The sequence below is a fragment of the Amycolatopsis sp. NPDC003731 genome, assembly GCF_053586895.1.
The window spans coordinates 57,672-113,119 of record NZ_JBSFNC010000008.1; the positions used below are offsets into that span (position 1 = coordinate 57,672).

The window sequence follows — 55,448 nt, forward strand, 5'->3', positions numbered from 1 at the left end:
TCCCGCGCGAGCTGCAGTCCTTCGGGCGAACACGGGCGGCCGCAGGCCATCCGGGCCGGGTCGGCGGGCAGGACGTAGAACACGACGAACGTCACGAACGCGACGACGAACAGGACCAGCAGCATCCCGGCGAACCGGGTGGCGACGAACCGCGCGGTACGCATCAGGCAGCACTCCCGGAGCGTGGATCGAGGCCGTCGCGGATCGCGTCGCCGACGACGTTGAACGCCAGCGTGATCACGAACAGCAGGAGCCCCGGGAAGACCAGGTACATCGGGTCGGTCTCGAAGAAGTCGATCGCCGCGCTGATCGTGCGTCCCCAGCTGGGCGTCGGCGGGAGGACACCGACGCCGAGGAAGGACAGCGCGGCTTCGCTGCCGATCATCGACGGGATGGCCAGGCTGGCGACGACGATGATCGGCGCCCACAGGTTGGGCAGCAGTTCCTTCGTGAACACGTGCCACGGCCCACCGCCGACGACTTTCGCCGCGGCGATGAAGTCGCGCTTGGCCAGGGTCAGCGTCTGCGCCCGCACGATCCGGGCCACGCGCGGCCACCCGAACAGCCCGAGGACGACGATCAGCGTGACCTGGCGCGGGAAGTCGACCGGCAGGACCGCGCCGAGCGCGATCATGAAGATCAGGTACGGGAAGCCGAGGATGACGTCGGCGGTCCAGGTCACCAGGCGGTCCCACCAGCCGCCGAGGTAGCCGGCGCTGACCCCGATCACGACCCCGAGCGCCGTGCCCAGGGCGGTGGCCCCCAGGCCGACCAGCAGCGAGGTGCGCGCCCCGTGGGCGACGAGCGCGAACAGGTCGACGCCGGTCAGCGGCTCGACGCCGAACCAGTGCGCACCGCTCACGCCGCCGAGCACCCCGGCGGGCAGCCCGGTCGGGCCGAGCGTGGCGATGTCCGGAGTCAGGCTCTGGCCCTCGAGGAGGACGAAGAGGTCGGCCCCGGCGGCGAGCAGCACGATGACGACGATCAGGAGCGCGCAGACGGAGGTCCACCGGCCGGAGCGGACGGCGCGCCACACCGCGGCGGGCAGGGAACGTGCCGCGAGGGCCGGGACATCGGTGGATGTCGGCGGAGGGTTGACCACAGCACCTTCAAGGTTCAGCCGATCGAGTGACGATCAGGACCTTAAGGAGATTGACCGGTGATCGATTCACCGTCTCACGATGTGGACGGCAAGTCCCCGGCAGGCCGCGTACCTCCTCGCCGGCAGGAGATCCCGGTCACAGCGTGGCTTGCTCGATGTCCGCGGCTGCATCGACGGCCGTGCGCCCGTGCACCGCCGGGCGGCCACCGTACGGGTCGGCGTCCGTCCACAGTGCCGTCGGCGCCGCCGCGCGGACGACCGGCACGACCTCCGAGGCGAACCGTTCGAGCATGTCCAGCTGCTGCTCGTGCGGGATCATGGTGGGCAGGCTGAACGACTGCAGGTCGTGTCCGTAGGCTTCGTGCCACCACAGGATCTTCTCGGCGATCTGCTGCGGACTGCCGACCAGGACCGGCCCGCGCTCGATGGCGTCTTCGACGGTCGGGAACTCCATCGGGTTCCCCGGTGTGTGGTTTCCCGGCTGGTTGAAGTACTCGACGATCTTCTCGTAGGTCGGGCCGAAGGCTCCCCGGGCTTCTTGCGTGGTGTCCGCCAGGTAGAGGAAACCGGCACCCGCACCGACGAACGCGAACCGCGGGTCGTGGCCGTGCTCGGCGTAGTGCTTGCGGTAGTGCTCGATCAGCACCGTGTACCTCTCCCGCGGCTGGAGGGCGTTGGCCGAGAACAGCGGGTCGCCCCACTTCGCCGCCAGTTCCGCCGACGTCACCGTGGTCGCCGACCCGTGCCACACCCGCGGCGCGCCGGCGAACGGCCGCGGCAGGCTGGTCACGGCGTCCAGCGGGCCGCGGAACCGCCCCGACCAGGTGACGTCCTCCTCGCGCCAGAGCCGGCGCAGCAGCTCGTACTTCTCGGCGAGCGCGTCCCACTGGTCACCGTTCCCGATGCCGAACATCGGCAGCTGACGCAGCTCGTTGCCCTTGCCGATCACCAGCTCCAGCCGCCCGCGGGACAATTGGTCGACCGTCGCGTAGTCCTCGGCCACCCGCAACGGGTCGTGGATCGACAGCACCGAAACCCCGGTCTGGATCCGCACCCGGCTCGTCGTCGCGGCGATGGCGCCCAGCAGCACGGTGACGCCGCTGCTCAGGAAGTGCCCCGCGTGCCGTTCGCCGAGCGCGACCGCGTCGAACCCGAACTCCTCCGCGTAACGCGCCGACGTCACCGCCTGGGCGAAGCGCTCGTCGACGCGGACCCGGCGACCGGTCACCGGATTCGTCAGGTGGGGCAGGATGTCCAGGACCTGGAATCTCATCACGCGGCTCCGTCCGCTCCGGGCAAACACCGTCATCGTGCCGCCGGCGATCCGTGGGCCGTCAAGTCGTTCCACCCGCCGGGCGTCCTTCCCGCCGCGGCAGCCGCGGCCCACAATCGCCCCCATGACGACCCAGCCCGCACCCCGCGCGAACTCCGAGGTGGTCCACCTGGACATCCGGATCGACCTCACCGGGCGAGCCGCAGACGCCGCTCTCATCGCCACCCGGCTGACCACCGCGTTCGACGGACTGGCGAGCGTCGACGTCACCACCGCCCGTCCTCGGCGCGCCGCCCACCTCACCCTGGTCTCGGACCCGCTGCTGCGCATCGAGACCGAGTCCCGCCGCGCGGTCCTGCTGGGGAGCCCGCTCACCCTGACCCGGCTGGAATTCGATCTCCTGCGGTTCCTCCGCGCACACCCCGACCGGGTCTTCACCCGCGCCGCGTTGAAATCCGCGCTCTGGCCCCAGCCGCACGGCGGCGACCGGACGGTCGACGTCCACGTCCGCAAGCTCCGGGCCAAACTGGAACCCCACCTGGATCCGATCACCACGATCCGCGGCGTCGGCTACCGCTTCGAAGGGTCAGCCCCGGTAGCCCTGCTCTGAGCCGCTGTCGAACAGGAGAACGCTCGTGGCTGACGTCCCTCGTCAGTGGCCAGCGCAGGCACTCCACGGGAGCGATCGGACAGGGCCCGGCGTCAGTCACCGAAAGCCGCCCGGTGGGCCGACGCGCAGCCGGACGGCAGCTCGGCCGGGACGACGACGCTGCCGGTGATCGTCGTGCGGGGCTCGAGCGGGATCGCGCGCACGCGGGTCGAGCGGAGCTCCGCCACCTGGTCGGCCGTCAGCACCGTCCAGCTGCGCGGGTCGGAGCCGACCTCGACGATCGTGCCGGCGACCGTGGCCGCCCGGACCGGGGTGCCGGTCTCCTGAAGCGCGGCGATCACGGAGGGGTCGTGTTCCCGGGACGTCCGAAAGGGACCGTCGGCCAGTTCCGCCACGCCGACGGCCGCGCGACCTGCGGCGGCGTGCCGCGCGGACACGATCGCGAACAGCGACTCGGTCCACGTCGGCAGCACCTGCAGGCCGGGTGCCGCCCGCACCCCCCGCGCGAGCGCCAGGTCGAGCTCTCCCTGCCGGAGGGCGTTCAAGCGCGTGGGCAGCGGCAGGTCGACGAGCACGACGTCGAACGCCGGGGCCTGCTCGCGCAACGCGTCGATCCCGCGTTCCAGGCGGGCGGTGAACTGGCCGGTGCCGGTGCCGATACGCATCACCCCCGCCTGCGGGCTCGCCGCGCCCCGGACCCGGTCGGCGGCGGCCAGCGCCTCGCGCGCCGCACCGAGCACCCGCAAGCCGGCCGCCGTGAGCCGGACCCGGCGCGGTGAGCGGTCGAAGAGCCGAACCCCCAGCTCGCGTTCGAGCTGGGCGATCTGCCTGCTGACCGCGGGCTGGGCGATGTGCAGCCGGTCGGCGGCCCGGCCGAAGTGCAGCTCGTCGGCGACCGTGACGAAGTAGCGCAATGCCCGAAGTTCCACCGGCCCTCCCTGCGACGATGCCGCCAGGTTATCGCTGCACGGCCGCTTCGGTGCTGGTTCGCCGCGGGCCGTCGTGCTGGAGTCAGGACATGAACCTTGATCTCGGCCTGCTCGGCGCCCACCTGCGCGAGCACGAAGTCACTCCGGGAAGCGCGGCGGAAATCGAACGGGCCGGCTACGGCACGCTCTGGCTGGACGCCTCACCGCCGGCCGACCTCGCCCTCGCCGAGCAGCTGCTCGATGCGACCACCCGGCTGGCCGTCGGAACGAGCGTGGTGAACGTCTGGACGGCGGACGCGGACACCGTCGCCGCCTCCTACCACCGGATCGAAGCCAGGCACCCCGGCCGGTTCCTGCTCGGCGTCGGGATCGGGCACCGCGAAGTCCACACCGAATGGGCCTCACCGTACGACACGCTGGTGTCCTATCTCGACCGGCTCGACCAGGCGGGCATCCCGGCCGACCGGGTGGTGGTGGCCGCGCTCGGGCCGAGGATGCTGCGTCTGGCCCGCGACCGCACCGCCGGCACCATCCCCTGCATGACGACGCCCGAGCACACCCGGCGGGCGCGTTCCCTCATCGGCGCGGGCAAACTGCTGCTGCCCGGGCAGTTCGCGCTGATCGAGCCGGACGCCGAGCGGGCGCGCGCGATCGCCCGCTCCGCGCCACCCGGGACCGCGCTGGGGGTCGCCAACTACGCGAACAACCTCCGGCGGCTCGGGTACGGCGACGACGATCTCGCCGACGCGGGCAGCGATCGCCTCATCGACGCCCTCGTCGCCCACGGCGACCCCGCCGCCGTCGCGACCAGCCTCCTGGCCCACCGCGAAGCCGGCGCCGACCAGGTCGGCGTCTACCCGCTCGGCAACGACCCGGTCGCCACCCTGCTCGCGGTCGCCGAGGCGGTGCGGGCCGCCGAATCCCGCTGACGTGCCGGAGGATCCGTTCGACGCATCCGGTCGCGGTCACGGCGGATCGGGCCGCCGCACGGCCCTGCACGGGAGCCCGAGGTCACGCGAGGATGGACCGGCCCAATCCGGTCGGCACGGCGTCGTCTTGGAGGTGTGGACGCGGCTGCACGGCACGTCGCGGTAGTGCCGCTGCAGCGGGTCGGCCCGCGTCAACCCGGGATTGTTGGCGAGCGCGACGGCCTGTTCCACGGCCTCGACGAGCAAGTGCGTCGCGAGCACCTTCCCCACCCCGGCGTGCGCCGCCGCGGCCGGGTCGCCCTCGCCGGCCCGGCGGGCGAGCCCGAACCGGATCTCCTCCACTCCAGTGATCCGCGCGGCAATCGCCCCGCCCCGGTCTGGAACCTCGGCCGGGTGGCCTGCGGCTTCTGGCGCGCTGCTCATCCGCGTCGAGGAGGTGGCCGCTGCCGGCCCGCGGCCAGGTCGGCGGAGGACCGCGACTGCTTGGTGGAAGATGCATCGCCGCTGGAGAAACCGGACGTGATCAATCACCACGTGCTCCGCGGCCGGACCGGCCATCGTCCCGCCCGAATCGGTCGGCTCGTCAGGCTTCGGTGACGTTGAGCGGCCGGTTGTTCCGTCGCAGCAGGAACGCGGTCAGGACGCCGGCGATGGCAGACGCGATACCGAGGACGGCGAGGGCGCCTTGGAGCCCGCCGGTGGCGGTACCGATCGCGGCGAGCGCGATCGGGGCGGCGAACTCGCCGAGGAACAACGTGCTGGTCCACAGGCCGGTGCCGCGGCCTCGCCGGTCGAAGGTGAGCCGGTTGACCGCCCAGCTCAGCAGGGTGGGCAGGAGCATGCCGGTGCCGAAGCCGGTGAAGACCGAGCCGACGGTGATGACGACCGGCGAGGCGGTGGCGAACACGATGAGGAGGCCCACCGCCGAAAGGCCGAACTCGACGGGCAGCAGGGCCCGGGGCGTCTTGCCGGACAGGCGGCCGAACGTGATCGCGCCGGCGGCGGTCGCCAGGGACATGATCGCGGAGATCGCGCCGATGGTTCCGGTGGCGGCCACGCCCACGCCGGTGAGCACAAAGGACAGTTCGACGATCAGCGCGTAGAACACGACGCCGCCGAACAGGGTGACGAGGCAGGGCGCGGCCAGCTGCCGCCAGGGCAGCTTCGCCAGGTGCCTGCTCGGCTCGCCGTGCGGCGCCGGCTGCCACAGTTTGAGCGCCATGGGGATCGCCAGCGGGGCGGCGACGGCGTACAGCCAGAACGGCGTGCGCCAGCCCGACGCGCCGAGCACCCCGCCGAGAGCCAGGAACACGGTGGCCGACAAGGTGGCGACCAGGGTCTGCAGGCTCAGGTACCGCGCCCGGCGCGCGCCGGACCAGTAGTCGCCGATGAGGGTGGTGCAGCAGGTCATGATCGCGCCCTCGCACAGCCCGACGAGCACCCGGCTGGCGAGGATCGCGCCGAGCGAGTCCAGGTAGAGCGGAGCTGTCCCGAACCCGGCGTAGGCGAGCATGGCCAGCAGCAGCAACCGTTTCCGGTCGATCCGGTCGGCGACGATGCCGGCGAACGGCGCGGTCAGCCCGATCAGCAACGCCGGTGCGGTCAGCACGATCGGGACGAGGACGTCCGCGCCGGGTGTGCTTGCGAACGCCCGGGACAGCTGCGGCAGGACGGGTGCGATGAGGACGGCGCCGAGAACCGACAGGCAGCTGCCCGCGAGCAGCAGGAGAAGCTGGACTCCCCCGGCGGTCGGTCCTTGGCCGGTGGCAGAGGCGGCTGGTGACCGGTTCACGGCTGGGCTTTCGGGCATTTCGGCACCTGAGTTCCGTCGTTGGTTCAGGGAAGGTGCCGAAAGCATGAATTCCGCGGCGGGGAAGCGGAAATCACTTCTGGCGAACCGCGGTATCAGCCCGGTGGATGCTCGGTGACGCTGGCGGCGATCCGCGTCAGCAGTTCGCGGAGGTACTGGTGTTCGGGGTCGTGTTCGTACATCGGGTGCCACCAGGCCGCCTCGACCAGCGGGCCGGCTTCGAACGGACAGGCCACGGCTCGCACGTTCGCGTCGGCCGGGATGCGCTCGGCGAGCCGCCGCTGCAGCAGCGCCACGCGGCCGGTCCCGGCGACGAGGCCCGGGACGGTCAGGAAGTTCTCCGTGACCACCCGGACGTGCGGTTCGATGCCGAGCATCCGCATCTGCCGCACGACCGGGGTCGACGCGGTCGGGCTGTGGTAGGTGACCACCCACGGCATGGTCCGCAGCTGTTCCACCGTCAGCCCGCCCGCCACCGCGGGGTGCCCGGCGTCGACCAGGCAGACCCAGTCGTCGCGGTGGAGGTCCTGGTGCGGCAGGCCCTCGAGGAAGCCGTGTGGCAGGACCAGCAGGTCGATGCCGGTGAGGACTTGGCGGGCGTTGTCGACGACGGCCGGGGTGTTGGCGACGAACCGCACGCGGGCGCCGGGTGCCTCCTGGGCCAGGGCGGCGGCCAGCGGGGAGCCGAGGACCGCGACGCCGTAGTCGGTCATGGCGAGGGAGAACTCCCGGGCGGTCGTCGCCGGGTCGAAGTCCGGCTCGGCGGCGAAGACGCGCTCGACACCGTTCACCGCCGTTTGCACGCGGCCGCGCAGCTGGACGGCCAGCGGGGTGAGGCGGTACTGGTTGCCGTGGCGGGCCAGCAGGTCGTCGCCGAAGTGCCGGCGCAGCCTCGCCAGCTGCGCGGAGACCGCGGGCTGGCTGAGCCCGACCTGCTGGGCGGCCCGGCTCACGCTGCGGTGTTCGAGCAACGCGTCGAGCGTCACCAGCAGATTCAGGTCCAGGCTCGCGAGGTTCACGACCTGAGGTTATCCATCGGGTCGATACTCCGCATTAGCTATTTCGTCTTCCCTGATGCGGTGGCGTGCCACACCGTGAACGGCATGGACCGCACCGATCCCGAAGCCGCGATCGCCGCCGCCGCGAAGCGCTGTTCGAACTGGGGCCGTTGGGGCGCCGACGATGTCCTCGGCACCCTGAACTTCCTCGACGACGCCAAGCGCCGCGAAGGTGCGGCCCTGGTCCGGCGGGGCGTGAGCTTCTCCCTGTCGCAGCGGTTCGAGGCGGATGGCCCGCAGAAGGGCTGGCGGCGCCGGACCAACCCGGTGCACACCATGCTGGACACCGGCCTGGAGGCCGAGCGCGGCACCCAGGGCTTTCCGCACGGCATCGGCGGCGCCGACGACGTGGTGTTCATGCCGCTGCAGGCGTCGACGCAGTGGGACGGGCTCGGGCACATCTTCGACCACGGCGTGGCGTGGAACGGCCGCCGGGCCGGGGACGTCGTGACCAGCGAAGGGGACCGCGTCACCGGGATCGAGACCGTGTCGGGCCGGATCGCCGGGCGCGGCGTCCTGCTCGACGTCGGCCGCGCGCTGGGCACGGACGGCGAGCTGCCGGACGGGTTCGCGATCACCGTCGAGCACCTCGAAGAAACGATGGCCGCGCACGGGGAAACCGCGCGCGTCGGCCGGGGCGACCTGCTCCTGGTGCGGACCGGGCGGCTCGCCCGGGCGCGGCGTGCAGGCTGGGGCGACTACGCGGGCGGGCCCGCGCCCGGGCTGTCGTTCACCACCGCGGCGTGGCTCCACGACACCGAAATCGCCGCGATCGCGACCGACACGTGGGGGTTCGAGGTCCGGCCCAACGAGTTCGACGACGCGTTCCAGCCGCTGCACCAGGTCGCCATTCCGCACATCGGGCTGTTCCTCGGCGAGATGTGGGACCTCGACGCCCTGGCCGCGGACTGCGCCGCCGACGGCCGGTACGAGTTCTGGCTGACCGCCGACCCGCTGCCGGTGACCGGGGCGGTCGGCGCGCCGGTCGCGCCCGTCGCCGTCAAGTAACCGCCGGACCGGACGAAGGAGTCCCATGCCCGCCGCGCACACCGTCCTCGTCGTCGGCAGTGGCCTCGCCGGCACCGCCGCCGCGATCCACCTCGCCGATCACGGCGTCGCCGTCGACCTCGTCGAGATCATGCCGGACGCAACGTCCGTAGGCTCCGGCATCACCTTGCAGGGCAACGCCTTGCGCGAGCTGCGCAAGCTCGGCGTCTGGGAGGCCGTGCGGGAGCGGGGGTACGGCTTCGACAGCCTCGGGCTGCGCGCTCCGGACGGTACCCTGCTCGCGGAATTCCCCGACGCCTGCACCGGCGGTCCGGACCTCCCGGCCACGGTCGGGATGTCGCGGCCGGACTTGGCCCGGATCCTGCACGAGCGCGCCGTCGCCGCGGGGGTGAAGGTGCGCTTCGGCCGCACGGTCACCGCACTCGACCGGGACGGCGGCGTCACGTTCTCCGACGGCACCACCGCGAACTACGACCTCGTGGTGGGCGCGGACGGGATCCGCTCGACGGTCCGCCGGCTGCTGGGCATCGCGCTGGAGACCCGGCCGACCGGCATGGGCATCTGGCGCGCGTTCGGCCCCCGGCCGGCGTCGGTCACCCGGACGGACCTCTACTACAGCGGGGAGTCCTACATCGCCGGGTACTGCCCGACCGGCGAGGACACCTTGTACGCCTACGTCGTCGAAGACGCCCAGGACCGCAGCGGCCTGTCGCCGTCGGAGCGGCTCGCGACCATGCGGGAGCTCGCGGCCGCCTACCACGGCCCGTGGGATGACATCCGGGCCACGCTGACCGACCCGGCCCGGGTGAACTACACGTGGTTCGAGACCCACGTTCTGCCGGCGCCGTGGCACCGCGGTCGTGTGGTGCTCATCGGCGACGCCGCGCACTCCTGCCCGCCGACCCTCGCCCAGGGCGGCGCCCAGGCCCTCGAAGACGCGGCCGTGCTGACCGAGCTGCTGCTCGCCGCGGACACCCTCGACGACACCGTCTGGACCGCGTTCACCGCCCGCCGCCACGCCCGCGCGGCAGCGGTCGTCGAGGCGTCCGTCCAGCTCGGACAGTGGCTGCTGGATCGCGAGCAAGGGGACGTCCCGGGCTTGATGGCTCGAATCGCCACCCTCGTCACCCAGCCCGCCTGAACCCCCGGAGGATAAAGATGATCACCCATCTGCGGCACGTCGACCTCGCCGTGCCGGACCTGGCCCGCCAGCAGGACTTCTACACCGGCGCCTGGGGCCTGAAGACCGAGCACACCGACACCGGCGTCGCGTTCCTCGCCGCGGAAGGCTCGCCCGAGCAGTACGTGGTGCGGCTGCGCCAGGCCGGCGACAAGCGGATCGACCTGATCGCCTTCGGCGTCGCCACACCGTCCGATGTGGACACCCTCGCCACCCGCCTGGCCACCACGGGCGTGACCCTGGTCCACGAGCCCCGGACACTGCACACCCCGGGCGGCGGCTACGGGTTCCGGTTCTTCGACAACGAGGGCCGCACCATCGAGATCAGCGCCGACGTCGCCGTCCGGGACCACCGCAAGATCGAGGCCGGCGAGTCGGTCCCGGTCCGCCTGTCCCACGTCGTGATCAACTCGACGAACCCGGAGGCCACCCGGGCGTTCTACGAGAAGCACCTCGGGTTCCGGCTCTCGGACATCCTCATGCACCCGCGCATGGGCGAGATGATGTGGTTCCTGCGGGTGAACTCCTGGCACCACAGCATGGCCATCGCCCGCTGCCCGCACCCGTCGCTGCACCACGTGTCGTTCGAGATGCGCGGGCTGGACGAGTACATGCGCGGCACGGGACGGCTCCTGCGCGCGGGCGTCGAGAAGATCTGGGGGCCCGGCCGGCACCTGGCCGGCAACAACACCTTCAGCTACTTCCTCGACCCGCACGGCAACACGGTGGAATACACCACCGAGCTGGAGCTGGTCGACGAGGACACCTGGCACCCGCACCTCTACGACTTCAGCGACCCCGAGGTGTCCGACCAGTGGGGCACGGCGAACGCGATGAACGAGTTCGTCGCCCAGCGGTCCTTCAACGACCCCGACAAGGGCCTGTTCGTCGCCCCGCCGCTGTGAAAGGGATCCGATGAAGTTCGCGACCGTCGAGGAACCCGGCGGCGCCGTCCGCTGCGGCGTCGTCGAAGGCGGCAGGCTACTGCGCCTGCCGGCCGGGACAACTGTGCTGGACGTGATCCGCTCCGGCGCGCTCCACGAGGCCGGCGCGCAGGCCCGCGCCACGGGTGACGCGGTGCCGCTGGCGGGACGGCGGCTCCTCCCACCGCTGGAGCCGCCGTCCGTGCGGGACTTCGTGGCGTTCGAGGAGCACGTCGAAGGCATGGTCGCGCCGGGTTCCGTGCCGCCGGAGTGGTACGAAGCGCCGACGTTCTACTTCACGAACCCGGGTGCGCTCGTCGGCGCGCACGACGACGTGCCCATCCCGCCCGGGTCGCGGCTGTTCGACTTCGAACTGGAGGTCGCCGCCGTGCTGGGCCCCGACGGGATCTGCGGCTACACGATCCTCAACGACTGGTCCGCCCGCGACCTCCAGCGCCGCGAGATGAAGGTCAACCTCGGCCCGGCCAAGGGCAAGGACTCGGCCACGACACTCGGCCCCTGGCTCGTCACGGCCGACGAGCTCGAGCCGTACCGCGACGCGGACGGCTTCCTGGCGCTGGACATGCGAGTGGCGGTCAACGGCGTCGAAGTGGGCCAGGACCTCTTGTCCAACATGGGCTGGCCGTTCGAGGAACTGGCCGCCTACGCGGGCCGGGGCACGCGGCTGCGGGCCGGCGACGTCCTGGGCTCGGGAACCTGCGGCAACGGCGGCTGCCTGGCGGAGCTGTGGGGCCGCGGTGGCCCGCAGGAGCCCCTGCGGGCGGGTGACGTCGTGGAGATGACGGTCGAAGGCATCGGGACGATCCGCAACACCGTCGTGGCCGGCGTCGACCTGCCGCCGGCCCGCCCGGCCCGGCCCCGGCCGAGGAAGCGGTCGCGGTGACCGGCCAGGTCGTGGTCGTCACCGGGGCGGCACAGGGCATCGGCGCGGCGACCGCCCGGCTGCTGGCCGCGGCTGGAGCCAGGGTGATCGGGGTCGACCGCGCCGAAGACCCCGGCTTGCCCGGCGTCGAGCACCACCGGTTCGACGTCACCGACGACGCCGGCTGGGCCGGGCTCGCCGCGGGCCTGGAGCGGGTCGACGGGCTCGTCGCGGCGGCCGGTGTCACCTGGCGGGCCCGGCTCGGCGAGCTGGACCCCGTCGACCTGGCGCACGTCAACGACGTCAACGTCGGGGGCGTCCTGCGGGCCGTGCAGGCGGTGGCGCCGCTGATGCCGCCCGGCGGATCGATCGTCGTGACCGGCTCGGCCGCGGCGCTGACCGGGCACTACCCGCTGGCCTACACCGCGAGCAAGTGGGCGTTGCGCGGGTTCGTCAAGGCCGCCTGCCTCGAACTGGGGAGCCGGGGCATCCGCGTCAACGCCGTGCATCCCGGGTACGTCGAAACCCCGATGACCGCTTCCGCGCCGACCGGGTTCCGGGCCGCGAACCTCGCCGAAACCCCGCTCGGCCGCACCGGGACCGCCGAGGAGGTCGCCGCGCTCGTCGCGTTCCTGATCAGTGACGCGGCCTCTTACATCTCCGGCGCCGAGATCCCCGTCGACGGCGGCCTGACCGCGCACGGCGGCGTCAAGTCGATCAGCGAAGCCGCCCGAACCTGAGAGGAACCCCCGTGTTCGAATACTTCCCCGGCAACTACGTGTGGAACCTCGGCGTGGTCGCCGCGCTCAACAGCGGCGGCCTGATCGACGAGGTCGACCGCGCCTGCCGGCCGATCCGCGAAGCCGCGTCCCAGGGCTCGGACGCCGGCACGCCGGACTTCCTGCGAGCCTGGACCGCGCTCACCGACCAGCTCGTCACCCAAGCCGAGCAGGCCGAAAAAGCCGGGCACACCCGCACCGCGGGCGACCTGTACTTCCGCGCCACCAACTACCTCTGCCAGGCCGAGCGCATGCTCGCCCACTCCGATCCGAACCGGCTGCCCACCTACCGGCGAGTCCTCGAACTCGCGCAGAAGTCCTTCGACCTGCGCGACCGGCGGATCTCCCGGGTGACGATCCCGTACGAAGACACGACCCTGCCGGCCTACCTCTCCCTCGCCCCGGGCACCGATGCCGGGCCGGCGCCGGTGATCGTCCTGGTCAACGGCCTGGACTCGACGAAGGAGCACATGTACAGCTCCGCGCACTGGCGGGAGCTGGCCGATCGCGGGATCTCGTGCCTCATGCTCGACCAGCCCGGCACCGGGGAAGCCCTGCGCCTGCAGGGACTCACCGCCCGCATCGACGCCGAAGCCTGGGCGGCCGCGGCCGTGGACTGGCTCGAAACACGGTCCGAAGTGGACAAAGACCGGATCGGGATCGCCGGCTGGTCCCTCGGCGGCTACTACGCACCCCGGGCGGCGGCGTTCGAGAAGCGGTTCGCGCTCTGCGTCGCCTGGGGCGCCAACCACAACTGGGGCGCGGTCCAGCGCCGCCGCCTCGAACGCGAAGGCGAACGGCCGGTCCCGCACTACTGGGAGCACGTGCTGTGGGTGTGGGGCTTCGACGACCTCGACACGTTCATCCCCTTCGCCGACGACGTGCACCTCGACGGCGTCGTCGAGAAGATCACCGTCCCGTTCCTGATCGCCCACGGCCGGAACGACCGCCAGATCCCGCTCGAATATGCCCATCGCTCCTACGACCAGGCCGTCAACTCACCCCGGCGGGAACTGCGGGTGTTCACCCCCGAGGAAGGCGCCACCGAGCACATCGGACTCGACCACCTGCCCCACGTCAGCACCTTCATCGCGGACTGGGTGGCGGACACGTTCCGCGAACGGTCCTGACCGGCCGGATTGTCGGGGCGCTCAGCGCGGCTCAGGCCGGCTCACCGCCGGTGGACGGCACGAATCCCGGGAAGCTCTGCTCCCGCTTGCTCAGCCAGTGCGAAATGCGCGCCGGGGCGTGGGCGTACGGATCGGGCACGCCCAGTTTCCGCGCGGCGTCCAGGGGCCAGTTCGGGTTGTAGAGCAACTCGCGGCCGAGCGCGACCAGGTCCGCCCGGCCGTGCTCGATGATGGACTGGGCTTGGGCGGCACGGACGATGTGCCCCACGGCCATCGTCCTGCTCGCCGTCCGCTCGCGGATATGCTGCGCGTACGGCACCTGGTAGCCGTAGCCGGTTTTCAAGCCCGGGTACGGCAGCCCGGTGATCCCTCCGGAGCTGCAGTCGATGACGTCGACGCCGCGAGCCTTCAACTCGACGGCCAGCTCGACGGTCCGGTCGATCGTCCACTCGACATCGACGCACGAAAGACGGACGAAAAGCGCCTTGCGGTCCGGCCAGACCGTCCGGATGCGGTCGACGATCTCCACGAGGAACCGGAACCGGTTCTCCGTCGACCCGCCGTAGTGGTCGGTGCGCCGGTTGGCCAGCGGCGAGAGGAAGCTGTGGATCAGGTAGCCGTGGGCCGCCTGCAGTTCGAGCACCTCGTACCCCGCGTCGTCCGCCCGTCGAGCGGCGTCCGCGAATGCCGTCACCGTGTCTTCGATGTCGCGCAGCGTCATTTCGACCGGAGTGTCGAAGCCCTCCGGTCCCATGGGGACCGCGCTGGGCGCGAGCAGTGGCCAGGCCGGAGACGGCAGTGGCGTGCCGGGGATCCACGGCGGGTTCCGGCGCCCCTTGCGGCCGGCGTGGATCAGCTGGATGCCCGGCACCGCGCCACCGGCTTTGACGACCTCCACGAGCTGCGCGTAGAGCGGAACCACGCCGTCCTCCCACAGACCGAGGTCGCCCACGGTGCCGCGGCCACGCCGGTCCACGGTCGTGCCCTCCTGGATGACCAGCCCCGCTCCGCCTTCGGCCAGCCGTCCGTAGTGGACGGTGTGCGTCGACGTCGGACGGCCGTCCACTCCGGAGTACTGCCACATGGGCGACACGACCACCCGGTTCGGCAGGCGCACCCCGCGGATCTCGAGCGGGCTGAAGAGATTCGGCGGCATCCCGCTGCTCCTTGACTCGGCGATTGACATGGTCCGACGGCGCACTTACCGTCATGCTACTCACCGATACGTCGTATCGCATAGTGGCACGAGGAGCAGGCATGGTGACGACCCGGGTGACGGAAAGCCGCGAAGTCCACCGACCCGACGACACGTCCATCCGGTACTCGCTCAGCGGACCGGACGAGGGCCCCACGGTCGTCTTCGTCCACGGCTGGGCGTGTAACCGGACGGACTTCGACGCGCTGACCCGGTTCTTGCCGGACGAGTTCCGCGTGCTCGCGGTCGATCTCGCCGAGCACGGCGAATCGCGCTCGGCGCGCGCCACCTGGACGATCGAGGAGTTCGCGCGCGACGTCGCCGCGGTCCTCGATGCCGAAGAGGTGACCGACGGCGTCGTCGCCGGGCACTCACTCGGCGGCGCGGTGGCGGTCGAGACCGGCCGGCTGCGTCCCGAGCGGGTCCGGCACATCGTCGCGCTCGACGCCCTGCACTACCTCTTCCTCTTCGGCGCCATGAGCGACGAAGAGGCCGAAGGGTTGCTGCGACCGCTGCGGGACGACTTCGCCGGGCTGGTCCGCGCCATGGTCGAGGCCGGTTCGCCGCCGGGGACCGACCCGGCGCTCAAGGACGCGCACTTCGCCAAGATGGCCGCGGTGCGGCAGCCGGCGGGGACCCGGGCGTTCGAGGGTCTCGTCGCCTGGGACATGGACGCGGCGCTCGCCGGTGCCCAGCAGCCGGTCACCGTGTTCGGCGTGCGCGACCTGGTCACCCCGGAAGCCATCGACCGGCTGGCGGGCCGGGCCGACGTGGTGCTCGTCGACCTCGGCAGTCACCACTTCCCGGTGGAGGCACCGGAGGGGACGGCCGCGCTCATCGCCGGCGTCGTGCGCGCGCGGGCCGTCACGGGGACGCCAGCAGGCGGCTGATCTCGTCCGCGGCCGCGACGACCTTCTTCGCCAGCTGCTCTTCCTGTGCGGGCTGGTACCGCATTTCCGGGATGCTCAGCGTGACCGCCGCGATGGGTCGTCCGGCCGCGTTGGTGACCGCCGCGCCGAGGGAAGCGACGTGCGGGCGGTACCACGACGACATGTTCACGGCGTAGCCACGCGCGGCGGTCCGCGCGATCTCCTCCCGCAGCTCGTCGGGACCGAGCAGCGGCGCGCCCTCGAACTCCCGGGGCTCGGCCCGCAGGAGTTCGCCGACCTCGCCGGGTTCGAGGCGGGCGAGGATCGCGACGCCGCCCGAGCTCGCCCCGAGGGGCACCCGCGTGCCGATCTCCATGAAGACGCGAACGAGCTGCGTGCTGTCCTCGCGCGCGACGATCAGGTATTCGGCGCCGTCGCGCAGGCCGAGGAGCACCGTCTCGCCGGTCTCGGCGGCCAATCCCTTGATGACCGGCGTCGCCACTTCGCGCAGGTCCTGCTCGCCCGCGCTGCGCAGCCCCAGCACGAGCGCCTTCATCGTGACGCCCCACCGCGCGTGCTCCCGATCCACGATCCGGAGCCAGCGGGCCTGTTCGAGGGTGACCAGGCAGCGCTGGACCGAGCTTTTCGGGATGCCCGTCACCCGGGCCAGTTCCGAGACGCCGATCGGCTGCCGCACCGCGACTTCTTCGAAGACGCGAAGGGTGCTCAGCACGCTGTTCATCGACCGGATGCTGCTGTTCGGCTTGTCCGGTTCGCCGCCGTCGCCTGGGGTGCCCATGAGGCTACGACCGTACCACTGGACGCACTGCCGTACCTCATCCCGGCACAGCGGTTTCTTTACAATCCCGCCGACGTCGGTCTACTGTGCGGCACAGCGTGCCACAATAAGGAACGGAGTTCGCATGGATCTGACTGTCGTTGGCGATGTCGTGATCTCGGGGTGGCCGCGCCGCCCCGGTGGTGCGGACCCCGGCGCGTCGGCGTTCGACCTCCTGCGCGGCGGCGACCTGACGATCGGCAACCTCGAAGTTCCGCTCACCGGGCGAGGACAGCGCGCGGAAAAGCTGGTCGCCATGCGGGCCCCGACGTCGGGCGCCGCGGAACTGGCCGCTTTCGGGTTCGACCTGGTGTCGCTGGCGATGAACCACGCGCTGGACTACGGCGCCGACGGGATGCGCGACACCGTCCGCGCGCTGGACGCCGCGGGAGTCGGCCACGCCGGTTTCGGCGAGACGCGTGCCGAAGCGACGCGCGCCCGGGTCGTCTCAGCCGGCGGCGAAAGCCTGGCGTTCTTCAGCTTCTGCTGCGCGCTACCGCGGGGCTTCGACGCGACCACGGACCGCGCCGGCATCGGCGCCATCCGGGTGCGTCAGTCCTTCGAGTACGACAGCGGCTTCCTGGACGAGACACCGGGCACGCCGCCCTTCGTCCATTCCGACGCCCACGAGCCCGACGTGCGCACGGCCGAAGCCTTGGTCCGGGAAGCGAAGCAGCACAACGACTTCGTCGTCGTCGCGCTCCACTGGGGTGTCCCCCATTGTTACCTGCCTGCGACACAGGGTCCGCTCGCCGAGTACCAGCAGCCCCTGGCCCGGCGGCTGGTCGACGCGGGCGTCGACCTCGTCATCGGGCACCACCCGCACTGCCTGCACCCCGTGGAGTTCTACCGGAACGGGCTGATCCTGTACTCCACCGGCAACTTCGTCTTCGACTGGTGCGACGGCTGGAACGCCGAAGCGATGGTGCCGAAGCAAGACGCCCACCCGGCGGCGCCCTACCAGCCCGCCCTGGTGCGCGGCCCGTGGTTCGAGAGCGCCGTGTTCCGCGTCGGGCTGGGTGTCCCCGGCGGGCCCACCCTCCGCCTCGATCCGATCGAACTCGACCCGGACAGCCAGCCGGTCCTCCCCCGGCCGGACGTCGCCGCGTCGATCCTCGCGCAGGTCGCCGAGGCGTCCAGGGCCTTGGACCCGGCGATCGTCGTGGACGACGACGGCACCGTCCGGCGCGCTGCCACCGCCTAGCCGCCACCGACCACCAAGGAGCGTCTCGATGTACAGCCCCGCCGCGAAACCCGACGACTACGAATCCTTCCCCTACCTCCGGCGCGGAACCGATTTCCCCGCCGTCGAACTGGCCGATCCGGACGCCCGCCGGAGCCGCTTCACCGCCGGCTCGGACGACGGCCGGATCGACCGCCTGCTCGCCGACAACGTCACCATCAGCTTCCACGACCACCCCCAGCTGCTCCCGGCGGACTTCGCGGACGCGCCCGGCTTCCTGCGCGCCAAGCACGAGTTCACCGCGTTCACCGAGCTGCGCCGGTCCGGTTTGACCGCGGTCTTCGACAACTGGTTCGGCGTCATCGGCAGCACCCGCCGGGCGGGCTGGAAGTGGGACGACCTGATCACGACGCTCGGCCTGCGCCTGGCCGACCTCGCCCACCAGGACGGCGTCGTCGTCGCCCGCACCGTCGGCGACATCCTCGGCGCCCAGCGCGACGGGCACGTCGCCTTCGTCATGGGCACCGAGTCCGCCGGGATGATCGAGAACGAGCTGGACCGCATCGACGTCCTCTACGGACTGGGCATCCGGCAGATGGGCCTGGTCTACGCGGAGGCCAACACGCTCGGCAGCGGCCAGAAGGAACAGCGCGACGGCGGCCTGACCGCCTTCGGCAGGCGCGCGGTCGAGCGCATGAACGCCGTGGGCATGCTCATCGACGTCTCCCACGCGAGCGACCGGACCAGCCTGGACGCGATCGAAGCGTCGGCCAAGCCCGTCGCGATCACGCACGCCGGCGCGCGGGCGGTGTGGCCCATCGCCCGGATGAAACCGGACGAAGTCCTCAAGGCGTGCGCGGAACGCGGTGGCGTCCTGGGCATCGAGGCGGCGCCGCACACGACCGTGTCCTACGACCACCGGGCGCAGTCCATCGAGTCGGTGATGGACCACTTCACGCACGCCGTCGAGCTGATGGGCATCGAGCACGTCGCGTTCGGCCCGGACACGCTCTACGGCGACCACGCCGCCTTCCAGAAGGCCATCTCCGACGTGATCGGCTCGTCCACCGTGTTCGACGCGGGCGATCTCGAGTGGGAGCGGGTCAGCCACGTCGACGGGCTCGAGAACCCGACCGAGAACTTCCGCAACATCGCCGGCTGGCTCGTCGAGCACGGGTACCGCGACGACGAGATCACCGCCGTGCTCGGCGGAAACATCCTGCGGCTGCTGGGCGAGGTGTGGCGATGACCGGCATCGAAAACGCCTTCGCGCAGCACCTCGACGACGTCTTGGCGCTGTCGCACACGATCAACGCCGATCCGGAGCTCGCCTTCGAGGAGCACCGGACCTCGGCCGCCATCACCGACGTCCTGGCTCAGCACGGATTCGCCGTCGAGAAGGGTGTCGCCGACCTGCCCACGGCGTTCGTGGCCTCGGTGGGCACGGGTGACCTGGTCTTCGGCATCTGCGCCGAAATGGACGCGCTCCCCGGGATCGGGCACGGCTGCGGGCACAACACGATCGCGGCGGCGGCCGTGGGCGCGGCCCTGGCGCTGGCGCCGTTCGCCGACGAGCTGGGGCTGACGCTCAAGGTGTTCGGCACGCCGGCGGAGGAACGCGGCACCGGCAAGGAGATCATGGTCAACCGCGGTGTCTTCACCGGGACGCACGCGGCCATGATGGTGCACCCGTCGCTGAAGGACGTCGTCAGTCCCCGGTTCCGGGCCTCGCGGTCGTGGCGGATCGAGTACACCGGCCGGGGCGGCCACGCGTCGCGCCCGTGGAACGCGCTGAACGCCGCCGACGCGGTGGTGGTCGCGCAAACCGCCATCGGACTGCTGCGGCAGCAACTGCGCGACGGCGTCCGGGTCCACTGCGTCGTGCAGGAGGCCGGTTCGGCCGTGAACGTCATCCCCGATCGGGTCGTGGCCGAGTGCATGATCCGCTGCGACACCATCGCCGAAGTCGACGAGGTCTGGGCGCGGGTCCGCCGGTGCTTCGAGGCCGGCGCGCTCGCGGCCGGGACCGCAGTGGACTTCACCACCCAGCCGTCGCTGTACCGCGAGTTCCGGCACGACCCGGATCTGGCCGCGCTGTTCGAGGCCCACGCGAAGACCTTGGGCCGCACGTTCCCGGACTACCCGGACAAGCTCTTCGGCTCGACCGACATGGGCAACGTCTCGCAGGTGATCCCCGCGCTGCACCCGATGCTGTCGTTCGACCTCCCGGCGGAAGACGGGAACCACACCGCCGCCTTCGCGTCCGCGGCCGGCAGCGCGGAAGGCGACCGGTTCGTCCGCGACGGCGGCCTGGCGATGGCGCTCACGATCGCGGACGTCGCGCGGTCCGCACCGATCCGGGCCCGGCTGATGGCCCCCGAAAACTGAGGGAGAACGACCATGGAAGCCACTCGGCTCGGCACCGCGGCGGAAGCGACCGGGCGGGGCAACCGCCGGGCGCTCGTCGCCGGCAGCATCGGCAACGCCGTCGAGTTCATCGACTGGGCGGTGTACACGACGTTCTCGTCCGTCTTCGCGCACCACTTCTTCCCACCGGGCAACGACAGTGCGGCCCTGCTGTCCACTTTGGCCATCTTCGCCGTCGGCTTCGTCGTGCGGCCGATCGGCGCCGCGATCATGGGCGCCTACGCCGACCGGCACGGCCGCAAGAAGGGCCTGGTGCTCACGATCGGCCTGATGGCGGCGGCGACGTTCGTCATCGGCGTCTCGCCGTCCTACGCCCAGGTCGGCTTCGCGGCGCCCGTCATCCTGGTGATCGCGCGCATGGCGCAGGGTTTCGCCGCCGGAGGCGAATTCGGTTCGGCGTCGGCCTTCCTCGTGGAGTCCGCCGGCCCCGGCCGCCGGGCGTTCGCCGGCTCGTGGCAGCAGGTGTCGGTCGGTGTCGGCATTCTCATCGCTTCGGGTATGGGCGCGATCGTGACGTCGGCGCTGCCCCGGCAGGCGGTGGACAGCTGGGGCTGGCGCCTGGCGTTCGTGGTCGCTTCGCTGTTCGGGCTCATCGGCCTCTGGCTGCGTCGCTCGGTGGCGGAAACGGCTTCGTTCCACCGCGCCCGCGGCCCCCGGCGCAACGCCCTGGTGACGATGCTGCGGGAGCACCCGAAGGCGGCGTTGCGCGTCTTCGGCCTCAACATCGCCGGAGTCGTGCTCTACAACATGTGGCTGACGTACCTGCCCACTTACGCGGCCGTGTCCACGCACATCCCGCTCAACCAGGCGTTGCTGGCCAACGTCATCGGGCTCGTCACCTTCGTGGTCCTGCTGCCGTTCGCCGGGATGCTGTCCGACCGGATCGGCCGCAAGCCCACCCTGGTGGCGTTCGCCGGCGGGTTCCTGCTGCTCGCGTGGCCCGCGTTCCGGCTGCTGAACGGGGATTTCCGGCTGCTGCTGCTCGTCCAGGTGGCCGGGCTGGTCCTGCTGCTCGGCTACTCGGCCAACGTCGCTGCGGTCATGGCGGAGCAGTTCCCGCCGGAGGTCCGGGCGACCGGCATCGGTCTCCCCTACGCGTTGTCGGTCGCGGTGTTCGGCGGCACCGTCCCGTACCTCACGACGTGGCTGACCACCCACGGGCTCGGGTCGTGGGTGTGGCTGTACTGCGCGATCGCCGCCGCGATCGGCCTGGTCGGCTACCTGACGATGCCCGAGACGAAGGACAAAGCGATCGACTGATCAGCCGATCGTCAGCACGACCTTGCCGAAGCGGTCCGGGCTCACCAGCCGTTCGTGGGCCCGGGCCAAGTCGGCCAAGGGGAACACCGAGTCGACCACGGGTCGCGCCTTCCCCGCGGCGAGCAGCGCGAGGACGTCGGGGACTTCGCGGAGGTCCCCGGCGTGCGCCCCGCGGAAGTCGATCTCGTGGCGGTAGAGGCTGTACAGGTCGATGTCGGCGCGCGGGCCGGAGTGCGAGCCCATGCCGATCAGCCGGCCGCCGGGGCGCAGTGCGCGGATGGACTCCTGGATGGTCGCGCCGCCCGCCGAGTTGTGGACGAGGTCGACGCCCCGCCCGTCCGTCAGCGAGCGGACCGCGGCGCCGAATTCGGGCACGTGCCGGTAGTTCACGACGTCGTCGGCGCCGATTCCCCGCAGCAGATCTCGCTTGTCGTCGGTGCCGGTGGTGGCGATGACCCGCGCGCCGACGGCGTGGGCGAGCTGCACCGCGGCTGTGCCCACGCCGCTACCGGCGCCGACGACCAGCGCGGTTTCACCGGGCTGCAGGCCGCCGCGTGTCACCAGCATGTGCCAGGCCGTCAGGTACGCGAGCAGGCTCGCCGCCAGGTCCACGTAGGTCAGCGACTCCGGCGCCGGGATGGCGTTGCGGGCCGGGACGGCGAGGTATTCGGCGTAGGTGCCGTCGGTGTGCTCGCCGAGGAACTTCAGCTCGCGGCAACGACTGTCCCCATCAGACCGGCAGGCGGCACATACGCCGCAGCCGAGCATGGGCAGCACGACCACGCGTTGCCCGACCTCGACGTTCGTGACCGCGCTGCCGACCGCCGCGACGTCTCCGGCGCCTTCGACACCGAGGATGATCGGGAATGGCGGTTGTTCGGCGAACTTTCCGTCCCGGACGAGCACGTCGGCGCGGTTGAGCCCGGCGGCCCGGATGCGGACCAGGACGTCCCCCTCGTCGATCGAGGGACGAGGCACGTCGTCGATTTCGACGATCCCGGCTTGCCGGACGATTGCGGCCTTCATCGTGCTTTCCTCTCTCCAGTAAGCGTTTCGACCTGGCCGGTCGCGGTGGTCCGGCCACTGTGGTCACGAACGGAAACCCCGTCGCCGATGGCGCGCACCACCAGACCCTGGTGGTCGAACAGCGGCGCGACGACGCGGTAGCCGATCGAGGTGGCCGTGGCGCCGGTTGCGCGGACGGTTTCCGCCATGGCCAGCGCCTGCAGCGGGCCGTGGACGACCAGCCCCGGGTAGCCCTCGACGTCTCGGGCGTAGTCGCGGTCGTAGTGGATGCGGTGGGCGTTGTAGGTCAACGCCGAGAAGCGGAACAGGACGGTGGGGTCGACCGGGAACTCCCGCTCGTCCGCTTCAAGGGGCACCGGCGGGCCCGCCGACGCCGAGACCGGCGTGGACGCGGCGGCGCGGTAGGCGATGTCCTGGTCCTCGACGACCTTCACCGCGCCGTCCTGGCTGATGGTGTGCCGGACGACGACGAAGGTCAGCGGGCCCGAACGGCCCGTCTTGTCCGTCGTCGACACGACTTCGCTGCGCCGGGTCGCCGGCCGCCCGACGACCAGCGGCGCGATGCGGGTGACCCGGCCCCCGGCCGCCATGCGCCGACGACCCGGCGCCGGGCCGACCCCACGCACGGGATGGCCGTCCGGCCCGAGATCGGCCTGGTGCGGCCGGTCGAGCAGGTAGACCCAGTGCCACAGCAGCGGAAGTCCGTCGGTCTCCAGGTCCGGCAGGTCGACGCCGAGCAGCCGGGCGAGGGCCACGGCGGGCTCCGGTTGCAGCACTTCGGTGTGCTCGGTCACGGGGTGACCTCCTCGAATTCGGCGCGGAGGGCGTCGTTGTGCTCGCCCAGCCGGGGCACCGGGCCCGGCACCGGCTCGACTTCGTCGATGTCGACCGGCGGCAGCAAGGCCCGGACGGCACCACCGGGAGTCCGGACCTGCTGCCAGCGATCACGCCCGGCGAGCTGCGGATGGTCGAGGAGCTCACCCGGCCGGCGCAGGCGGGCGCAGGCGATCCCGGCCTCGCCGAGCAGTGCGACGACCTGGTCGGCGCCGGACGCGGCGAACGCCGCTTCGATCAGCGGCCCGATCAGGTGGTCGTGGGCGACGCGTTCCGGGTTGTGGGCGAACCGCGGGTCGTCGGCCAGGTCCGGCCGCCGGAGCACCTCCCGGCACAGCCGAGCCCATTCGCGGTCGCTTTGGACGGCCAGGAAAACCTGGTTGCCGTCGCCGGCCCGATAAGGACCGTAAGGGGCGATCGACGCGTGCTTCGCCCCGGTCCGGCGGGTCTCCGCACCGCCGTAGACCGCGTTATACGCCGGTTGCACCATCCACTCCCCCAGCGCGTCGAGCATGGCGACCTCGACGGTCGCACCGACGCCCGTGGTGGCTCGGCGCAGCAGCGCGGTGAGGATGCCCGAGTAGGCGTACATGCCCGTCGCGATGTCCGCGACCGAAATCCCGGCCTTGCTCGGCTCCTCCGGCGTGCCGGTGGCGGCGACGAGCCCGGCCTCGCACTGGATCAACAGGTCGTAAGCCTTCTTCCCCGCGTATGGGCCGCCGGAGCCGTAGCCCGAGATCGAGCAGTGGACGAGGTCGGGACGGGCCGCCCGCAGCGTCGCGGCGTCGAGCCCGAGGCGGCCCACCGCACCCGGTGCGAGGTTCTGGACCACCACGTCGGCGGCCGCGATCATCGCGTCGAGCACGCGGCGGTCGGCCGGGTCCTTGATGTCCAGCTCGATCGACTCCTTGCCACGGTTGAGCCAGACGAAGTAGCTGGAGTCGCCGTGGACCGTCCGGTCGTAGCCGCGGGCGAAGTCCCCGGCGCCGGGGCGTTCGACCTTGATGACGCGGGCGCCGAGGTCGGCGAGCTGCCGCGTCGCGAAGGGCGCGGCGACCGCTTGTTCCAGCGCGACGACGGTCGTGCCTTCGAGAGGAAGCATGGAAACCCTTTCGTGGCCGGCGCTTCAGGGCCGGAGGAGGGCGCGGGCCCGGTCGAGCACGGGCTTGTCGATCATTCGTCCGCCGGGACCGGTGACCGCGCCCGGCGATTCCTCGGCCGCCTGGAGCACTTCACGGGCCCACGCGATTTCGTCTTCGCTGGGGGCCAGGCCCCGGGCCGTGGGCGCGATCTGGGCCGGGTGGATGCAGAGCTTGCCGCGGAAACCGAGGCTCCGGGCGTAGCGAGCCGCCGTGGTGACCGCGTCGGCGTCGTCGATGACGGTCGTGACGCCGTCGATCGGCGCCGGCAGGCCGGCCACCCGGGAGGCGAGCACGATCGTGCTTCGCGCGAACAGCATCGCCTCGGCGGTGTCGTCGGCTCCGAGGTCGGCGGCCAGGTCGAGCGAGCCGAACGCGAGCCGGGTCACCCCGGGCGCGGCGGCGACGTCGTGCACGCGGTGCAGTCCGGCCGCGGTCTCGACCAGCGCGACCACCGCGGTGTCCAGCCGCGCCGACAACGCGGCCAAGGCCGCCGGGTCCTCGGACTTCGGCACGAGCACGCCGAGTAGCCCGGACGCGCCGGCGACAGCGTCGACGTCCGCGTCGAACCACGGCGTTCCGGCGGCGTTGAGACGAACCCAGGCCTGTCCGCCGTCGGACAGCCAGCGGAGCGTCTCGGCACGGGCGGTGTCCTTGTCCTCGGGCCGCACCGCGTCTTCGAGGTCGATGACGACGGCGTCGGCGCCCGCGGCCGCCGCCTTGGCGAAGCGCCGAGGGACGTTGCCGGGTACGAAGAGCCAGGTGGCTTCGGGCCTCATCGGACCGGGTTCCGCTTGATGAGCTGGCGCGCGATGACGGTCCGCTGGATCTCGTTGGTGCCCTCGCCCACGATCATCAGCGGCGCGTCGCGGAAGTACCGCTCGACGTCGAACTCCGTCGAGTAGCCGTAGCCGCCGTGGATCCGCACCGCGTCGAGCGCGATCTTCATGGCCGTCTCGGAGGCGAACAGCTTCGCCATCCCCGCTTCCATGTCCGCGCGCTCGCCGGAGTCGTAGCGGCGGGCGGCGTACTGCACGAGCTGCCGGGCCGCGGTCAGCCCGGTCGCCATGTCGGCCAGGTGGTTGCCGATCGACTGGTGCTGCCAGATCGGCTGCCCGAAGCTTTCGCGCTCCTGGCTGTAGCGAATCGACCGGGCGAGCGCGGCGGCGCCGACCCCGAGCGCCCGCGCCGCCACCTGGATGCGGCCGATCTCGAGCCCGCGCATCATCTGCGTGAACCCCTCGCCTTCGACGGTGCCCAACAACGAGCTGCGGGGCACGCGGAAGTCGCTGAAGGACAGCTCGCAGCTTTCGACGCCCTTGTAGCCGAGCTTCGGCAGGTCCCGGGACACTTCGAAACCGGGCCCCTTCTCGACCAGCAGAATGCTGATGCCGCGGTGCTTCGGCTCGGCGGTCCGATCGGTGCGGCACAGCAGCGCGACGAGCTGGGCGCGGCGGGCGTTGGTGATCCAGGTCTTGGATCCGTTGACGACGTAGCTGTCTCCGTCCTTGCGCGCCTCGGTCCGGATGGCCTGCAGGTCGGAGCCGCCGCCGGGTTCGGTGAGCGCCATGGTCGCCCGGATCTCGCCGGTGGCCAGCTTCGGCAGGTAATGGTCCCGCTGCGCCGGGGTTCCGTAGTGGAGCAGGAGCTTGGCGACGACGCTGTGCCCGCCCATCGCGCCGGCGAGGCTCATCCACCCGCGGGCGAGCTCCTCGGTCACGGCCGCGTAGCACGGGGTGGACACCCCGGCGTCGTTCCACGGCTCCGGGACGGCGAGCCCGAAGATGCCCATGCGCTTCATCTGCTCGATCAGGGCTTCGGGGTAGGTGTCGGCGTGCTCCAGTTCTCGCACCACGGGCTCGACCTCGCGGTCGACCCACTCGCGGACGACGTCGACGATCGCGGTCTCGTCTGCGCTGAGTTCGTACATGACTGTCATCCTGTCCCGTGATGACAGGTCGAGGGAAATGCCAATCCGTGATATCCCTAGACCGGTCCGGCATGGCGGGAGGACGGGGTGGAACTCAAACAGCTCTTGGCGCTGGTGACCGTTGCCGACACCGGGAGCGTCACCAAAGCGGCGCGCCTGCTCCACGTCGTGCAGCCCGCGGTCAGCCGGTACATCCGCGCCCTCGAGGACGAGATCGGGGTGCCGCTCTTCGAGCGCAGCCGCCAGGGGATGACCCTCACCCCGGCGGGCGAGGTCCTCGCCGAGCGCGCGAGACGCGCGCTGCTCGAACTGGACCGGGCCCGCGCCGAAATCCGCCCGGACCGCGAGCACGTGCGCGGCATCGTGACGATCGGGCTGCTGGAGAGCACCGTCGAACTCGTGGCCGCGCCGTTGGTGGAGGTGCTGGGGCGCCGGCACCCGGGCATCGAGGTGCGGATCCTGAGCGCGTTTTCCGGTCACCTGCGGCAGTGGCTCGACGACGGCGCGGTGGACATGAGCCTGCTGTACAACGTGAACTCGACACCGTCGATCGCCGTCACCCCGTTGCTGAGCGAAGCTTTGTGGGCGATCGCTCCCCCCGACGCGGAACTCGGCCGCGAAGCGCTCACCTGGGACCGGGTGTGCGAGAACCCGCTGATCCTGCCGGTCGCGGGACACGGCCTGCGCACCCTCGTGGACGAAGCACTCGGCACGGTGCCCACGATCGCGTGCCAGACCAACTCGATGCCGGTGCAGAAGAAGCTGGTGGCCGCCGGCACCGGGTGGAGCGTCCTCCCCGCGGCGGGCGTCGCCGAAGACGTGGCAGTCGGGCGCCTGCGGGGCGGCCCGATCGCCGACCCCGCGATCTCCCGCACGATCGTCCTGGCATTGCCACGAGCCGGCCGTATCCCGCCCGCTGCCGAGGTCGCCGCCACCGAGATCCTCCGGGTGACCCACCGCCTGGTCGAGGACGGCACCTGGCCGACCGCCAGCGTCGCCTAGCCGCCGCGGCGATTCGTACGCGCGCAGCCTGCTGATCGAACGGCTGGAGCAACAGCCGGGACGCGGAACTGAGGTCGAACAGCTATTCCGGGAAGGCGTCGCCGCGGACAGCACACACGCGCCGTCCCGTCTCGACCGGCGTGGCGAATCGGGTCACGCCGTCACGCTAACGGGTTGACCTCGCGAGGCACCGTAGACACCGTTCGACCTGCAGCGGCACAGCATGCCGGGTGCCTGGGCGACCCACGTGGACGCGCCCGCGCACATGTGTGCGGGCGGACGCACAGTGGATCAGTTGCGGCCGGACGAACTGGTGCTGTCGTTGGTGGTCATCGACCTGTCCGCCGAACCGTCCCGCCGGAGGCTACGAGACGATCGACACCGACCCGGGCCACCGGGTCACCCGTGACGCCGACGGATCGGACGCCGAGGAGATCGCCGGCAGGCAACACCCGGCGGAGGCCCGGGTCTTCGAGCACGACCGCTACCAGGTGGAGATGATGGCCGGCCTGTCCGAAGTGCCGCCGCTCGGCGCCACGGTGGTCGTCGGCGTCGGCAAGGCCCGTAGCGCCACAGCGTTTCCCGCCCGCGTTCTGGCGTTGGTACCGGGCGCATGAGCCGGGATGTCGACAGGGCTTGCTGGCTCCGATACCCGGCTTGCCGGACATGGTGTTCACCGCCAACGGCGCGGTCGTGGTCGGCGGCCGTGCGTTCGTGGCACGGTTACACCGTCGCGATGTCCGAAGGGTTCGGCGAGGGAGAGGGCGATTTCCCCTTCACCGGGGGGCATGTCCTGGCGGGCACCGGCTTCCGCACCGAACACGACACGCACTGGAGGCTCAGGAGTTCCTCGGCTACCCGGTGATCTCCCTGCGGTTGGTCGACGCGTGCTTCTACCACCTGGACACCGCCCTGCTGCCTCTCGACGCCGACACCATCGCCCACTACCCCGGCGCGTTCTCGGCAGGCAGCAGACGCCTGCTCGACCGGGGCTACGAACCTGCACCCTGGAACTGCGCCCAGCCTGATGCCACCATCTCGGTTGCCGCCTGATCGGCACGGCGGCGAGGATGAGCAGAATCCCGGCCGTACGCATCGACGTACGGGATGCGGATCCGGGCGCCGCTCAGGCCGCGGTCATCGCCCAGCGCACGACCTTCACCAAGCTGTGCCCGGCAAGCCGGACGACGGTCGCTTCGGCGACCGGCAGCCGCGGGATGCGCAGTTGCGGCCGCGTCCACGCCGGCAGCAGCGCCACCGCCGAGGCTGCCAGTGCCGCGTAAGGAAGCCGCGCCGGCCACGGGACCGGCGGGGTGAGCAGGAGGAACCGGGCGGCTTGCCGAGCTTCCGGGGTACCGCGCAACTCCGGCCGGTACGCGGCGAGCGCCAGGTCGAGCCCGGCCCGGGTCACCGGCGGGTCGGGCACGCCGAGTGCCCGGGCGATCACGGCTGTCTCGGCGACGTAGGCGTCGCACCCCGCCTCGTCGAGAGGCTGCGCACCGTACCGCTGGTGGGCGCGCAAGAAGCTGTCGACTTCGGCGATGTGCACCCACGCCAGCAGCTGCGGGTCGTCGGCCCGGTACGGCCGCCCGTCCGGGGCCACTCCCCGCACCCGCCGGTGGACCGAGCGCACGGTTTCGACCGCACGCTGGGCGTCTTCGGCCGTGCCGAACGTCGTCTCGGCGAGGAAGGTGCTCGTGCGCTGCAGCCGGCCCCACGGATCGCCGCGGTAGCCCGAGTGCGCGGCGACCGCCGCCATCGCCAGCGGGTGCAGCGACTGCAGCAGCAGCGCGCGCAGACCGCCCACGAACATGGCCGTGTCCCCGTGCACCCGCCGGATCGCGCTGTCCGGCCCGAACCAGCGTTCCCCCGGCGCACCGTGGATGCGGGCGCGGTTGCGCGGCCCGTCGGGCCCCGCCACCCGAGCGAACAGTGCGTCGCGCATCCGCTCCCGGATCAGCGACACCCCGAGAGGGAAGTTCGGCTGCATGGCACCTCCGCGGCAGGGCGTCGAGCCCGCCATCCGGCACTGCGATACAAAGACGATGCAAATCCTTGGGCTGGGCGACATCCAGGGTAGTCGTCCGACGCTGAGTCTACCTGCACTTATCCCGCACAGCGCGCGAGAACCAACCGGCAGCATCGCTTGCCCCGAGCGCGTGACAGCTCCACTCCCCAGGCAGTCGCGGCCCCGACGCCTTACGTTTGTGACGCCTCTGCATCGCCTAGGGAAGGACGTCGCATGGCCGGCAGCAGCCCGCCGCACCCTTACGCCTGCCCCGGCGACGCCGGGCGCGGCACCGTCGCCGGCCGGCCGATCCCGGGCTCGCGATGACGCCGGAACCGCACGCTCCCCGCTGCACGGTGCTGGGCGCGACCGGTTTCGTCGGCCGGGCGCTCGTCGCCGACCTTGCCGCCGCCGGGCACCCGGTCCATGTCCTCTCCCGCACGGCGGAGCACGGCTTCCCGCACCGGATCGGCGTGACGCTCGGGGACGCCGCGGACCCGCGCGCCCTCGAGACTGCGTGCGACGGCGCGGACGTGGTCTTCCACCTCGTGCACTCGCTGGCCCGCCCGGACTTCGCCCGCCGAGACCGCGTCATCGCACAGCGCCTCGCCGCCACGGCCTCAGCCGCCGGGGTCCGGCAGCTCGTCTACCTGGGGGGGCCACGACCGGCGGCCACGACGTCGCCGCACCTGGCGTCCCGCTCCGAGGTGGCCGGCATCCTGCTCGACGGCGAGGTCCCGGCCATCGCGCTGCAGGCGTCGATGATCCTCGGCCGCGGATCGGCCGGGGTGGAGCTGCTGTCGCGCACCGCCCGGCTGCCGTTCCGGCCGCGGCCCCGGTGGACCGCCCGCCGCAGCCGCCCGGTCGCGCTCGCTGACGTCCGCCACTACCTGCGGGCGGCGGCCGGCCACTCGCCGCTGCGAGGCCGGTTCGATGTCAGCGGGCCGGAAGCCATCAGCTACGACGGCCTCGTGCGGCGCTGCGCCCGCCTCCTGCGGCGGCCCGCCGCGCTCGCCTTGCCGTCACCGTTCTGGTCCCACCAGGCCGCCGCGCGGATCGCCGGGCTGACCTCGCCCGTGCCCGCCGCCGTCGCGGGCCCATTGTTCGCGTCGCTCGAACACGACCTGCTTCCGGCCGACACCCCGGTCGAATCCGTCCTGCCGCCCCCGCCCGGCGGACCGACAAGCCTCGACAACGCCCTGCGCACGGCACTCGGGGTTCCGGTGCAGCAGGCACCCGCCGGTCCGGCGTACCTGGAGGAGCACACGCGACTCGCAAAAGCGGCCCCGCAACGGCTGTGGCAGGCGATCACCGCCCTCGGCGGCGACCACGGCCGGTTCCCGCCCGCACCGGCGTGGGCCCTGCGCGGGCTGCTCGACGGGCTGCTCGGCGGGGCGGGAGCCTACCGCGGTCGCCCCGACCGGCCGGTGACCGGGGACGTCGTCGACTTCTGGACGATCCGCCGCCGCGACGACACCCACCGCGAGCTCGTGTTGACCGCGGACATGCGCCTGCCCGGCGACGCCGAACTCACCCTGCGCGCGGACCCGGCCGGTTCCGGGAGCCTGCTGCGGCAGCGGGTGCGGTTCGCCCCGGCCTCACCGCTGGGCCACGCCTACTGGCACCTCCAGAAACCGGCGCACAACCACGTGTTCGCGTGGCTCGCCCGCTCGATCGTCCGCGACGCCGAACGCGCGACCTGATGCCGGACCGGCCCGCAGCTGCTCACCGAAGGCGCACCTGAAGTTCGCCCGAGCCGCTGGTGACGTCCGCTTCGATCTGGTCGCCTCGGGCAGTGGAGAGCAGCCGGTAGGGCACCGGACGGCCGCCGAAAGAGACGCCGGTGACCGTTCTCCCCGGCGGCAGGACGGCGCCGACCGTGATCGCGGCGGTTCCGGTCCAGGAGAACCAGGTGGTCAGGCTCGCTCCGGTGGTCGTCGCCCGGACGGCGAGGGAGCCGGTGCCGAGCCGGAGGTCCGAACCGGAGATGCGGTTCTGCCCCTGCGGGATCTGGGGGACGACCGCGATGCGGCCGTGGGGCAGGTCGGGGTCGACGCCGAGTTGCTGGTGCACGACCGGCCAGAGCACGCCGTAGGTCCCCCACGCCTGCAGCACCATCGAGCGGTCGGTGAACGGCCGGTCGATGTTCGCCGCGAAGTCGGGCGACGGAGCCACTTCCGGCATCGCCCCCGGCTTCTCCCAGATTGCCGGATCGAGCTGGATCCGGGTGTTCGCGGTGGTGTAGCGCTGCTGCTGGGTGCGGCCGAGCCGGCCGTGGTTGCCTTCGGCCACGGCCATGATCGCCGTGTTCAGCGAGTACACGGCCCGCTCGGCCGGCACCGCGGTGACAACCTGGTCGCAACTGGGGCCGGGGTTGCCGCCGGGAGCGCTGGTCGGGCCCGTCCCGGTGTGGTAGAGGCCGAGGTCGCCGCTGTAGCAGGCCTGTTCCCGGCGTCGCAGGGTTTCCTGCGCGTGGCGCCGGGATGCCAGTTCCCGCGCGCCTGGCATGGCGGCTTCGAGCGGGGTCAGGCCGATCCAGTGCCGCTGGAAGACGGGCGTGTTGTCCTCTCCCAGCGAGTCGCCGTAGCCGGCGGCGTCGTCGCCCGCCCACCAGGTGGCGTCGAACCGGCCGCGCAGCTCGTCGAACCGGGCTCGGGCCCAGCGGGCGGTCGCGTGGTCCCCGCGGCTCTCGGCCATGTCGGCGAGGTCGGCGAGGCCGCGGAGGTAGTAGACGGCGTTGTCGAGCTTTTCCGCGCCCATGCCGGGACGCTCGACGTTGCCCAGCCCCTCGGGCCAGCCGTCGTGGTCGGCGTCGAGGTTCGTGGCGATGTACTTCAGCGCGCGGGCGGAGAGGTCGTAGAAGTCGTCGAGGACCCGGTTGTCCCCGGTCCACCGCCACAGCAGCGCGACCACGCTCGGGAACTTCGCGGTCTCGTCGGTGTTGCCCGGGTCGCCGTTGGCGCCGAAGTACACGTCACCGGTGGAAACGACCTCGTGCACGATCTTTCCGCTGCGCTGGTTGACCAGGTCGCTGACGTCGCGCAGGGCACGCAGGTGGTCGCGGACCAGGTCGAAGCGGCCGGCCGCCACGGCCGCGAAGGCGCTGTACTCCCCGTCGGTGCCGAACAGCCACGGGTAGTCGGGAAACCCGGCACCGATCCACCGGGCGGACGAGACGGTACCGGCCGCTGGCGGGTAGCTCGTGCCCGCCGACACCGGCCGGACCTGCAGGTTCCGGGCCTGCTGCACCGAATCCGCGAGGTTGCTTTTGCTCCACCGGACAGCGGCCTGGAGCGCGCGGTCACCCGGCAGATCGACCTGGGTCGGCGCGACGGCGGCACGTCGTCCGGCGAGCTTGCCCGCCCAGGCGGCGGCCGGGCCGGCCAGCGCCGTCTGGACAGAACGAGTCGCTTCGGTCGCGTTCGTGGTCGAGCCGGCCACCGCGAACCACAGCGTTTTCGTGCGGCGGGCCGAGACGTCGACCCGGTAGTCGAGGGCACCCCCGGCGCCCTTGCCGGCATCGCTGTCATCGCAGCGAGGCGGAGCCGTCCCGGTCGGCGGGCACAGCACGGGCGGGTCCTGCGGACCTCGGTGCGTGCCCGTCGTGGCGGTCGCCACCGGTCGCCGGCTGCCGGCGACGACCGCGCTGTAGTCGTGCGGGCGTGCTCCCGGCGACGGCCCGGTCTCGCGGAAAGTCAGAGCCGTTCCGTCGGTGCTCACGGTGTCGGGCAAGTCGACGGCGGCCGAGGACGGCGTGGTCGACGTCCACGGGTAGGCCGGCAACAGCTCCGAGTGAGCGTCGACCCGCAGATCGACCGTGCGGCTCACCGGGCTGCGCAGGCTGAGCGCGATGAGGGTGGTGGCGGATCCGTCCGGCACGAACTGGACGCGCTCGGCTGTCAGGCCGCCCGTGGTCTGGTAGCGGAAGCGTTCGTAGCCGTCGCCGCTGGTGTAGCCGACGGCGGTGGTACCGCTGCCCAGCCACTGGTCCCCCACCCGGAACCAGAGGCCGTCGAGCAGCTTGATCGGCGGCGCCCAGAACCCGCCCATTTCCCCGCGGATGTGGAACCCGGCGGCCGGGTACTGCCCCGACGCGTCGCCCAGCACGTACGCCCCCGGACCGGTGATCAGCGAACGCCGGTCGGCCAGGCGGGTGCTGGTGGTCAGTTCGCTCGCCCCGGAACCCGCGACCAACGCGGGGTCGAGAGGGCTCTTCCCATCGTGTGTCCCCGCCACCGCGGCGGCGGGGACACCGGTCAGGCCGAGCGGGATGAGTACGGCGAGCACCCCGAATCGCGTGCGCAACACGGATACCTCCAAAAGTCGCGTCCGGCGCGGCACGGTGACGACGACACCGGCCGCCATCTGCGTGGCGAAGGGCTGGTCGAAGCTGCACGCGCCGTAACAGCATGAGGCGTAGAAGCGACTGCTGCACCGCGGTGCCCCGATCGGCGAAGTCTCCGGCCAGAAGCCGTCCCACGTGTAGTTGTGGCGGTAGGGCGCTCGCGTCACCGTGCCGCCTGCCTCGGTGGCCACCGGGGTGCGGGTGATCGTGTCCGTCTTGTACGGGTGGCCGGTGTTCTTCTCGGCCTGGGCGTAGGCGATCGTGAGGTCGTACTGCCCGGGGCCGTTGGTGCGCGGGATCGTCAGCGTCCCGCCGTTGCCGAGATAGCCGACGTACGAGCCCCCCAGACGCCCAGGCGCCGGTCGCCGTCGCCGCGCCGCCCGCGAACTGCCCCGATCCGGCCTCGACGTGGACCGCGTTCCGGAGCGCGCCGGTGCCGTGGTCCACCGTGCCGCCCGAGCGGCGGGCGTCGGCGAGCGGGTACTCCGCCCGTTCCGGGCCGGTCGTCTCGGTCAGGTCGGTCGAGCGTGACGTCCGACGAGCCGCCGAGGAAACCGCTCGGATCGCAGACGTCGTAGCTGGGGCGGACGGAAACTCGGACTGCCCGTCGAGAAATCGAATTGGTCACCCATTGTTCACCTGATCCGGGCTCTAATACCCCCCATGCGGGTGACTCCATTGGGATGGCGAATCAGCACTGTTCGCTCGTCATTTCACTCGTTGAGGGCACGCGAGCCACGTCCTCGCGATGGCACAATTATCAATGCTGTCGATCGCGCGATCCTTAGGGGGTGACACCATAGCGAGAAACCGGAAGGCCATGTACTGGATCACCGCCGCAGGCGTAGTCACCACGCAGTGCCGGGTTTGAAAAACAGCGACTCTTTCGCCGTCGCATCTGCATCTCGGACGCGCGCCGACCCGCAGCCGTATTCCGTATCCCAGTTCGGCCGGGATCCGCGCGAGAACCGGTGGGGAAATGAGAATGGAACAGCCGATCACCCTCGACGTCCACGCCTCCGACGTGCACGCCGAGGGTGCCCGCCTGCGAGAACGGGGGCCGGTCACCCGGATCGAACTGCCCGGTGGCGTTCCAGCCTGGGCCGCCACCGGGAACGACGTCCTCCGTCGGCTGATGGCCGACCCCCGGGTGTCCAAGGACGCGTTCCAGCACTGGCCCGCGTTCACCAACGGCCAAATCGCCGACGACTGGCCGCTGCGGATCTGGGTGTCGATCCGGAACATGTTCACCGCCTACGGAGCCGACCACCGGCGGCTGCGTTCCCTGACGGCCGCCGCCTTCACGGTCCGCCGCACCGAGGCGCTCCGCTCGAAAGTCGAAGAAATCACCCGGGACCTGCTCGACGCCATCGAGGCGGATTCCAGTGACGCGTCCGTCGACCTGCGGGCGCGGTACGCCTACCCGCTGCCGATCGAGGTCATCTGCCGGCTGTTCGGCGTCCCGGGCGACAAACAGGCCGGAATCCGCGAAGTAGTGGACGGCTTCTTCGACAGCGCGATCACCGCCGAACAGGCCCAGGCGAACGTGGCGGCGGCATACGCCCTGTTCACCGAACTGATCTCGCAGAAGCGCGCGGCGCCCGCCGACGACCTGACCAGCGCCCTGATCGCCGCGCGCGACGACCGGGACGGCGCGCTGACCGAAACCGAGCTCGTCGACACGCTGATGCTGATGATGACCGCCGGCCACGAGACCACGGTGAACCTGCTCGACCACGCCATCACCGCGCTGCTGACCCACCCTGATCAGCTCGCCCTGGTCCGGTCCGGGCGACAGTCCTGGACCACCGTGGTGGAGGAGACGCTGCGCTGGCAGGCGCCGATCCCGTACACGCCGCTGCGGTACGCGGTCGAGGACATCGAGGTGGACGACACGGTGATCCGCCGCGGCGACGCGATCCTGGTCGGCTTCGGCGCCGCCGGGCGCGACCCCGCCCAGCACGGCGACACCGCCGACGAGTTCGACATCACCTGTGCGGCCGCACCACACCTCACCTTCGGCTACGGCGTGCACCACTGCCCCGGCGCGCCGCTGGCCCGGCTCGAAGCCGAGGTGGCGCTCCCGGCGCTGTTCGACCGCTTTCCGGACCTGACCCTCGCCGTGCCGCCGGAGAAACTGACCACCCTGCCCACGTTCCTGTCCAACGGGCACACCAGCCTGCCCGTCCACCTCCGGCCCGCATCTCGCTGACACCGAAACCGTGAATACGGACGCCTGACACCGATCACCGGGACCACGCAGTGATCGGCTGGCACTACGAGCACCTCGCCGACCAGACAGCAGTCTGCCCTTCGACGCTCATCCCTGACCTGGTTCGCACACCGGAACACGACCTCAGTGTGCTCAATCACCCCTGACCGACGCCCACGCCGAGGCGTACGCCTTCGCCTGGCGCCAGCGACGCGAAGACATCGCCGACCCCAGCGTCACTACTTCCAGAAGTTGGATCGGCACAGCTGAGTAGCGCACCTGACGACCGCTGGACAGAAGGCTCACTCGAGCGTGGGGGCAACGGTCATCAGCGCGCGCAAGAGACCGACCTTCGTTCCAGGCTGGAAACTCCTCAGCTCTGGAAAGGCGCCCTCCCCCAGCACACTGCCGGGGCCCGGGGCAGTACCTGTCCGTTGCGGATGAGCTGGCCGTAGTGGTCGGGGTTGGACCGCGCTGACGTCTCACCACTAGGCGGAGGTGGGGGTGTTCATCATGCCGGGGCAGACAGCGGCGAGCAGATGGCGTGTGCTGTGTCGGGCTCGCGGCGCAGTGCGGCCAGGGCGCGGACGGCGGCAACCTGGCCGATCCCGGAGGGGATGTCGACGAAGCCGGGCCCGTCGCTGCCGTCGCGCACGGCGTACCGCCACGCGGCGACCGGCTTGTCCACTTAGTCCAAAGAGGACAGTCCGTCGAAGCGGTCGTGCAGCACGGGCGCGAGGTGCTGCAGTGTGCCCAGCGAAGTGGCGACCACGATGAGCCGGCCACCGTCGCGCAGCAGCGAGGCGAAGGCTCACAGGACGCAGGTGGTGCCGAAGTTGTTGACCTCGCTGCCGGGCCATGAGCGCGGTCGACGACCGGGTCGTCGACCCCATCAGTGATTCAATCAATGCTTGAAACCGACCGCGCTCGATGCTCTACTCGACGCATGAAAGCGACGGTGGACTCGACTCGCGAGCGGTTGCTGGCCGCCGCGGAACGGCTGCTGCTGACCGCCGGCTACGACGATGTTTCCGTGCGGGGGATCTGCTCGGCCGCCGGGCTCAACCCGGCTGCCGTGCACTACCACTTCGGCTCCAAAGAAGCGCTGGTCGCCGCCATGCTGGAAGTACGGCTGGCGCCCGTGTGGAGCGGCCTGCTCGACGACGTCGAACGCCGGCGGCGGGACGGGTGGGTGCCCGCCGCTGCGGACCTGGTCGACGCCGTCCTCGCCCCGCTGACCGAACTGGCCGCCGACCCCGTCGGCCGGCTGCGGCTGCACCTGCTCGCCCGGGTGCTCTTCTCCGGCCAGCGGCTGCCTTGGACGTCGCCGTGGTTCAGTCTCGATCCGTGGATCGGGATGCTGCGCGCGGCCCGTCCCGACCTGACCGGGGAGCAGGCCGCCACCCGCTGGGTGCTGGCTTTCCAGCTGCTACTGCAGGTGTTCGGCGCCCCGGGCGCCCCGGCGCCGGCCGAGCCGCGGCTGCCCGCCGAGGCGGTCCGGTCGTTCGTCGTCGCCGGGCTGGACGCGCCGTGAGCGCGCCGGACGTCTTCGCGCCGGCCCGCCTCGGCCCGGTCGAACTGCGCAACCGCGTCATCAAGGCCGCCACGTTCGAAGGCCGCACGCCGGACGCGCACGTCACCGACGAGCTCATCGAGTACCACCGGCGCCCGGCCCGCGGTGGCGTCGGGATGACCACCCTGGCCTACTGCGCGGTGTCGCCGGAAGGCCGCACCGATCGCCACCAGATCTGGATGCGTCCCGAAGCCGTCCCCGGGCTGCGCCGCTTCACCGACGCGATCCACGCCGAAGGCGCGGCGGCCTGCGCGCAGATCGGGCACGCCGGCCCGGTCGCGAACGCGGCGTCCAACCGCCTGCCCGCGCTGTCGCCGACCCGCCGGTTCAGCCCGCTCGGCCTGCGCCCGACGCGCGCCCCCACCCCCGCCGACCTCGACCGCATCGTCGGAGCCCACGCGAGTGCGGCCCGCACCGCCTTGGAATCCGGGTTCGACGCCGTGGAAATCCACTTCGGTCACAACTACCTTGTCAGCTCGTTCCTCAGCCCACGCCTCAACCACCGCACCGACGCCTACGGCGGCAGCCTCACCAACCGCGCCCGGCTGGCCCGCGCGATCGCCAGCGCGGTGCGCGACGCCGTCGGCGACCGGATCGCGATCACCGCCAAGCTCAACATGGACGACGGCGTCCCCGGCGGCTTCTGGCTCGATGAAAGCCTCCAGTTCGCCCAGTGGCTGGAAGCCGACGGCGGCCTCGATGCCCTGGCCCTGACCGCGGGCAGTTCGCTGCTCAACCCGATGTACCTGTTCACCGGCGACGCCCCGGTCCGCGACTTCGCGGCCGCGTTCCCCCAGCCCGCCCGGCTCGGCCTGCGCCTGGGCGGGCGGTTCTTCCTGCACGAGTACCCCTACCGCGAGGCCTATCTGCTCGACCGCGCCCGCCAGTTCCGCGCGGCGCTGGAGCTGCCGCTGATCTTGCTCGGCGGCATCACCACGGTCGAGACGATGAACCTGGCGATGGCGGAAGGGTTCGCGTTCGTCGCGATGGCCCGGGCGTTGCTGCGCGAGCCCGATCTCCTGCATCGCATGCGGGCCGACGCGGACGCGCGGTCGCTGTGCGTCCACTGCAACCGCTGCATGCCCACCATCTACTCCGGCACCCGCTGCGTGCTGGCCACCGAAGGGAAACCCCGATGAGCACCGTCGCCGTCACCGGCAGCGCGTCCGGTATCGGCGCCGCCACCGCCAGACGGCTGCGGGATGCCGGGCACCGGGTCATCGGCGTCGACTTGCACACGGCGGACGTGTCCGCCGACTTGGCCGCCACGGAGGGTCGAGCCACGGCGGTCGAGGGCGTGCTCGACCGCTGCGACGGCGTGCTCGACGGCCTGGTCGCCTGCGCCGGCCTCGGCCCGCACGTCGACGACGTCGCCCGGATCGCCCAGGTCAACTACTTCGGAACCGTCGCCGTCATCGATGGCCTGTTTCCCGCGCTGCGCAAGGGAACGGCCGCGGCGGCGGTCGTCGTGTCGTCCGTGGCCTCCACGCACCTCAAGTGGGAGGAGAACCCGCTGACCGAGGCGATCGAGACCGGCGACGAGTCGCTGATCGCCGACGCCGTCGCGGCGGGCGGCGACTACCGAGGCCAGTTCGCCTACGCGGCGGGCAAAAACGCGCTGACCGTGGCCGTGCGCCGGCGCGCGGCCGAGTGGGGCGCGGCCGGGGTGCGCCTCAACACCGTCGCCCCGGGCTCGGTCGACACGCCGCTGCTGGCGGCCACGGCCGAAGACCCGCGCTACGGCGAAGCGATCCGCGGCTTCACGGCCCCGATCCCCCGGCACGGCCGGCCCGACGAGATCGCGGCACTGGCCTGCTACCTGCTCGGCCCGGACGCGGGCTTCATCCACGGCGCCCAGTTCGTCGTCGACGGGGGCATCGACGCCCTGCTCCGGCCGACCGTCTTCTGATCCGCAGCCCGTTCTTCAGCCCGCCCCGACGCGGCGAATCCTAGTTGTCGACTCGCGGGTTCGATCCGGCCGCCCGGCAGCTCCCATTCGTCGCGCTCGTTGTGCATCAGCACGACTCGGCCATCCCGGACCAGCACGCCCTTGATCGACACCGGGTAACCGGCCTCCCCCACCCGACACCAACCTCCGCTTTCCGTGCTCCGCGTTGTCACCGACCGTAGCGCTGCAGGACCACCGCTAGATCATCAGCACGAGGGGCGCAGTCGAAGCTGCCGCCGTGCCGGCGCGTGAGGGTGGCGCACTCGGGCGCATGCCCTCGCGGTCACCGTCCAGCCAGCTCGGCAACGACCGGCGCAAGAACACCGGCGGCCTCGGCGCCGACCACGAAGTAGGAGAACCCGATCTCCTCCCGCCTCCGTTGAATCTCCTCAGCAGCGGCAGAAGGATCGTTGGGCAGGAATGCCAGCGAGTCCGCGGCCCGGACGGCGGCGGGGTCGGTGTCGGGTCCGGCCATGAACGCCGCGACCGAATCGCCGACCACCGGCACGTGCAACGCCAATTCCGCACCGCGACGGTTGTCGAAGCGTTCTACCCGCTGCATCGTCTCGATCCGCGTCTCGATCTGTGGCATCACGAACGTCACGGTGTCGGCGAGTTCGGCGGCGAGCGCCTGCGCCTTCGGGCCGCCGACCGCCATGACCACCGGCGTGTGCCGGTCCGGCCCGTCGAGGTCACGCAGGGCCGCGACCACGTCACGCACCTGGCTCAACCGCCGGCCCGCCGGGGTGACCGGCAGGCCCAGCTCACGGAGCTGGTCGGCGATCCCGGGCCGGCCGGTGCCGATGCCCATCTCGAAACGACCATCGGTGAGCACGGACAACGAGTGGGCCTCCCACGCGGTGATCCACGCAGGCCGGACCGGAGACGCGTACACCCAGGTGCCCACCCGGAGGTCGGTGATCGTCGCCGCCACCGCGAGCGCCGGCCCCGGTGCCGGCTGCCACTGCGGCACATCCGGCATCAAGATCGTCGAGTAACCGCTGTCGGCCAGAACGCGCAGCTGGTCACGCCAGGCCGGCAGGTCAGCGGTGATCGGCGCCACGACCCCGAACCGCAACGGCCTGCTCTCGCGTGTCGAGTTACCCGTCATGGTGAAGCCCCTTCCCTGTGCGGCCCGGCCTGGCGCCGAGCTCTTCCCTACCACGAACGAGCGACTGCGCATCCGACACAACCCGCCAAGCAATCCGGCGCGACGTCCGGCTCAAGGGCCTGAGCGGAATCTCACGGCAGATCGGCCCGGCGCATGGTGGCTCTGGCACACGTTCTTTCCAGGACCGTCGGTTCGTCGATCACGGCACCGCACTGCATGCGGTGCCTTGATCGGCCGAACCGCCCGTCGCGGAGGCGAATAGCTGCCGTACCTGCACAGCGCGCACGTCATGACGGGGCGCCGACGCGGACGGGGAGGGCGAGGTGGCCGCGGTGGGTGGCGCATCCGGTGCAGGCATGTCGGGCACAGCGGGCCGCGTGTGAACCGCGACCGAACCGCAGCAGCCCTATTGGGATCGGACGGCAGCCCGGCCAGCGGCGGGCCACTGGAGGCGGCGCGAAACCGGCCGGCAGACGCGGAGGCGCGGCTTCAGCGCTACCAAGCGGCGATCGCGGCCGGGGTCGAGCCCGAAGCACTCGTCGACCCGCTGCGCCGGACCTGCGGCTATCGGTGTGGTTCGACGAACCCGCCTACCTGTCCACCCAGCTGATCAAGGTGCACGCCAGGGTCACCGACGTCGAGACGGCGACCGCGGTAGCCGGCCCCGGCACCGAGGTCACTAGGGCCGGTACACGGCGTCCTTGCCGTACAGCGGCTTGGTGAAGCTCGAGATGTAGGTGTGCGAGTCGGCGGCGCCGAGGTTGTAGGTCAGGTACACGCCGTAGCCTTCGTTCACGGTTCGCTGGGCGAGACTGGCGGCGGTGCTGGTGGAGGTCGCCGCGATCTGGACCGCCGCGGGGGAAAGCCCGGATTTGGGGAGGGCGATGTTCGGTACGCCCCAGGTGCCGTAGTACGGATTCCAGGCGTAGTTGAACTTCGAGGTGATGTCGGTGCCGCCGTAGGACAACCGTGATGCGGCCGGGCCGATGTTGTACAGCGAGATCAGCTTGGTGGGCATCGCCGCCCGCAGGGCCGTGACGAGGTGAACGAACGAGCTGGCGTTGGGCTGGCCGGTGCCGTTGTTGCCGTACTCGGCGTATTCGTCGTCGAAGTCGATGCCGTCGAGCCCGTACTTGACCACGGCGTCGGACAGCTGCTTGGCGAAGGCCGCGGCCGCCTGCTGGGACGGGAAGTTGGCGAACCCGGCGCCCTGATGGTTGCCGAGGATCGACAACATGACCTTGATGCCCTTGGCCTGCAGCGGGCGGACCTGGGTGCTCACGTTGTCGAGGACGCGCTGCACGTTCGGGTTGAAGTACAGGTACGCCGACTTCGTCGCGGTGTCGTAGTTGATGTTGGCGGCGAAGATGACGCCGATGTCGAACACGTTGCCGCTGTCCTGGGCGAGGGCGTACTTGCCCACGTTCAGCATGCTGTTGTTGTTCACCTCGACGTAGGCCACGGTGATCGGCCCGCTCTTGCGCGGCGCGGCGGACGTACTCGCCGCACTCGTGCCTGTCGTCATGGCCGCCAGGAGGGCGGCACCTGCCAGCAACGCGGTGATCCGGCCGAGTTTGACCACGATAGCTCAACTCCTGACGAGTGGTTTGAACCACTGTCCATGTATGGGCTTTTCCGGCTCCTTGTCAAGAGAAGTGATCAAGCAACGCGATCGGCACCTCGATCGGCCCACGCCGTTCGTCGCATCGACCCACGGCACTTCTCGAATTCAGGCGAGTTTCCTCGGAGCCGCCGGTGTCGTCGGGTTGCTCACGCTGACTGCCGCTGCGCAAGCGGCGAAGGTGCCCTTCTGCGTGGTCACCGACCAGCGCCCTGACCGGACCGGTCCATGACGCCTACCTGAGCGCGAAGACCCACCGGTTGCTCGCCAATGCGTCGTCAGGCACCGGATCCAGACCGGCGCCGAACTCAGCCGAGAATTCAAACGGCGTGCGCACCGACGTCGCCCAGCCGCGGGCTCGCAGCGCCCCCGCGGAGTCCGGGCGGGGTTCGGCGTCGAACAGCGCTGTCAGGTCCACCCCGATCTGCTCGCGCGCCGCGCGGTAGACCGGTCCCGAGCGGACCGCCGGCGTCTCGTGCCAGAACTTGGCCTCGAACGCGCACGCGCTGCCCGGCGCAGCCCACCCGTCGACCGTCTCGACGAGCCGGCGCTCGGCGTCCGCGGGCAGGTAGAGGAACAGCCCCTCCGCCAGCCACACGGACGGGCGATCCGGATCGAACCCCGCCTCGCGCAGCGGTCCCGCCCAGTCGCCGCCCAGGTCCACCGCCAGGGTCACCCGGGCCGCCTCCGCCCTCGCCCCCGCGTCGTCGAGGACGTCCTGCTTGAACGCCAGCACGCCGGGCCGGTCCAGCTCGAAGACCCGGCACCCGGGCGGCCAGCCGAGCCGGAAAGCCCGCGTGTCCAGCCCGGCTCCCAGCAACACCACCTGCCGAGCTCCGTCGCGGGTGACGCCGAGCAGGAAATCGTCCAGCACCCGGGTGCGCAGACCGAAGTACCGGCCCAGCCGCCCCCACAGCGGGTTCGCCGGCCCGCCGGGTACGTCGCTCCAGCGCACCGGCCACCGGCCCGCAGGCGCCGCAGCGCGCACGAAATACCGCGCCAACCCGTCGTGCGCCAGCGAATCGGGGCGAGTCGCCTCGATCGCCCGTGCTGCGGCGACCATCAGCGCGGTCCGGCCGACTCCGTGGTCGAGGTCTGCGGTGGTGCCCACTCGTCCTCCTCCTCGGGGAACCTCGTCCAGCTCGCCGGCTGGTCGTGCGTGGCGGTCCGGGCGCCGTAGACGACCTCCATGAACCGCACCGCCTCCTCGTCGCCGCGGTGCAGCGCCGTCGTGCAGTCGGTGAGGATCGTGAGGTGGAAACCCAGCTGGAACGCGGTTCTCGCGGTCGAATCCACGCACACGTCGGCGTAGACACCCGCGAACACGAGGTGCCCGATCCCCCGGTGGCGCAGGTACCCGCCGAAGCCGTCGACGAGGAACGCGTCGAAGCACGCGCGTTTGGTGAAAACGCGTTCGCCCACCGCCGGCGCCACCCGGTGGAACTCCGCACCCCAGCTGCCTTCCCGGCACTTCGGCCGCTTGCCGAGGAGCCGGTCGCGGCGCCGCCAGCTCGGCCGCTGGAACTCGACGTTCCCGGCGAACCGCACGAAGACGACCTCGACGCCGGCCTCCCGCGCGAGGTCGATCGCGCGCGCCGCGTTCGCCGCGAGCCGCTCCAGCTTCGCCGGGTCACCGTGCCGGGCCGTCGCGACCGGTCCGGTGCAGAAGTCGTTCTGCAGGTCCACCACGACCAGCCCCGACCTCACGTCCCGGCCACCGGGAGCTGATCGGTGGCCGGCCGCAGCTCCGCCAAGACCGCCGCGACGACCTCGTCCGTCGCATGCGTGCCACCGGTGTCCGGGGTGCCCACGCCCCGGCTCCGGGCCGCTCGCAGGGCGTCTTCGAGCGCCGCGATCGCACCCGGGCAGCCCGCGTGGCGCTCCGCGATCGCCGCCGCGGCCCGCAGGGTCGCGGTCGGGTTGACCCGGCCCGTGCCGGCCAGGTCGTCGGCCGACCCGTGCACGGTCTGGTACTCGACCAGTCCGGCCACCTCCGGGTGCAGGTGCACGTTCTCAGTGCACCGGTCCTCCTGCCGCGCCCCGCCGAACCGGTCGAGCAGCACCACGTGCATGACGTCGCCCCACTCGTTGCCCGCCACCACCAGCGTCCGCCCGGTCAAGCCGTGTTCGATCAGGTTCCGGTTCACGGTGTCCGGCTGGCACAGCTCGACGCGGACGCCGTGGCGGTGCGCGATCTCCGCCACCCACGCCCCGAACGCGCCGTCGAGCAGGTGGAACTTGTACGCCAGGACGATCCGGTCCGGCCCGGCGCCCGGCCACTGCGCCCGGGCCCGGCGCAGCGCGAACACGATGACCTTCTCGGTGAGTTCACGGGTGAAGACCGTGGTGCGGGTCACCGTTCCGGGCCCGTGCCGGTTCTCGCCGGTGTAGAAGCCCTGCACCTGGTCGCGGACCATCAGCAGCGACGGCGTCACCGCATCGACCTTGACCGCCTGCAGCCGCTCGCGGACCAGGTACAGCGACTGCGCGTTCATCGCCGTGCGGAAGACCGCGGTGACGCCCGCCCGGGCCTGTTCGCGGCAGAACCGTTCGTAGTGCTCCGCGTCGGCACGGGTGATACGGCGGATCTCCTCGGCGCCACCTTCCTCCGCCAGCGAGAAATAGGAATGGTAGGTACGAGCCGAGCGGGTGATTCGGATTTCCGCCGAGAACAGGTCGCCGATCCGGTCCAGTGCGGCGGCGAAAACGTCGGCCAGTTCCGGTCCGGTACCGCGGCCGACCGCCAGTCCGACGGTCGCTCGCACCCGAGGGTTTCCCATTCAGCGGGCCGCGTTCGCGACCAAGTGATCGCCCGCGATCCCGACCTTCGCCGGGTCGTAGTAGTCCTTGATCCCTTCGGCCCACACCTCGACCCCGATGCGGTCTTCGCCGTCCGGCCCGAACGCGTCGAAGAGCGCGTCGATGTTGGGCCGGTCGAACCCGATGGCCGCCATCAGGGCGGTGAACACCGGACGTTCGATCTTCCCGTCGCCGTCGGGATCCCCCAGGGCCGCCAGGGATTCCGCGAAGTCGGCGACCGTGCCGCCGAACCGCTCCGGCGACAGCACACAGGCCGTGAACTCCTCGTAGCTCACCCGGCCGTCCCGGTTCCGGTCCAGTTCGCGTTCCAGGGTCCGCCAATAGTGCACGAAGGCGCTTTCCATCGCCTGTTTCGCGGCCGCACCGGATCCCTCGGCCGCGCGCACCACATTCGCCGCCATCGTCGAGAAGTCACGCTCCTCCAGGTAGCCGTTACGGTCCACGTCGAACAGCGAGAAAATGATCTTCACCCGATCTTCGGCCGTCACACTCATCGAACGATCGCCCTTCCGTCGAATTGCCCCCTTGATCAATCCTGCCCGAGAAAGGCGTGCTCCGGAATCATCGTCAACCCAAGGTGGGACGGCATCCCGTCCAGCCGGTTCCGGAAGTAAAGCAACGCAGGGCAGGCCCTGGGACAAACGGGGAGCGACTGCCACCGCCGGGTCAGCCACCACGAGATTCGCGCACTGACCGTGACGGCTTGCCGAAGCCACGCCGCACCCGCACGGGCCGGACGTCCGCTTCGCCTGCGGACTTGCGTTCGAGCGCGCTCGAAGCCTTAACGTCGCCGGCATGACGACACAGACCTGGATCATCACCGGCGCGACCCGCGGCCTCGGGCGCGCCCTGGCGGAATCGGCGCTCGCGGCGGGCGACAACGTGGTGACCGCCGTGCGCCGGCCCGAAAGCATGTCCGCCCTGGAGGCCGAGTACCCGAACCGCTGCCTGGTCGTGAAGTTCGACGCCCGCGACACGACCGCGGCCGCGGACCTCGTGAAGGACACCATCGACCACTTCGGGCAGCTGGACGTCCTGGTCAACAACGCCGGCCGGGCGGTGGTCGGCGCCGTCGAAGAAATCAGCGACGCGCAGCTGCGGGAGCTGATGGACCTGCACCTGTTCGGCCCGGCCGCGCTGGTCCGCGCGGCGCTGCCCGCCATGCGCGAGCGCGGGACCGGGACGATCGTGCAGATGAGCAGCCAGGGCGGGCGGCAGTCCTTCCCCGGGGTGTCGGCGTATTCGGCGTCGAAGTTCGCCCTCGAAGGCTGGTCGGAGTCCCTGGCCGGCGAGGTCGCCGGGTTCGGGATCCGGGTGCTGCTCGTGGAGCCGAGCCGGTTCCGCACCGGGTTCAACGAGGCCGACGTACTGGAGTTCGCCGAGCCGTCCGAGACCTACCGAGACGTGCTCGCCCGGGTGCGCGCGGACATGGCCGGTGCCGACGGCCGCCAGGAAGGCGACCCGGTGCGGGCCGCGGACATCCTCGTGTCCCTCGTGCACGGCGACGACGTGCCACTGCGGCTGCCGCTGGGCAGCGAGGCCGTCGAGCGGCTCACCCGGGCCTACCGGCGCGACCTCGAAGGCGTCGAGCGGTGGGCCGAAACCGCCCGCAGCGCCGATTTCGCCGACGTCCCGCCCTCTTCGCGGCCGATCTAGGCTGGACGGCATGGCCACGGACGAACTGCTGACCAGGGCGCTGGCGATGCTGGGCGAAGACGACGTGTCGGTCGAGGCGATCCACCGGCTGACCGACGTGGGCGGGATGACCGAGCCGATGACGATCGCCGAGGTCGCCGACATGCTCGACATCTCGCCGCACACCCTCCGCTACTACGAACGCGCCGGGCTCGTCGAGGTCGGCCGCGACAGCAGCGGATACCGCGTCTACGACGAAGAAGCGGTGCGGCGCCTGGTGTTCCTGACCCGGATGCGGCTGTCCGGGATGCCGATGCGCGACCTGCAGCACTACATCGAGCTCGTCGACGCCGGGGCGGACACCGTGCCCGAGCGGCTCGACATGCTCGTCGAGCACCGCGACACGATCCGGCGGCGCATCCGCGAACTGACGCTGTCGCTCGCCGCGACCGAATACAAGATCGCCACGTACGGCGGCTCGACCGGCCCGGAGGTGACAGTCACGTCACCGGGTTCGGAGCGAACCTAGCGGCGATCAGTCCGTCCACTCGATGTGGTGCTGCGTGAGCCACGCCGCGGTGTTGCGCGGGCCGCTCTTGAGCCGTCGGGAGATCGCGATGTCCCGGATGAGCCGCTTGACGAGCCCCGGCGTGGCCGTGCCGCCCATCTTCGCGCTGGTCGCCACCAGGCGCTCGACCCGCTCCCGGCGCTGCTGTTCGTAGGCACGGAACGCCGCCGCCGGTTCGCGGAGGTCGCGCAGGCACTTGGCCAGGACGACGGCGTCCTCCATCGCCATCGACGCCCCGTGGCCGGCGTTCGGCGCCGCAGCGTGGGCGGCGTCGCCGATGACGATCATCGGACCGGCGTGCCACCGCGGCGTCGAGGCGATGTCGTAGCCGTTGTTCGCCCGGATCTGCTCCGACGCCTCGACGATCGCCGCCGCCGGTGACCGGTCCCGGCGCAGCAGCGCCGTCGCCTGCCGCTTCCACTCCTCCAGCGACGTCGCCGCCAGCTCAGCCTTGGACAGCTCCGGGCGCGGGATGTTCACGAACCACCACGTTTCGCCGTCCGGCGCGGTCGTGTAGGCGAAGAAGACGCGCTTGCCGTAGATCATCCGGTACACGCCGGGCATCGGCTCGACCGGCGCTTGCCGGGCGTAGCCGCACAACACGACCGTTCCGGTGTAGCGCGGCCGCGGCGCGTGCGGGTCGATGATTTCGCGGGTGGCCGAGTGGACGCCGTCGGCGCCGATCAGCAGGTCGCCTTCGCGGCGGGAGCCGTCCTCGAAGAACGCCGCGATGCCGTGCTCGGCGTAGATGTCCACGTCGCCGAGCCGTTCACCGTGCTCCATCGTGATCCCGCGGCGGGTGGCTTCCTCGTGCAGGACCCGGTACAGCTCGGACCGCTTGATCATGTGCGGCCCGTACGCGCCGGCCGTACCGCTGCCGATGGGTGCCTCGCCGAGCTTCTTGCCCGAGCCGCTCCAGAACAACGCGTGATCGGCGGGGAACGACGCCTGCAGCACCGGCTTGTCGGCGTCGATGGCGTGCAGGGCGTCGAAGCCGTTGTTCATGATCGTCATGAAGGCGCCGACGTCGTCCGCACCCGGCTCCTGGGCCTCGTAGACGACGGAAGTGATGCCCGCCTTCTGCAGGGCCATGGCCGTGACCGGTCCGGCGATGCCTCCGCCGATGATCAACGCCTTGGTCATCTCGCTTCCCTCGTCTCCCGGACCCGCGCCGGCCGCGTGGGCGGCACTCGACGACCCGGGGATAGTAGCGGCGATGCACGCCTCGCCGGGCGAAAGACCCGGCCTCGGGTCAGCGGTCACCTCGTCGCCGCGCCACGGCGAGCAGGGTCAGGCCGGCCCCGAGCAGGACCAGCAGCGCGGCCGCCTGGGCGGGCAGCCCGGCGACGCCGGTTCCGGGGAGGCCGCCGGTCGTCGGCGGGCTGCCGGGCGAGCCGGGAGACGGCGAGCCGGCCGCAGTGCTCGACGCGGTCGTCGCCGTCACGGTGGCACCGGTCGTCGTCGCCGAGGTCGATGTCGATGCCGAAGTCGAGGTCGAGGTCGAGGTCGAGGTCGGCGTGGAGGACGTGGTTCGCGTGGTCGTTTTCGAACTGGTCGGGGTGGTCGTCGGCGGCCGGGGCTCGCAGTGCGCCTCGGCTTCGCCGAGCCGCAACGACGTCAACGGCCCGTCGTACACCGGCTTGCCGTCGTTGTCCTTCAGCGACGCGGTGACGTCGATGTCCAGCCAGGCCCGGGCGTAGCCCTGGCGGCTCTGCGCGGACGGGTCCTGCATCGGCGTCACCACGACCGTCAGCGTGCTCTTGCCGATCTCACGGGCGCCCAGCTGGGCTCCCGTCACGCTCAGCCCGTTCCGGCCCGGCCGCACGGTGTGCCCGAGCACCTCGATCGTGCCGCCGTTCGTGCGGTTGTACGCCAGCGCCCACGGGCCCACCGGCGGCGGTACGCATTCGGCGTAGGAGTCGAGCGAAGCCACCTTGAGGAACGGCTTCCGCCCGAGCTTCACCTCCAGCGCCGTCAGCTGCGCCTGCGCCCAGTTCCTGGCCGGGTCGGCGACGGTCCGGGCCTGCTCGGTGGCGACGCCGATCCTGCGCAGAACCCCGTCGGGGTCGTTGAGGTCCCCGTTGTCGGTCTGTCCGGGACCGGAGGACTCCGCGACGCCGTACCGGCCGGTGTAGGCCTCGAGACCGAGCGCCTCGACCGGCGAAGTCGTCAAGCGGACGAGCACCGCGGAGGCGGGCGCGGAAGTCCGCGCAACCGGGACGACCGCCGGCTCGGCTACCGCGAGCACCGCAACGCCGGCGGAGAGAACCGAGCCGGTCAGAACGTGGGCGAGGCGAAACGAAGGCACGGAGTCAACGAAACACAGGTGACCACGCCCGGCGAGCGGGATCGCTGGTTCGGGCTTGGTGATCAACCGAAGGAGTGAGACTGCCGCTCGAACCGGAAGGCAGGCGCTCCCGCCGTGCCGGGTTCGCCCGATCTCGTCGTCGGCGGCGGACACCCACCACCGACGCCGTCACCCGCGCCGTACTCCAGGCCGCGCACCTGCACGAAGCGAGAGCCGGGACTGATTCGGGCAGGCCAAGGGCATCATCATGGCCCGCCGTGGCGTCGACGTCGGCGACGCGCCACACCGAAATCGACCTCCCGACCCGCTGAACAACGGCCACCGCAGGCCCCACTGGGCTGCTCGCCAAGCCGGGTCGACCCGCTTGACCGCGCTACATTGTGTTCGTGAGCTCCGTCCACCCTCGGGAACTGGCCGGCCTGGACCTGTACGCGGTCTGGGTTTCCGCGGCGGAACTGACGGACCGGTTCGACCCGTTCCGGTTCGAGCACCGGATGGCGGCCTACCGGCAGCTCATCGCGGCCACGAACGCGGGCGGCCTGTTCGGCGCCGACAACCGGCACAATCCCTTGTGGGCCTGGACGTTCCAGCTCCAGTGGCAGTGCCGCACCGGGCGGCTGGGCGCCACCACGCACGCTGACGGGACGATCGATCCGGACTCGCCGTGGGCCTACGGCAACTACACGCTGAGCGTGCTCCCGTGGCTGGGCGCGCAAGGGGCCGGCGTGGTCGCTCCGCTCGAAATCGCCGACGCCCCCGGCCCGGCCCGGTTCGGGTACGTGCGGGGCGGCGTGGTGCCGGACGAGCTGGCACCCAGCGTCGAGCAGTGGCGGCGCTACTTCGCGATGGTGCAGCAAACCCGGGCCACGACCGACTTCGAGCCGCTCCGGATCGCGCTGTGGAAGGCGCACAAGACCTGTCTCGACGTCGTGGTCACGAAGATCGCGGGCATCGACCCGGCTCCGTATGCGCCGCTCGAACTGACGTTCCTGCGTGGCTGGTGCCGGATGGTCGACTACCTCGGGGCGGCCGCCTGGCGGACCGACTTCGGCTTCATGACCGAGCACGGCCTGGACGTGTTGCCGGAAATACTGCTCGAGCAGCGTTCCGACCTGCGCACCCTGCCGGACAGCGTCCGACGCAACGTCACCAACGTCATCCGCCTGGCCACCGCTTCACCCGGCCGCCACGCGCTGAACCTGTGGCTGTGGCGGCGGATCATGCGCACCAGGGCCGCCCGGGACGAGGTACTGACCCTGCTCGACGCGGTCTTCGATCCCCGGCGGGACAACGCCGCGGCCCGCCGGCGGACGATCCGCCACCTCCTGCGTCCGTGACGACGCCGGGACTGACGAGCCGACTTCCGGAAGTGGCCGAAAAGGCAGAATTGCCCGTCGCCGGTTGACGACGCCTCCCGTCGGACACCAGGATCCCGCCGATGAAGCTCGAAGCCGGTCGCAGCGGCCGAACGAGGAGAAAGTCCCTGCCCGGCCGGGCAATCGTCCCGCTGGTGGCACCGATGGTCCTGCTCGCGGCGGCGTGCGGCCCGGTTCGCGTGGCCGGGTCGGCGAGCCCGGCCACGACCAGCCCGGACGCCCCGCCGTCGAGCGGCACCGCCCCGACGTCGGCGGCGCAACCCGCTTCCGGCGCCGAGACGCCCGGCGCCGCCGTCGAGCGCTGGGTCACCCAGATCCTGCAGGAGCAGTACGTCGAGGCGTGCCTGTCCAGTGCTCCCGCACTCCCCGCCGGTCAGGACGCCCAGTCCTTGTGTGCCGAGCCCGCGGCTTCGGCGAGCGCGAAGTCATTGCGTTCGGCTTGGGCGAAACCGGGCGTCACCCTGCCTCCCGAGGGGAAGGTCGAGGTCGCCGCCGTGGCGGCGAAGGGCGACAAGGTCACCGTGCCGGACACGGCGGTCAAGCTCGACGGCCGTACGTTGCGCAGTCTCGAACTCATCGGCGCCACCGGCGAAACCGGCTCGTTCGCCCTCAGCTTCCGCGTGGAGAAGCACGCCGGATCCTGGTACGTCACGGGTTTCGACCTCAAGGCGTGACAACCGTCCTCGGTGGACTGTGGCCGTCTTCTACGGCTACGGCAGTCCATTGCCCGGGCGGCCAACCCGGCGTAGAGTTCATAATGCGGACACGTTGTCTCACCATTCGAGAATGATGGGGTTGGCCATGGCAGGGAAGGACGTGTACACCCACGGCCACGCCGAGGTCGTCGTCGCAAGCCACGCGGCGCGCACCGCGGCCAGTTCGGCGGCCTATCTCCTGCCCTTGCTCCGCCCGGGGCTGGACCTGCTCGACGTCGGCTGCGGTCCGGGCAGCATCACCGCCGACCTCGCCGAAGCCGTCGCGCCCGGGCGGGTGCGCGGAGTCGAAATCACCGAAGCCCCGCTCCCCGCCGCCCGGGCGAACGCCGCTCGGCGCGGGGTGTCCGTCGAGTTCGCCGTCGACGACGCGTACTCGCTCTCCGATCCCGACGACAGCTACGACGTCACCCACGCCCACCAGGTGCTCCAGCACCTGTCCGACCCCGTCGCCGCCCTCCGCGAACTGCGGCGCGTGACACGCCCCGGTGGAGTCGTCGCAGCGCGCGACGCCGACTACGGCGCGTTCCGCTGGTGGCCCGAGGACCCCCGCCTCGACGACTGGCAGGACCTGTACCGGGAGGTGGCCCGCGGCAACGACGCCGAGCCCGACGCCGGCCGGCGGTTGCTCGCGTGGGCCCACGAAGCCGGGTTCACCGAGGTCACACCGTCCGCTTCGGTGTGGTGCTACGCAACCCCGGAGGAACGCTCGACGTGGGGTGACATGTGGGCTGAGCGGATCCACTCGTCCGTCGGCAAGATGGCCCTCGAACGCGGACTGGCCACCCAGGCCGATCTCGACGCCATCGCCCAGGCGTGGCTGACCTGGGCGGACCACCCCGACGGCTGGCTGCTGATCCCCCACGGAGAAGTGCTCGCCCGCGCCTGACTGTGGAACCCCGGGCGCCGGCTGCGAGCGCCACGCTCGCTTGCGTCGGCGCACCGTGGCCGATGAACTGTACGGCGACCAGCGCGAACACGACGAGTGCGCGGAAGCCACCCGGAAACCGGCGCCGACGGCCGTGGGATGTCCCGCACGGAGACGAGCTCGCGACCGCCGGTGGCCAGCAACCCCATTGCGGCGTCTACTTCCCGAGCAAGGAGGCGCTGCTCCTGGAACCGGCTCGAAGCCACGGCCGACGCGTTGCGCACCCACCTGCCGGACCCGGCGCTGACCCCGGTCGGCGCGATGCTGACGATCCTCGACCCCGAACGGGACGTCCTCGCCACCGCCCTCGCCGCAGACGCCGACCGCGCGCTGGCGCAGTGTCGGCAGTTCGGCGACCTGATCCGCAACACCCCGTCGCTGCGGGCCTACCAGAGCGACATCGCCGACCGGTTCGTCGACATCGCCACCGAAGCACTCGCCACCCGGACCGGGCTGCACCCCGACGACCCGAACCCCAAGTCGCCGCGGCGGCACTCCTCGGCCTGTGGCGGATCCAGTTCCGCGTGGCCGGCGACGTCCGGCGGGCGGCCCGCCTGGCCGAAGCGGGACTCGCCACTTTCCCGGCACCACGCTGACCTGCCCACACGCCTACCGACCGCGAGGAACGCGGCCGGACGATCAGGAGTGCCGCAGGATCGCCCCGAATCCCTCCTTCAGGTCGACCCGCTCGTCCATGACCGTCACCGAGGCGCCCGACGCGAGCGCCGCCCACGGTACGGCTTCATCCGCCCGCTGCCGCCGTCCGTCCTCGACGCCGAACGCCGCCAACCCGTCGCGGTCCAGCGCGATTTCGCCGGCGTTGCGGCCGACCCAGACCTCGGCGTCGCCGGGGTCGCCGATCAACAGCGTGTCCACGTTGGCCTCGGCCAGCGCCCGGACGACCTCGGCCAGCCCGGTCACCGCGAGCCCGTCCTCCCGGCCCAGCCCGGTGCGGAAACTCCCGGCCAGCTCGTCCAGCACCTTCAGCCGCTCACCGGCCAGCACGGTCCGGATCTCCTGCTCCAGGTCCTCCCGCGAGCCCCCCGCGGCCCGGCTGCCGGCGTCCACTTCGCGGGTGACGTCCTGGATCGCCGTCGGCAGCTTCGCGTGCAACGCCCGGCGCGCCTGCACCTCCCCCACCAGCAGCACCAGCCCCGGGTGCAGCGCCGCGACCCGCTCGGCGACGTGTCCGGCGACGTCCTCCAGGTTCTGGTCACGGGTTTCCTCGACGTTGGCCTGCATCCTGCGGTGCGCCATCCCGCCGCCGCGCACCTTGTGCAGCGGCCAGTCCTCCCCCGTCACCGTCTCGGTGGCGACCTCGCGGCCCTCGCCGTCGTGGGTCACCAGGTCCGCGCCCCGGTGGTCCACCGTCACCAGCAGGTACGGGATCGACGGCGAGCCGTGCGAGAAGAACGGCAGCAGGTACGGCAGCGGCGAGACGCGCTCGACCTGGGTGGCCGGCGCGTCCGCGAGCCGCCGGTCCACCACGACCCGGCCCCCGGCGGCGACGACACCGCGCCCGCTCCGGCCGACCGGGGGCTCGCTGTCGCGGATCGCCGTCACGACCGCCTCGGCCGTCGCGTCGCCGGCCCCCTGCTCGCCGAGCCGAGCGGCGATCTCCCGCAGCTTCAGCTCGAGCTGCCGCTCCGCGTCCTCGGTGTCGTGCGAATCTTCGAGGAACACCGACGCGAACGGCCCTTCCGCCGCCAGCACAGCTTTTACCTGGTCCTCGTCCACAGTGCTCTCCTCGATCGTCGAACCGGCCAAACCACCGCCTTACCCGCCGGGTTCGCGAACAAACGGCGACAGGACAAATAGGTGACCCACCCCTGCCGACAGTGCAATTGTTGAAAATTCGTCCACAACCATGCACGAGATGACGATCAAGCAGCGGCGAACAGAGGAACGGGTGACGCCATCCCGGATCGCCACCGTCGCCGCTCACTTCGGGCGGGACGTCGCGTTCGGTACTGCGCTGGCCGCGGAAATGGTGGTGTGCTCCAGCTACACCGAAGCAGATCCACGAGGCGAGCGGTACTCGGCTGCGGCCTGCGTGTCCGGCAACGGTGTGCGCGGCCGGGTCGGCATGCTGCTCGACTACGAGAGAGCCTTCCCCGAGCCCAGTCTCGGCCTCGCCGTCGACGGGCCGAATCATCGCCTGCTTGTGTGCGGGCCGTCGAAACCAGGTGGTTTTCGTCTGCGCCAACCAAGCCGGGGTGCTGAACGGAACCCGGTTCCCGGGTTCGGCCGAAATCGACGTCGCAGCGGAAATTGCGGCGGTGCGCGACGTCCGCGACCACCTCGGGGAACGGAAGGCCACTACGCCGAGCGTCGCTTGATCCGGCTCAGCAAAGCGTCGAAGGCCAGGAACACCACCAGGCTCGCGCCGACGAGCGGCAGGACCCACGCCAGCACCGCGACTCCGAGCAGCGTCACGATCAGCGGCGCGCCGGCCAGCTGCCGCCACACCGGGCGCGGCAACGACGCCCACCGCCCCTTGTACGGGTTGTGGATCCACCACATGCGGTACCCGAGCGCGAGCAGGACGAGCGTCGCGACCGCGACCAGCGCGAGGACGATCTGGTTGGCCAGGCCGAACAGCGTGCCGGTGTGGAACTCGGTGGCCAGTGCGCTGAGCTTCGCCGGCAGCGAGTATTCGCTCCAGGCGATCCGCTCGGTCACCTCCGCCGTGTAGGGATCGATCGCGACCGCGCCGCGGTGGACCGGCAGTCCTTCCTCGATCTCGGTGACGGTGTACGGCGCTTCCGGCCGGGGCGGTACCGAAACGGCCAGCTCGCCGCTCAGTCCCGCGGCCTCGGCGGCCGCCACCGCGCGGTCGAGGCCGATCGGCCCGGCGCCCGGCCGGACCGGCACCGGCGCCGCCGTGAGCACAGGGGCCCGCAGGTGGACCGGGTCGGCCGCCGCGTCCGCGCGACCACCCGCGAACTGGCTCATCGCCAACCCG

The 55,448-nt window shown here is 71.5% G+C and carries 54 protein-coding genes (2 of these 54 cut by a window edge); 27 read left to right on the forward strand and 27 right to left on the reverse strand.

Translation table 11 applies throughout. The features are described from left to right. From ACWDN5_RS05455 to ACWDN5_RS05465, 3 genes are all read right to left on the reverse strand, one after another. Positions 1-164: the 5' portion of an ABC transporter permease gene (locus ACWDN5_RS05455; protein ID WP_449674708.1), read on the reverse strand. 832 nt of this gene lie to the left of the window's left edge; the window shows 164 of its 996 coding nt (coding positions 1-164); its start codon is at positions 162-164; the stop codon falls past the left edge of the window. Then, positions 164-1,102, reverse strand: a complete 939-nt coding sequence (locus ACWDN5_RS05460; protein WP_449674710.1) for an ABC transporter permease — start codon at positions 1,100-1,102, stop codon at positions 164-166. Before ACWDN5_RS05460 ends, ACWDN5_RS05455 begins: the two co-directional genes overlap by 1 nt. A gap of 136 nt (positions 1,103-1,238) precedes the next feature. After that, complete coding sequence (locus tag ACWDN5_RS05465) at positions 1,239-2,375, reverse strand: LLM class flavin-dependent oxidoreductase (protein WP_449674712.1); 1,137 nt, start codon at positions 2,373-2,375, stop codon at positions 1,239-1,241. Between the two features lie 124 nt (positions 2,376-2,499). On the opposite strand from ACWDN5_RS05465, the gene ACWDN5_RS05470 reads away from it, so the two are divergent. Then, complete coding sequence (locus ACWDN5_RS05470; protein ID WP_449674713.1) at positions 2,500-2,985, forward strand: winged helix-turn-helix domain-containing protein; 486 nt, start codon at positions 2,500-2,502, stop codon at positions 2,983-2,985. 92 nt (positions 2,986-3,077) lie between these two features. On the opposite strand, the gene ACWDN5_RS05475 is transcribed toward ACWDN5_RS05470, so the two are convergent. Beyond that, a complete protein-coding gene (locus ACWDN5_RS05475) occupies positions 3,078-3,914 on the reverse strand; it encodes a LysR family transcriptional regulator (RefSeq protein WP_449674715.1) in 837 nt (278 codons plus the stop codon). 89 nt (positions 3,915-4,003) lie between these two features. Here ACWDN5_RS05475 and ACWDN5_RS05480 point away from each other — a divergent pair, with 89 nt between their 5' ends. Next, positions 4,004-4,843 carry a TIGR03620 family F420-dependent LLM class oxidoreductase gene (locus ACWDN5_RS05480; protein ID WP_449674717.1) on the forward strand — a complete coding sequence of 280 codons (840 nt, stop codon included), beginning with the start codon at positions 4,004-4,006 and terminating at the stop codon, positions 4,841-4,843. 36 nt (positions 4,844-4,879) lie between these two features. On the opposite strand, the gene ACWDN5_RS05485 is transcribed toward ACWDN5_RS05480, so the two are convergent. The 3 genes from ACWDN5_RS05485 to ACWDN5_RS05495 all read right to left on the reverse strand — a co-directional run bounded on the left by ACWDN5_RS05485 (position 4,880) and on the right by ACWDN5_RS05495 (position 7,672). Further along, the gene (locus ACWDN5_RS05485; protein ID WP_449674719.1) at positions 4,880-5,401 is read right to left on the reverse strand and encodes an acyl-CoA dehydrogenase family protein; all 522 of its coding nucleotides are present in this window, start codon (positions 5,399-5,401) and stop codon (positions 4,880-4,882) included. Between the two features lie 25 nt (positions 5,402-5,426). Beyond that, a complete protein-coding gene (locus tag ACWDN5_RS05490) occupies positions 5,427-6,653 on the reverse strand; it encodes an MFS transporter (protein ID WP_449674721.1) in 1,227 nt (408 codons plus the stop codon). Positions 6,654-6,748: 95 nt separating this feature from the next. Further along, positions 6,749-7,672: a LysR family transcriptional regulator gene (locus ACWDN5_RS05495; RefSeq protein ID WP_449674723.1), complete on the reverse strand. Its 924-nt coding sequence runs from the start codon at positions 7,670-7,672 to the stop codon at positions 6,749-6,751. 84 nt (positions 7,673-7,756) lie between these two features. On the opposite strand from ACWDN5_RS05495, the gene ACWDN5_RS05500 reads away from it, so the two are divergent. Genes ACWDN5_RS05500 through ACWDN5_RS05525 form a run of 6 tightly spaced genes read left to right on the forward strand, consistent with a single transcriptional unit; the run spans position 7,757 to position 13,614 of the window. Then, positions 7,757-8,719 carry a cyclase family protein gene (locus ACWDN5_RS05500; protein WP_449674725.1) on the forward strand — a complete coding sequence of 321 codons (963 nt, stop codon included), beginning with the start codon at positions 7,757-7,759 and terminating at the stop codon, positions 8,717-8,719. 25 nt (positions 8,720-8,744) lie between these two features. Next, the gene (locus ACWDN5_RS05505) at positions 8,745-9,860 is read left to right on the forward strand and encodes an FAD-dependent oxidoreductase (protein ID WP_449674727.1); all 1,116 of its coding nucleotides are present in this window, start codon (positions 8,745-8,747) and stop codon (positions 9,858-9,860) included. A 17-nt stretch (positions 9,861-9,877) separates the two neighbouring features. Beyond that, positions 9,878-10,804 (forward strand): VOC family protein, encoded by a 927-nt coding sequence (locus ACWDN5_RS05510; protein ID WP_449674729.1) that lies wholly within the window; start codon positions 9,878-9,880, stop codon positions 10,802-10,804. Positions 10,805-10,814: 10 nt separating this feature from the next. Beyond that, positions 10,815-11,726: a fumarylacetoacetate hydrolase family protein gene (locus tag ACWDN5_RS05515; RefSeq protein ID WP_449674730.1), complete on the forward strand. Its 912-nt coding sequence runs from the start codon at positions 10,815-10,817 to the stop codon at positions 11,724-11,726. Then, the gene (locus ACWDN5_RS05520) at positions 11,723-12,445 is read left to right on the forward strand and encodes an SDR family NAD(P)-dependent oxidoreductase (protein ID WP_449674732.1); all 723 of its coding nucleotides are present in this window, start codon (positions 11,723-11,725) and stop codon (positions 12,443-12,445) included. Before ACWDN5_RS05515 ends, ACWDN5_RS05520 begins: the two co-directional genes overlap by 4 nt. A gap of 11 nt (positions 12,446-12,456) precedes the next feature. Beyond that, the gene (locus ACWDN5_RS05525) at positions 12,457-13,614 is read left to right on the forward strand and encodes an alpha/beta hydrolase family protein (RefSeq protein WP_449674734.1); all 1,158 of its coding nucleotides are present in this window, start codon (positions 12,457-12,459) and stop codon (positions 13,612-13,614) included. A 31-nt stretch (positions 13,615-13,645) separates the two neighbouring features. Here ACWDN5_RS05525 and ACWDN5_RS05530 read toward each other — a convergent pair whose 3' ends face one another. Further along, entirely contained in the window at positions 13,646-14,770 is a 1,125-nt protein-coding gene (locus ACWDN5_RS05530; RefSeq protein ID WP_449674736.1) for an NADH:flavin oxidoreductase/NADH oxidase, read from the reverse strand. A 101-nt stretch (positions 14,771-14,871) separates the two neighbouring features. Here ACWDN5_RS05530 and ACWDN5_RS05535 point away from each other — a divergent pair, with 101 nt between their 5' ends. Beyond that, positions 14,872-15,699, forward strand: coding sequence for an alpha/beta fold hydrolase (locus ACWDN5_RS05535; protein ID WP_449674738.1), 828 nt, complete (start codon positions 14,872-14,874; stop codon positions 15,697-15,699). Here the strand turns inward: ACWDN5_RS05535 and ACWDN5_RS05540 are convergent. After that, positions 15,674-16,477 (reverse strand): IclR family transcriptional regulator, encoded by an 804-nt coding sequence (locus ACWDN5_RS05540; protein WP_310971786.1) that lies wholly within the window; start codon positions 16,475-16,477, stop codon positions 15,674-15,676. The two genes, ACWDN5_RS05535 and ACWDN5_RS05540, sit on opposite strands and share 26 nt — an antisense overlap. Before the next feature lie 124 nt (positions 16,478-16,601). Here ACWDN5_RS05540 and ACWDN5_RS05545 point away from each other — a divergent pair, with 124 nt between their 5' ends. From ACWDN5_RS05545 to ACWDN5_RS05560, 4 genes are read left to right on the forward strand one after another with little or no spacing between them, the layout of a single operon-like run. Then, complete coding sequence (locus tag ACWDN5_RS05545) at positions 16,602-17,720, forward strand: CapA family protein (RefSeq protein ID WP_449674740.1); 1,119 nt, start codon at positions 16,602-16,604, stop codon at positions 17,718-17,720. Between the two features lie 28 nt (positions 17,721-17,748). Beyond that, positions 17,749-18,948 carry a dipeptidase gene (locus tag ACWDN5_RS05550; RefSeq protein ID WP_449674741.1) on the forward strand — a complete coding sequence of 400 codons (1,200 nt, stop codon included), beginning with the start codon at positions 17,749-17,751 and terminating at the stop codon, positions 18,946-18,948. Further along, positions 18,945-20,087 (forward strand): M20 family metallopeptidase, encoded by a 1,143-nt coding sequence (locus tag ACWDN5_RS05555; RefSeq protein ID WP_449674743.1) that lies wholly within the window; start codon positions 18,945-18,947, stop codon positions 20,085-20,087. Before ACWDN5_RS05550 ends, ACWDN5_RS05555 begins: the two co-directional genes overlap by 4 nt. Positions 20,088-20,099: 12 nt before the next feature. Beyond that, positions 20,100-21,386 carry an MFS transporter gene (locus ACWDN5_RS05560; protein ID WP_449674745.1) on the forward strand — a complete coding sequence of 429 codons (1,287 nt, stop codon included), beginning with the start codon at positions 20,100-20,102 and terminating at the stop codon, positions 21,384-21,386. Here the strand turns inward: ACWDN5_RS05560 and ACWDN5_RS05565 are convergent, their stop codons facing one another. Genes ACWDN5_RS05565 through ACWDN5_RS05585 form a run of 5 tightly spaced genes read right to left on the reverse strand, consistent with a single transcriptional unit; the run spans position 21,387 to position 26,315 of the window. Continuing rightward, positions 21,387-22,412, reverse strand: a complete 1,026-nt coding sequence (locus ACWDN5_RS05565; protein ID WP_449674747.1) for a zinc-binding dehydrogenase — start codon at positions 22,410-22,412, stop codon at positions 21,387-21,389. Next, a complete protein-coding gene (locus tag ACWDN5_RS05570) occupies positions 22,409-23,206 on the reverse strand; it encodes an FAS1-like dehydratase domain-containing protein (RefSeq protein ID WP_449674749.1) in 798 nt (265 codons plus the stop codon). Before ACWDN5_RS05570 ends, ACWDN5_RS05565 begins: the two co-directional genes overlap by 4 nt. Continuing rightward, the gene (locus tag ACWDN5_RS05575) at positions 23,203-24,348 is read right to left on the reverse strand and encodes a CaiB/BaiF CoA transferase family protein (RefSeq protein ID WP_449674751.1); all 1,146 of its coding nucleotides are present in this window, start codon (positions 24,346-24,348) and stop codon (positions 23,203-23,205) included. Before ACWDN5_RS05575 ends, ACWDN5_RS05570 begins: the two co-directional genes overlap by 4 nt. A gap of 24 nt (positions 24,349-24,372) precedes the next feature. After that, positions 24,373-25,164 (reverse strand): HpcH/HpaI aldolase/citrate lyase family protein, encoded by a 792-nt coding sequence (locus ACWDN5_RS05580; RefSeq protein WP_449674753.1) that lies wholly within the window; start codon positions 25,162-25,164, stop codon positions 24,373-24,375. Then, entirely contained in the window at positions 25,161-26,315 is a 1,155-nt protein-coding gene (locus ACWDN5_RS05585; protein WP_449674755.1) for an acyl-CoA dehydrogenase family protein, read from the reverse strand. Before ACWDN5_RS05585 ends, ACWDN5_RS05580 begins: the two co-directional genes overlap by 4 nt. Before the next feature lie 87 nt (positions 26,316-26,402). Between ACWDN5_RS05585 and ACWDN5_RS05590 the strand changes: the two genes are divergently transcribed. From ACWDN5_RS05590 to ACWDN5_RS05600, 3 genes are all read left to right on the forward strand, one after another. Then, the gene (locus ACWDN5_RS05590; protein ID WP_449674757.1) at positions 26,403-27,317 is read left to right on the forward strand and encodes a LysR family transcriptional regulator; all 915 of its coding nucleotides are present in this window, start codon (positions 26,403-26,405) and stop codon (positions 27,315-27,317) included. Positions 27,318-27,582: 265 nt separating this feature from the next. After that, positions 27,583-27,726 carry a hypothetical protein gene (locus ACWDN5_RS05595; protein WP_449674818.1) on the forward strand — a complete coding sequence of 48 codons (144 nt, stop codon included), beginning with the start codon at positions 27,583-27,585 and terminating at the stop codon, positions 27,724-27,726. Positions 27,727-28,178: 452 nt separating this feature from the next. Continuing rightward, positions 28,179-28,370 (forward strand): hypothetical protein, encoded by a 192-nt coding sequence (locus ACWDN5_RS05600; RefSeq protein WP_449674759.1) that lies wholly within the window; start codon positions 28,179-28,181, stop codon positions 28,368-28,370. 73 nt (positions 28,371-28,443) lie between these two features. Here ACWDN5_RS05600 and ACWDN5_RS05605 read toward each other — a convergent pair whose 3' ends face one another. After that, entirely contained in the window at positions 28,444-29,307 is an 864-nt protein-coding gene (locus tag ACWDN5_RS05605; RefSeq protein ID WP_449674761.1) for an oxygenase MpaB family protein, read from the reverse strand. Positions 29,308-29,648: 341 nt separating this feature from the next. Here ACWDN5_RS05605 and ACWDN5_RS05610 point away from each other — a divergent pair, with 341 nt between their 5' ends. Then, positions 29,649-31,028 carry a DUF2867 domain-containing protein gene (locus ACWDN5_RS05610; RefSeq protein WP_449674763.1) on the forward strand — a complete coding sequence of 460 codons (1,380 nt, stop codon included), beginning with the start codon at positions 29,649-29,651 and terminating at the stop codon, positions 31,026-31,028. Between the two features lie 22 nt (positions 31,029-31,050). Here ACWDN5_RS05610 and ACWDN5_RS05615 read toward each other — a convergent pair whose 3' ends face one another. Continuing rightward, positions 31,051-33,861, reverse strand: a complete 2,811-nt coding sequence (locus ACWDN5_RS05615; RefSeq protein WP_449674765.1) for a hypothetical protein — start codon at positions 33,859-33,861, stop codon at positions 31,051-31,053. A gap of 794 nt (positions 33,862-34,655) precedes the next feature. Between ACWDN5_RS05615 and ACWDN5_RS05620 the strand changes: the two genes are divergently transcribed. Then, positions 34,656-35,882, forward strand: a complete 1,227-nt coding sequence (locus tag ACWDN5_RS05620) for a cytochrome P450 family protein (protein WP_449674767.1) — start codon at positions 34,656-34,658, stop codon at positions 35,880-35,882. Positions 35,883-36,393: 511 nt separating this feature from the next. On the opposite strand, the gene ACWDN5_RS05625 is transcribed toward ACWDN5_RS05620, so the two are convergent. After that, the gene (locus ACWDN5_RS05625; protein ID WP_449674769.1) at positions 36,394-36,570 is read right to left on the reverse strand and encodes a hypothetical protein; all 177 of its coding nucleotides are present in this window, start codon (positions 36,568-36,570) and stop codon (positions 36,394-36,396) included. A 258-nt stretch (positions 36,571-36,828) separates the two neighbouring features. Between ACWDN5_RS05625 and ACWDN5_RS05630 the strand changes: the two genes are divergently transcribed. The 3 genes from ACWDN5_RS05630 to ACWDN5_RS05640 are packed head-to-tail and all read left to right on the forward strand — an operon-like array spanning position 36,829 to position 39,364. Beyond that, positions 36,829-37,416, forward strand: coding sequence for a TetR/AcrR family transcriptional regulator (locus ACWDN5_RS05630; RefSeq protein ID WP_449674771.1), 588 nt, complete (start codon positions 36,829-36,831; stop codon positions 37,414-37,416). Continuing rightward, positions 37,413-38,594: an NADH:flavin oxidoreductase gene (locus ACWDN5_RS05635; protein ID WP_449674773.1), complete on the forward strand. Its 1,182-nt coding sequence runs from the start codon at positions 37,413-37,415 to the stop codon at positions 38,592-38,594. The genes ACWDN5_RS05630 and ACWDN5_RS05635 overlap by 4 nt, the downstream gene beginning before the upstream one ends. Next, entirely contained in the window at positions 38,591-39,364 is a 774-nt protein-coding gene (locus tag ACWDN5_RS05640; RefSeq protein ID WP_449674775.1) for an SDR family oxidoreductase, read from the forward strand. Before ACWDN5_RS05635 ends, ACWDN5_RS05640 begins: the two co-directional genes overlap by 4 nt. A 322-nt stretch (positions 39,365-39,686) precedes the next feature. Here the strand turns inward: ACWDN5_RS05640 and ACWDN5_RS05645 are convergent, their stop codons facing one another. Then, entirely contained in the window at positions 39,687-40,607 is a 921-nt protein-coding gene (locus ACWDN5_RS05645) for an LLM class flavin-dependent oxidoreductase (protein WP_449674777.1), read from the reverse strand. Between the two features lie 586 nt (positions 40,608-41,193). Then, positions 41,194-42,096 (reverse strand): endo-beta-N-acetylglucosaminidase H, encoded by a 903-nt coding sequence (locus ACWDN5_RS05650; protein WP_449674779.1) that lies wholly within the window; start codon positions 42,094-42,096, stop codon positions 41,194-41,196. A gap of 43 nt (positions 42,097-42,139) precedes the next feature. Here ACWDN5_RS05650 and ACWDN5_RS05655 point away from each other — a divergent pair, with 43 nt between their 5' ends. Beyond that, on the forward strand, positions 42,140-42,367 hold the full coding sequence (locus tag ACWDN5_RS05655) for a hypothetical protein (protein ID WP_449674781.1): 228 nt from the start codon (positions 42,140-42,142) through the stop codon (positions 42,365-42,367). A 3-nt stretch (positions 42,368-42,370) separates the two neighbouring features. On the opposite strand, the gene ACWDN5_RS05660 is transcribed toward ACWDN5_RS05655, so the two are convergent. Genes ACWDN5_RS05660 through ACWDN5_RS05675 form a run of 4 tightly spaced genes read right to left on the reverse strand, consistent with a single transcriptional unit; the run spans position 42,371 to position 45,869 of the window. Beyond that, complete coding sequence (locus tag ACWDN5_RS05660; RefSeq protein ID WP_449674783.1) at positions 42,371-43,246, reverse strand: SAM-dependent methyltransferase; 876 nt, start codon at positions 43,244-43,246, stop codon at positions 42,371-42,373. After that, the gene (locus tag ACWDN5_RS05665; protein WP_449674785.1) at positions 43,198-43,842 is read right to left on the reverse strand and encodes a cysteine hydrolase family protein; all 645 of its coding nucleotides are present in this window, start codon (positions 43,840-43,842) and stop codon (positions 43,198-43,200) included. Before ACWDN5_RS05665 ends, ACWDN5_RS05660 begins: the two co-directional genes overlap by 49 nt. Beyond that, entirely contained in the window at positions 43,839-44,900 is a 1,062-nt protein-coding gene (locus ACWDN5_RS05670; protein ID WP_449674787.1) for an isocitrate/isopropylmalate family dehydrogenase, read from the reverse strand. Before ACWDN5_RS05670 ends, ACWDN5_RS05665 begins: the two co-directional genes overlap by 4 nt. A gap of 15 nt (positions 44,901-44,915) precedes the next feature. Beyond that, a complete protein-coding gene (locus ACWDN5_RS05675) occupies positions 44,916-45,869 on the reverse strand; it encodes an EF-hand domain-containing protein (protein ID WP_449674789.1) in 954 nt (317 codons plus the stop codon). Between ACWDN5_RS05675 and ACWDN5_RS05680 the strand changes: the two genes are divergently transcribed. Further along, positions 45,751-46,611, forward strand: coding sequence for an SDR family NAD(P)-dependent oxidoreductase (locus ACWDN5_RS05680; protein WP_449674791.1), 861 nt, complete (start codon positions 45,751-45,753; stop codon positions 46,609-46,611). The two genes, ACWDN5_RS05675 and ACWDN5_RS05680, sit on opposite strands and share 119 nt — an antisense overlap. 10 nt (positions 46,612-46,621) lie before the next feature. Continuing rightward, positions 46,622-47,119, forward strand: coding sequence for a MerR family transcriptional regulator (locus ACWDN5_RS05685; RefSeq protein WP_310971756.1), 498 nt, complete (start codon positions 46,622-46,624; stop codon positions 47,117-47,119). 6 nt (positions 47,120-47,125) lie between these two features. Here ACWDN5_RS05685 and ACWDN5_RS05690 read toward each other — a convergent pair whose 3' ends face one another. Then, positions 47,126-48,301: an FAD-dependent oxidoreductase gene (locus tag ACWDN5_RS05690; RefSeq protein WP_449674794.1), complete on the reverse strand. Its 1,176-nt coding sequence runs from the start codon at positions 48,299-48,301 to the stop codon at positions 47,126-47,128. A 109-nt stretch (positions 48,302-48,410) separates the two neighbouring features. Beyond that, complete coding sequence (locus tag ACWDN5_RS05695; RefSeq protein ID WP_449674795.1) at positions 48,411-49,466, reverse strand: hypothetical protein; 1,056 nt, start codon at positions 49,464-49,466, stop codon at positions 48,411-48,413. Positions 49,467-49,852: 386 nt separating this feature from the next. On the opposite strand from ACWDN5_RS05695, the gene ACWDN5_RS05700 reads away from it, so the two are divergent. The 3 genes from ACWDN5_RS05700 (at position 49,853) to ACWDN5_RS05710 (ending at position 52,444) form a co-directional block, all read left to right on the forward strand. Next, positions 49,853-50,803, forward strand: coding sequence for a Leg1-related protein (locus ACWDN5_RS05700; protein WP_449674797.1), 951 nt, complete (start codon positions 49,853-49,855; stop codon positions 50,801-50,803). Positions 50,804-50,976: 173 nt separating this feature from the next. After that, the gene (locus tag ACWDN5_RS05705) at positions 50,977-51,516 is read left to right on the forward strand and encodes a hypothetical protein (RefSeq protein ID WP_449674799.1); all 540 of its coding nucleotides are present in this window, start codon (positions 50,977-50,979) and stop codon (positions 51,514-51,516) included. Between the two features lie 127 nt (positions 51,517-51,643). Further along, entirely contained in the window at positions 51,644-52,444 is an 801-nt protein-coding gene (locus ACWDN5_RS05710; protein ID WP_449674801.1) for a methyltransferase domain-containing protein, read from the forward strand. A gap of 678 nt (positions 52,445-53,122) precedes the next feature. On the opposite strand, the gene ACWDN5_RS05715 is transcribed toward ACWDN5_RS05710, so the two are convergent. Together ACWDN5_RS05715 and ACWDN5_RS05720 are read right to left on the reverse strand one after the other, a co-directional pair. Further along, positions 53,123-54,250 (reverse strand): Rv2629 family ribosome hibernation factor, encoded by a 1,128-nt coding sequence (locus ACWDN5_RS05715; RefSeq protein ID WP_449674803.1) that lies wholly within the window; start codon positions 54,248-54,250, stop codon positions 53,123-53,125. Positions 54,251-54,802: 552 nt separating this feature from the next. Continuing rightward, positions 54,803-55,448, reverse strand: partial view of a PepSY-associated TM helix domain-containing protein gene (locus tag ACWDN5_RS05720; RefSeq protein WP_449674805.1) — the final stretch only. It continues 707 nt past the right edge of the window; only the last 646 of its 1,353 coding nucleotides appear in the window; its start codon lies off the right edge, out of view; its stop codon occupies positions 54,803-54,805.

What these genes read in the sequence shown, in the direction of transcription:
- ACWDN5_RS05465 (WP_449674712.1), bottom strand. Translation starts at nt 2,375, where the DNA reads ATGAGATTCCAGGTCCTGGACATCCTGCCCCACCTGACGAATCCGGTG.
- ACWDN5_RS05470 (WP_449674713.1), top strand. Translation starts at nt 2,500, where the DNA reads ATGACGACCCAGCCCGCACCCCGCGCGAACTCCGAGGTGGTCCACCTG.
- ACWDN5_RS05480 (WP_449674717.1), top strand. Translation starts at nt 4,004, where the DNA reads ATGAACCTTGATCTCGGCCTGCTCGGCGCCCACCTGCGCGAGCACGAA.
- ACWDN5_RS05485 (WP_449674719.1), bottom strand. Translation starts at nt 5,401, where the DNA reads ATGGCCGGTCCGGCCGCGGAGCACGTGGTGATTGATCACGTCCGGTTT.
- ACWDN5_RS05490 (WP_449674721.1), bottom strand. Translation starts at nt 6,653, where the DNA reads ATGCCCGAAAGCCCAGCCGTGAACCGGTCACCAGCCGCCTCTGCCACC.
- ACWDN5_RS05500 (WP_449674725.1), top strand. Translation starts at nt 7,757, where the DNA reads ATGGACCGCACCGATCCCGAAGCCGCGATCGCCGCCGCCGCGAAGCGC.
- ACWDN5_RS05505 (WP_449674727.1), top strand. Translation starts at nt 8,745, where the DNA reads ATGCCCGCCGCGCACACCGTCCTCGTCGTCGGCAGTGGCCTCGCCGGC.
- ACWDN5_RS05510 (WP_449674729.1), top strand. Translation starts at nt 9,878, where the DNA reads ATGATCACCCATCTGCGGCACGTCGACCTCGCCGTGCCGGACCTGGCC.
- ACWDN5_RS05515 (WP_449674730.1), top strand. Translation starts at nt 10,815, where the DNA reads ATGAAGTTCGCGACCGTCGAGGAACCCGGCGGCGCCGTCCGCTGCGGC.
- ACWDN5_RS05530 (WP_449674736.1), bottom strand. Translation starts at nt 14,770, where the DNA reads ATGCCGCCGAATCTCTTCAGCCCGCTCGAGATCCGCGGGGTGCGCCTG.
- ACWDN5_RS05535 (WP_449674738.1), top strand. Translation starts at nt 14,872, where the DNA reads ATGGTGACGACCCGGGTGACGGAAAGCCGCGAAGTCCACCGACCCGAC.
- ACWDN5_RS05540 (WP_310971786.1), bottom strand. Translation starts at nt 16,477, where the DNA reads ATGGGCACCCCAGGCGACGGCGGCGAACCGGACAAGCCGAACAGCAGC.
- ACWDN5_RS05545 (WP_449674740.1), top strand. Translation starts at nt 16,602, where the DNA reads ATGGATCTGACTGTCGTTGGCGATGTCGTGATCTCGGGGTGGCCGCGC.
- ACWDN5_RS05550 (WP_449674741.1), top strand. Translation starts at nt 17,749, where the DNA reads ATGTACAGCCCCGCCGCGAAACCCGACGACTACGAATCCTTCCCCTAC.
- ACWDN5_RS05555 (WP_449674743.1), top strand. Translation starts at nt 18,945, where the DNA reads ATGACCGGCATCGAAAACGCCTTCGCGCAGCACCTCGACGACGTCTTG.
- ACWDN5_RS05560 (WP_449674745.1), top strand. Translation starts at nt 20,100, where the DNA reads ATGGAAGCCACTCGGCTCGGCACCGCGGCGGAAGCGACCGGGCGGGGC.
- ACWDN5_RS05565 (WP_449674747.1), bottom strand. Translation starts at nt 22,412, where the DNA reads ATGAAGGCCGCAATCGTCCGGCAAGCCGGGATCGTCGAAATCGACGAC.
- ACWDN5_RS05575 (WP_449674751.1), bottom strand. Translation starts at nt 24,348, where the DNA reads ATGCTTCCTCTCGAAGGCACGACCGTCGTCGCGCTGGAACAAGCGGTC.
- ACWDN5_RS05580 (WP_449674753.1), bottom strand. Translation starts at nt 25,164, where the DNA reads ATGAGGCCCGAAGCCACCTGGCTCTTCGTACCCGGCAACGTCCCTCGG.
- ACWDN5_RS05585 (WP_449674755.1), bottom strand. Translation starts at nt 26,315, where the DNA reads ATGTACGAACTCAGCGCAGACGAGACCGCGATCGTCGACGTCGTCCGC.
- ACWDN5_RS05595 (WP_449674818.1), top strand. Translation starts at nt 27,583, where the DNA reads ATGTGTGCGGGCGGACGCACAGTGGATCAGTTGCGGCCGGACGAACTG.
- ACWDN5_RS05605 (WP_449674761.1), bottom strand. Translation starts at nt 29,307, where the DNA reads ATGCAGCCGAACTTCCCTCTCGGGGTGTCGCTGATCCGGGAGCGGATG.
- ACWDN5_RS05610 (WP_449674763.1), top strand. Translation starts at nt 29,649, where the DNA reads ATGACGCCGGAACCGCACGCTCCCCGCTGCACGGTGCTGGGCGCGACC.
- ACWDN5_RS05620 (WP_449674767.1), top strand. Translation starts at nt 34,656, where the DNA reads ATGGAACAGCCGATCACCCTCGACGTCCACGCCTCCGACGTGCACGCC.
- ACWDN5_RS05630 (WP_449674771.1), top strand. Translation starts at nt 36,829, where the DNA reads ATGAAAGCGACGGTGGACTCGACTCGCGAGCGGTTGCTGGCCGCCGCG.
- ACWDN5_RS05640 (WP_449674775.1), top strand. Translation starts at nt 38,591, where the DNA reads ATGAGCACCGTCGCCGTCACCGGCAGCGCGTCCGGTATCGGCGCCGCC.
- ACWDN5_RS05655 (WP_449674781.1), top strand. Translation starts at nt 42,140, where the DNA reads ATGGGCTTTTCCGGCTCCTTGTCAAGAGAAGTGATCAAGCAACGCGAT.
- ACWDN5_RS05680 (WP_449674791.1), top strand. Translation starts at nt 45,751, where the DNA reads ATGACGACACAGACCTGGATCATCACCGGCGCGACCCGCGGCCTCGGG.
- ACWDN5_RS05675 (WP_449674789.1), bottom strand. Translation starts at nt 45,869, where the DNA reads ATGCTTTCGGGCCGGCGCACGGCGGTCACCACGTTGTCGCCCGCCGCG.
- ACWDN5_RS05685 (WP_310971756.1), top strand. Translation starts at nt 46,622, where the DNA reads ATGGCCACGGACGAACTGCTGACCAGGGCGCTGGCGATGCTGGGCGAA.
- ACWDN5_RS05690 (WP_449674794.1), bottom strand. Translation starts at nt 48,301, where the DNA reads ATGACCAAGGCGTTGATCATCGGCGGAGGCATCGCCGGACCGGTCACG.
- ACWDN5_RS05710 (WP_449674801.1), top strand. Translation starts at nt 51,644, where the DNA reads ATGGCAGGGAAGGACGTGTACACCCACGGCCACGCCGAGGTCGTCGTC.